This window comes from Paenibacillus sp. 01T431 (assembly GCF_056398625.1).
Genome location: NZ_JBFTPT010000034.1, coordinates 1 through 42,814, shown reverse-complemented (window position 1 = coordinate 42,814; position 42,814 = coordinate 1). Strand labels below are relative to the sequence as shown.

At 46.7% G+C, this 42,814-nt stretch carries 31 protein-coding genes and 5 pseudogenes; 7 read left to right on the top strand and 29 right to left on the bottom strand.

Annotated elements, in window-relative coordinates; translation table 11 throughout:
• Positions 1-585: 585 nt before the first annotated feature.
• Positions 586-789, top strand: coding sequence for a tyrosine-type recombinase/integrase (locus tag AC1DM9_RS33395; protein WP_477509324.1), 204 nt, complete (start codon positions 586-588; stop codon positions 787-789).
• A 217-nt stretch (positions 790-1,006) separates the two neighbouring features.
• On the opposite strand, the gene AC1DM9_RS33390 is transcribed toward AC1DM9_RS33395, so the two are convergent.
• The 13 genes and pseudogenes from AC1DM9_RS33390 to AC1DM9_RS33330 all read right to left on the bottom strand — a co-directional run bounded on the left by AC1DM9_RS33390 (position 1,007) and on the right by AC1DM9_RS33330 (position 20,337).
• The gene (locus AC1DM9_RS33390; protein ID WP_477584301.1) at positions 1,007-2,392 is read right to left on the bottom strand and encodes an alpha/beta hydrolase family protein; all 1,386 of its coding nucleotides are present in this window, start codon (positions 2,390-2,392) and stop codon (positions 1,007-1,009) included.
• Between the two features lie 1,037 nt (positions 2,393-3,429).
• Positions 3,430-3,984 carry a GNAT family N-acetyltransferase gene (locus tag AC1DM9_RS33385; RefSeq protein ID WP_477509138.1) on the bottom strand — a complete coding sequence of 185 codons (555 nt, stop codon included), beginning with the start codon at positions 3,982-3,984 and terminating at the stop codon, positions 3,430-3,432.
• A gap of 326 nt (positions 3,985-4,310) precedes the next feature.
• Complete coding sequence (locus AC1DM9_RS33380) at positions 4,311-4,790, bottom strand: hypothetical protein (RefSeq protein ID WP_477509139.1); 480 nt, start codon at positions 4,788-4,790, stop codon at positions 4,311-4,313.
• Between the two features lie 1,436 nt (positions 4,791-6,226).
• A complete protein-coding gene (locus AC1DM9_RS33375) occupies positions 6,227-7,216 on the bottom strand; it encodes a carbohydrate kinase family protein (protein WP_477509140.1) in 990 nt (329 codons plus the stop codon).
• Positions 7,216-8,055 (bottom strand): carbohydrate ABC transporter permease, encoded by an 840-nt coding sequence (locus AC1DM9_RS33370; protein ID WP_477509141.1) that lies wholly within the window; start codon positions 8,053-8,055, stop codon positions 7,216-7,218. The genes AC1DM9_RS33375 and AC1DM9_RS33370 overlap by 1 nt, the downstream gene beginning before the upstream one ends.
• A 10-nt stretch (positions 8,056-8,065) precedes the next feature.
• Entirely contained in the window at positions 8,066-8,815 is a 750-nt protein-coding gene (locus tag AC1DM9_RS33365; RefSeq protein WP_477584297.1) for a carbohydrate ABC transporter permease, read from the bottom strand.
• A 248-nt stretch (positions 8,816-9,063) separates the two neighbouring features.
• The gene (locus AC1DM9_RS33360) at positions 9,064-10,974 is read right to left on the bottom strand and encodes a GH32 C-terminal domain-containing protein (RefSeq protein WP_477509143.1); all 1,911 of its coding nucleotides are present in this window, start codon (positions 10,972-10,974) and stop codon (positions 9,064-9,066) included.
• Positions 10,971-12,524, bottom strand: coding sequence for a glycoside hydrolase family 32 protein (locus AC1DM9_RS33355; protein WP_477509144.1), 1,554 nt, complete (start codon positions 12,522-12,524; stop codon positions 10,971-10,973). Before AC1DM9_RS33355 ends, AC1DM9_RS33360 begins: the two co-directional genes overlap by 4 nt.
• A 170-nt stretch (positions 12,525-12,694) precedes the next feature.
• A complete protein-coding gene (locus AC1DM9_RS33350) occupies positions 12,695-14,326 on the bottom strand; it encodes a response regulator transcription factor (RefSeq protein ID WP_477584295.1) in 1,632 nt (543 codons plus the stop codon).
• A gap of 5 nt (positions 14,327-14,331) precedes the next feature.
• Positions 14,332-16,107 carry a cache domain-containing sensor histidine kinase gene (locus AC1DM9_RS33345; RefSeq protein ID WP_477584293.1) on the bottom strand — a complete coding sequence of 592 codons (1,776 nt, stop codon included), beginning with the start codon at positions 16,105-16,107 and terminating at the stop codon, positions 14,332-14,334.
• Between the two features lie 133 nt (positions 16,108-16,240).
• A complete protein-coding gene (locus AC1DM9_RS33340) occupies positions 16,241-17,605 on the bottom strand; it encodes an ABC transporter substrate-binding protein (protein ID WP_477584291.1) in 1,365 nt (454 codons plus the stop codon).
• 845 nt (positions 17,606-18,450) lie between these two features.
• Positions 18,451-18,916 (bottom strand): annotated as a pseudogene (locus AC1DM9_RS33335) (recombinase family protein); the annotation flags it as partial.
• Between the two features lie 530 nt (positions 18,917-19,446).
• A complete protein-coding gene (locus AC1DM9_RS33330; protein WP_339208264.1) occupies positions 19,447-20,337 on the bottom strand; it encodes a LysR family transcriptional regulator in 891 nt (296 codons plus the stop codon).
• A gap of 167 nt (positions 20,338-20,504) precedes the next feature.
• Here AC1DM9_RS33330 and AC1DM9_RS33325 point away from each other — a divergent pair, with 167 nt between their 5' ends.
• From AC1DM9_RS33325 to AC1DM9_RS33315, 3 genes are read left to right on the top strand one after another with little or no spacing between them, the layout of a single operon-like run.
• A complete protein-coding gene (locus tag AC1DM9_RS33325) occupies positions 20,505-21,344 on the top strand; it encodes an SDR family NAD(P)-dependent oxidoreductase (RefSeq protein ID WP_477509148.1) in 840 nt (279 codons plus the stop codon).
• Positions 21,334-22,512 (top strand): MFS transporter, encoded by a 1,179-nt coding sequence (locus tag AC1DM9_RS33320; protein ID WP_477584303.1) that lies wholly within the window; start codon positions 21,334-21,336, stop codon positions 22,510-22,512. Before AC1DM9_RS33325 ends, AC1DM9_RS33320 begins: the two co-directional genes overlap by 11 nt.
• On the top strand, positions 22,499-23,206 hold the full coding sequence (locus AC1DM9_RS33315; RefSeq protein ID WP_477529000.1) for an SDR family NAD(P)-dependent oxidoreductase: 708 nt from the start codon (positions 22,499-22,501) through the stop codon (positions 23,204-23,206). The genes AC1DM9_RS33320 and AC1DM9_RS33315 overlap by 14 nt, the downstream gene beginning before the upstream one ends.
• A gap of 363 nt (positions 23,207-23,569) precedes the next feature.
• On the opposite strand, the gene dcm is transcribed toward AC1DM9_RS33315, so the two are convergent.
• The 5 genes and pseudogenes from dcm to AC1DM9_RS33290 all read right to left on the bottom strand — a co-directional run bounded on the left by dcm (position 23,570) and on the right by AC1DM9_RS33290 (position 27,944).
• The gene (dcm, locus tag AC1DM9_RS33310) at positions 23,570-24,466 is read right to left on the bottom strand and encodes a DNA (cytosine-5-)-methyltransferase (protein WP_477584288.1); all 897 of its coding nucleotides are present in this window, start codon (positions 24,464-24,466) and stop codon (positions 23,570-23,572) included.
• A gap of 525 nt (positions 24,467-24,991) precedes the next feature.
• A pseudogene (locus tag AC1DM9_RS33305) lies at positions 24,992-25,377 on the bottom strand (manganese catalase family protein); the annotation flags it as partial.
• Positions 25,378-25,604: 227 nt separating this feature from the next.
• Positions 25,605-25,720: pseudogene (locus AC1DM9_RS33300) on the bottom strand (Y-family DNA polymerase); the annotation flags it as partial.
• A 524-nt stretch (positions 25,721-26,244) separates the two neighbouring features.
• Entirely contained in the window at positions 26,245-26,958 is a 714-nt protein-coding gene (locus AC1DM9_RS33295) for a YHYH domain-containing protein (RefSeq protein ID WP_477584286.1), read from the bottom strand.
• A gap of 446 nt (positions 26,959-27,404) precedes the next feature.
• Positions 27,405-27,944, bottom strand: a complete 540-nt coding sequence (locus AC1DM9_RS33290) for a TraX family protein (RefSeq protein WP_477584284.1) — start codon at positions 27,942-27,944, stop codon at positions 27,405-27,407.
• Between the two features lie 920 nt (positions 27,945-28,864).
• Between AC1DM9_RS33290 and AC1DM9_RS33285 the strand changes: the two genes are divergently transcribed.
• Positions 28,865-29,098 carry a hypothetical protein gene (locus AC1DM9_RS33285; protein ID WP_477584282.1) on the top strand — a complete coding sequence of 78 codons (234 nt, stop codon included), beginning with the start codon at positions 28,865-28,867 and terminating at the stop codon, positions 29,096-29,098.
• A 138-nt stretch (positions 29,099-29,236) separates the two neighbouring features.
• Here the strand turns inward: AC1DM9_RS33285 and rbsK are convergent, their stop codons facing one another.
• From rbsK to AC1DM9_RS33240, 9 genes are all read right to left on the bottom strand, one after another.
• Positions 29,237-30,163, bottom strand: a complete 927-nt coding sequence (gene rbsK / locus AC1DM9_RS33280; RefSeq protein WP_477584280.1) for a ribokinase — start codon at positions 30,161-30,163, stop codon at positions 29,237-29,239.
• Between the two features lie 17 nt (positions 30,164-30,180).
• A complete protein-coding gene (locus tag AC1DM9_RS33275) occupies positions 30,181-31,104 on the bottom strand; it encodes a nucleoside hydrolase (RefSeq protein ID WP_477584278.1) in 924 nt (307 codons plus the stop codon).
• A gap of 36 nt (positions 31,105-31,140) precedes the next feature.
• Positions 31,141-31,692, bottom strand: a complete 552-nt coding sequence (locus AC1DM9_RS33270) for a hypothetical protein (protein WP_477584276.1) — start codon at positions 31,690-31,692, stop codon at positions 31,141-31,143.
• A 12-nt stretch (positions 31,693-31,704) separates the two neighbouring features.
• Positions 31,705-32,721, bottom strand: a complete 1,017-nt coding sequence (locus tag AC1DM9_RS33265; RefSeq protein ID WP_477584274.1) for a hypothetical protein — start codon at positions 32,719-32,721, stop codon at positions 31,705-31,707.
• Between the two features lie 27 nt (positions 32,722-32,748).
• A complete protein-coding gene (locus AC1DM9_RS33260) occupies positions 32,749-33,621 on the bottom strand; it encodes a carbohydrate ABC transporter permease (protein WP_477584272.1) in 873 nt (290 codons plus the stop codon).
• An 11-nt stretch (positions 33,622-33,632) separates the two neighbouring features.
• Positions 33,633-34,592 carry an ABC transporter permease gene (locus AC1DM9_RS33255; protein ID WP_477584270.1) on the bottom strand — a complete coding sequence of 320 codons (960 nt, stop codon included), beginning with the start codon at positions 34,590-34,592 and terminating at the stop codon, positions 33,633-33,635.
• A 78-nt stretch (positions 34,593-34,670) separates the two neighbouring features.
• Positions 34,671-36,329 carry a type 2 periplasmic-binding domain-containing protein gene (locus AC1DM9_RS33250; RefSeq protein ID WP_477584268.1) on the bottom strand — a complete coding sequence of 553 codons (1,659 nt, stop codon included), beginning with the start codon at positions 36,327-36,329 and terminating at the stop codon, positions 34,671-34,673.
• A gap of 130 nt (positions 36,330-36,459) precedes the next feature.
• Positions 36,460-38,115 carry a response regulator transcription factor gene (locus tag AC1DM9_RS33245; RefSeq protein WP_477584266.1) on the bottom strand — a complete coding sequence of 552 codons (1,656 nt, stop codon included), beginning with the start codon at positions 38,113-38,115 and terminating at the stop codon, positions 36,460-36,462.
• Positions 38,116-38,134: 19 nt separating this feature from the next.
• Positions 38,135-39,895 carry a sensor histidine kinase gene (locus AC1DM9_RS33240; protein ID WP_477584264.1) on the bottom strand — a complete coding sequence of 587 codons (1,761 nt, stop codon included), beginning with the start codon at positions 39,893-39,895 and terminating at the stop codon, positions 38,135-38,137.
• Between the two features lie 219 nt (positions 39,896-40,114).
• Between AC1DM9_RS33240 and AC1DM9_RS33235 the strand changes: the two genes are divergently transcribed.
• Entirely contained in the window at positions 40,115-41,533 is a 1,419-nt protein-coding gene (locus tag AC1DM9_RS33235; protein ID WP_477584262.1) for a hypothetical protein, read from the top strand.
• Positions 41,534-41,610: 77 nt separating this feature from the next.
• Positions 41,611-41,742 (top strand): annotated as a pseudogene (locus tag AC1DM9_RS33230) (hypothetical protein); the annotation flags it as partial.
• A 42-nt stretch (positions 41,743-41,784) separates the two neighbouring features.
• On the opposite strand, the gene AC1DM9_RS33225 reads toward AC1DM9_RS33230, so the two are convergent.
• Entirely contained in the window at positions 41,785-41,973 is a 189-nt protein-coding gene (locus tag AC1DM9_RS33225; RefSeq protein WP_477584305.1) for a hypothetical protein, read from the bottom strand.
• 263 nt (positions 41,974-42,236) lie between these two features.
• Positions 42,237-42,527 (bottom strand): annotated as a pseudogene (locus AC1DM9_RS33220) (SOS response-associated peptidase family protein); the annotation flags it as partial.
• Positions 42,528-42,814 lie beyond the last annotated feature (287 nt).

Below are 42,814 nucleotides of genomic sequence, written 5' to 3'. Positions count from 1 at the left end.
GTTCAATCCGTTGATTTTGTGCGTCTGATTGCTTAAACTTCATAGTAAGAGCGCCTCCTTGATGTGTTGTCGACAAACCCATCATACCGAGGTGCTCCTTTTTTGACAAAGACTATTTCTTAGCCTCAACAGGAATGTTTAGCTTAACAGGACCGAGAGCCGAATGGCCCGAAGCGTGAATATGGTGTTATACGAGCCGGAAGCAGGTGATTCCAGACCTCTAAATTCCCGATAAACCCTTATGGATCAAGGGATCATGTCATTTGTAAAACAATCCCAATCGACTGCAAATATTCCGATTTTTCGTGAAAGTTATATGAAATCGTATATCCCATAGTTATACGATTTCTCCCCTCCTCCTTCGTATATCCGTTTTGGTTCGCATAACTTCATAAGGATATGCGAAGTGCAAAACCAAGATCACTTCATCATGAACGTCAATTGGAACGCTGCTGTGCAATTCTTTCTTCAGAATTGTAAATCTCGAAGCTTATTTCGTATACATATCTAATGAGACTTTTTGTTCCTGAAAGGTTCTTTCATCAATAATGAGCCAATCAGTACGCGCGCGCATTGCAATATAAGATGCATGCCTATGGTCACGCGGCAAACATTTCGGGAGTGAGAGTCTCTCCTCATACGTTCCGGCACTCGATGGCGAAGTTTCACATTTTGAACGGAGGCGATCCGTTGACTCTTCGGCGCATTTTGGGACATGCCACCCTCGATATGGTCGATTACTATGTCAAATTATTCAGCAGCGATATAAAACAGCAGCATAAAAAATAGAGTCCGGTGGAAAACATGAAACGCATCTTAGCGACGCCGTGCATGACGCGGAGTTACAAGCTACACAATTCCGATATGCCGAGTTTAGCGGCCAATTAGTGAAAAGGCATCTCTGTAGCATGCCAGAACGAAAAATATTTAGTTCTTGCATCCTTGTTGTATATGTTAATAAGAAAGAGAGTGTGCCACCGTCGGCACCCTTTCTGTAGTTTTCGGTTTATTCCTTCGGAAACTCAACCTCCGGATATGACGGATTCGGCTTGCTGATCAAGCCACCGCCGGTTTCTTTTAAATGCTTGTTGAAAAAATCCAAAACGTACCGGTTCACGATATCCGCGCTTCGTTCGCCGTCAATGTCGCCCGTCATGCCGAGCTGCTTCAAAAGTTTTGAATAAAGCTGTAAGTCGGTGAAGTTGTAATGCTCCGTACCTTCAATATACACCATTGATGCTTGGTCTATGATTTTGTATTCCTTTTTTCGTTCCTCAATCATCTTGTTGAATTCTTCTTTCGTTAAACCCGAATTTTTGATTTCTTCATCAGAAATCTTTCCACTCAGCGCCTTGTTTTTGATGTTCATAAAGCTGGTCGATTCCATGAACAGAAACGGCTTTGAAATCGCCTGCTTGTCGTTGACATTGTACAATGAACCGTCCATGTTGATTCCTGCTTTAATTCTGTGATTTGAATATGCGGCGTTAAACGCCGTGGCGCCGCCGAATGAGTGACCCATCATCCCGATGTTATCCATATCGAGTTTTCCCTCAAAGGCATCACGATTCAGCTGATCCAACTGGTTGATGACAAAGTCGGCGTCGTGCGTCCAAATGTTCCCGAGCTTGCTGATGTTTTCGGAAACTCCGTTCATATATGGCTCGGTTGTTAAACCTGTCACCCGTCCGTCTGGAAAAGCAGTTGCCATTGTGCTGTAAGTATGATCGATAGCCACTGCGACAAATCCATGACTTGCCAGATGCTCGGCTTGGGAAGCGTGCAGCAGCCGGCTTGTTCCGAAGCCGTGGCTGATTACGACGACTGGATATCGGGCTTCAGCTAATGAAATCGTGGTGTTTTCGTATGAGTTAGTTTTGATATAGCGCCAATAGTCCAAAGCAAACGCGGGAAGGCCGAATCCATCTGCGAACCTCTCGATATACTCGTGAAATGTGCTTGCGTCTTCGGAAAAGAGAGGTGCCTGTTTCTGTCCATTCAAACCTTGTGCGGGGTACCATACTTGGACCATCAGTTCTCTATGATCGTGCGGATTTTTTGTCAGCGTTTCTTCTCTGCCGTGGTCGGTCAAATGAAACATCTTCGTCCCGACCGAATAAGCACCGTCAGGCTTAGGCAAATCGAAAACGGGCAGGTATACAGACAGGAAGACGGAGACCGCCAGCATGGCGATTGTTAGAACATACAAGCCATATTTCAACGGCTTCCACATCCTGATATGAAACCTTTTTCCGAAGATCGCGATAAAGGCGAGGACGACGGAGATCAGATAGATCAAAACCATTTGCCATCTGTACCCCTCAAAAAAAAGCTGTCCCGCCAATAAGCCAATGTTCGCAAATCCGGCTGACGCCGCAAGCTTTCTCGGCATTTTTTGCTGAAACAGCATGACAAAAGACAAAAGAGTTAATAATATTTCGAAAGTTCTCATGATTTCTCCATTATATAAGTTGTTGGTGGTCTTATACATAACGAATGTGTGGTTCGATTGGTTGCAAAAATATTCCTTTTGGCTGCATTAAAAAAACGCTGGATTGCCCAGAGGTTGCAGCTTATGATGTTGTGGTTCGCTATAAGCTAGTTCTCCTTTATCTGTTTCACATGTATACGGTAAACCCATTATCGCTTTGAGAAAGCATGGACATGTTGCAAACGACTATTATATCTTTCATAAGTAATATGACAGTATCAGCTTCGTATATCTCGTGAAATTCAGGTTCGCAAATCCTTTTCTGCGCATAAACCGTGAACACCTGATTCGTATATCTAAGCTAAAAAAATCAAAGTTATGCGAAAACAAAGCACCAAAAGCGAAGTAGGGAAATAGGTTAAACCCTTGTTGCACAAGGGTTTAAGGTATTTATGAAGGCTCAAAAAATGGTTCGCATAATTGAATTTGATATGGCTTAACATTTTATCCTGAACAAAGAATTTTTTGAATAATAATCATGATGTTGTTATCGACTATTACGTTACCTATAGTGATAAAACGAGTTATATGATGGAAGCATCAAGAGATTTAAACATTGACATTAAATTTATTGTATTGCTGGTTGACAAGAATGAGTTATTACGAAGAGATAGTCAGAGACCTCTTAGACATCAAATGGGTGATCGTTGTATTATAGGGCTTAACGAGATACTAAAGTCAAATCCACCTGAGAAGCACATCATGAATACAACGCACACTGATATTGAGGAAGTTGTAGATGAGATTTTGAGAAATCCAAGGTTTCTTTTAGATTCTTCGTCATAGCATTCAAAGTGTTGATAGCTAAACAGCCTGCCGGAGTGATCTGGCAGGCTGTTTACGATTAAAAATGAATTAAGTTACCTCAGTCCTATACTTCCGATTCACGGACTTGTGCTCGGATGCCTCTTATTGTCTCCATTCAACATCGTGAACGGTTAGCTCGATACGAGGTGTTTTATAAATGCAATTCGTACTATTTGATCATCCCATATAGGCCCGCGCCATACCACTTCGTAATCTAACTTACTATTCATTTTAATCACGGGGATATTTGATTCTTCAGTATGGGAGTAGACTAATTGTACACCCTTAATTCGTGCTTCCTCTTCTAATTTTAGCTTAAGTTCGTAGGCGATCCCTCGTTTACGATAATCTTTATCGACCCATAGTTGGTAAATTTCCATAAGCTGACCATCTTCGGGAAACAAAGCTCGATCTATCCTCCGTAAAATACTAAAATCGGGAACATCGTCACGATTTCTTACTCGATACATCAATAATCCAATCTTTTTCTTGTATGATTGGTCTTCACAAATAAATGCACCTATTCCATTATCATCATTCTCTATAAAGGAAGAAACTGTATGCCGGTGCTCCATTATTTCTTCAGGTGTCTTATCGGCATTTGTTGTTGTCGTTCCTTCACTTTTAAAATCTATACTAAATATGAAATCCAAATCACAAGCCAAGGCTTTTCTTATAACGATCATCTTTCAACTCTCCCAATATACGCTTCATGTACTTTTACATAATAAGTAATATTAAAGATCGCATCTATCAATTTGAGAACCCACACCACGTAAAGTAGGTGAAGACCTTGCTCGAGAATAAGAGTTATTTCGACTACATTGTTCTCAATCCTTTCTAATATGGAAATTTTTAGCATGAGAAAAATAACTATGTAAATGGTTTTCTACTTACAGAGGTGATTAACGTATTCTGCTCGTTAACGTATTGAAGCTGCCCATCGTTCCGGCAGCTTCATCATAGGTGTTTATTGTGCTATCGTTCCCTGTTAGCTTATCAATTTGTTCCTCTAACTTCTCAATTCGTACAAAAAGACATGAAGTGAATTTACTTTTATATTTTCGACAGTTTGCTTATCTTCATCTCTTGCTTCCTCAAAAGGAATACCATCATGATACTGATATTTTAAAAACACATTTATTATCGAATCTATGTTTTCTACTGTTTCAATTTCACATTTAAAAGGTAGTTTTGTATGGATATCTGAAATGAAATTAAAGCGCAACCTTCCATAACGCCAATCGAACCATACATAAAAAAGCATTCTATTACAGTCTGCTTTTGTCATTTGTTCAGTTCTATTTGTAATTACATTACAAAAAAAGTTTCCTATCTCACCAACTGTAAACTCACTAGCTAACTGTTGACTCATCGAAATTGACCATGTGTTTTGTGAAATTTCTTCTTCTAAGTCATCGATATCATTTCCAATGAACATTTTATCTTCTACTATTTCATCGAGTTCCTTTAGAAACACCTCTTTGTTCATGTCCGCAGCACCTTCTCATTATACTTAATTAGCTCTCATTGCCCGTCAGTGAGTCAAATGTTACTTCTCATTGACTTATAGGCCATGTGAATAAGGAGCGGCAGACGCCAACTAATAGAATTATAGGGAAATTTTTAGTTAATTGGAAACGTCTCGCTGTCGATCCATATCGGTAAGCACCTGGACGACATCGCCTTCTTATATCAGTTCTAGGTTTCGAGCGGCGGCAGCAAGCAGAATCTTCAGATAGATCTGTTCTACCGGCTTTCCGTCCGGCTTATGCTCATCCAGTGGCGGATATAAGCACTCGCCTCCTCCTTGCTCATACTGCCCAATCGCGTCTTAAGCGAGTTTAAAGAAAAGGATCCTGATGCTTCACGAAACGTCTCGTGTGCTTATAGATGCCCTGGATCAGTGGTAAGGATTTTTTTCGTGTTCCTCTTGGAGCACAACTTCGACTGAATGACCATTGCCAAACGTAACACCACCCTGTTTCGATTCGTGAAGGAGCCGGGCCGACAGGATCGATACATCCAGTATCTGCATGCCAATTGAGTAAAGAATCGTATAAATCCCTTTTCCCAAAGGGACTGCCGAAAGGGCTAAATGCGTTAATGTTACCTAATAATAAATCGTAGTGCTGAAAGAAACCCCTGTATAGAAAAATGATGATCTGCCAGAGAGAACCGCACTTCTCATACAGTATAGATTTATATCATCGGTCAATATTGAACAGTGATTGTAAGTCTTTTCTGCGCTCACGGTGTTATCAAGGTAGTTGATGTAATTTCTTAAAAAAGTAGCGATTAATTCATAGAATTTTGCCCAGCTTGGTCACCCCGAACCTTGTATAATACTCCATATATCCTCTTATCTGCATTTCTTCGTACAACTCTTTAGTTAAATATTTCATTCTTTCCTCTTAATCTCATTTCGCTGACTCACTAAGTATACGGCTTGTAAATCTCTTTTTTTGCGGTAACCTTCCCATTAGTTTAATAAAAAACGGGCCATTAACATGACTAAAAAATCAAAAAACCCGAACTCACGAGGTCGGAAAGCTTCATCTTAAGCTATTCAACTAACGTTCCCCGTCCTTCGGACGGAAGATGCTGGAGGATGCAGCCAAGTACGAGCATCTCCTTGTAATCGATATAGACGGCTCGAAGGTTGCCTGTTTTCCTTTCATAACTCAACGATCCCTTTAAGATGCACATCTGAAATGCCGCCGCATCCGATAAACCCGAGTTTTATGCTTTTATCCTCCTTCAATATTTGAGAGCATCCAACGTTAACCATCCAGTGGCATTTCCAAAATATCATTTAGATTACCTATCAGACTCTCAGAACTGATCAAATTAATTTACTGGAGCCTCTTAGACGGTACGGTGCACAAAAAAAGCCAGAGTCAGACAACTGACTCTGGCTTTTCGGGGTTAACGTCTCCCGAGAAGCAACTCTTCGATTTCTTCCAGCGTCCCGAGCGAATGAATGGCGCCCTTACGAGTCGTAGCGAGCGCCCCGCCGGCGTTGGCGAAGGCGACTGTTCTGTGCAGTTCCTCCTCGCTCCAGTTCGCCGCCTTCGTCTCGCTGCCGAGCACGCAGTGCAGAAACGCGCCCATGAAAGCGTCGCCCGCCCCGGTCGTATCGACTGGAACGACACGGTTGGCTGCCACTTCGCCGGCATAGCGCGCCGTCCGATAATACGTTCCTGCTGCTCCTCGCGTGACAAGCAGTACGTCCAGCCCGTAGCGAAGGACAAGCTCTTCGGCTCCGGTAGCAATATCCAGTGTGCCGGCGTCAGGCAGGCCCGTCAGCAGCGCCAGTTCCTCATCCGACACCTTAACGATGTGAGCCTGTTCAAGCCCACTCTTCATCCATACAAGCCCGAGTTCCTCGGTCTCCCACAGAGATGGACGCCAGTTCGGATCGTAGGAGATGATCGCGCCTGCTTGCCGCGCCGCCTCAACTGCATGAAGCGTCGCATGGCGCGAAGGCTCCGATGTTAGCGAGATGGAGCCGAAGTGGAACAGACGCGTTCCGCTTGTAAGTTCCGGCCGCACTTCAGCCTCCGTAAGCAGCGCGTCCGCTCCCGGCTGACGGGCGAAGTGGAACGAACGCTCTCCCCGCTCATCCAAATGTACGAACGCCATCGTCGTATGTGCGTCCCGGCTTAACACAAGCCCCTCAGCTGCGATTCCTTGCCGGATCAGCTCATCCCGCAAATACTCGCCGAACGGATCCTGTCCGACCTTGCCGATAAAGGCAGTCTTGTTGCCTAGTTTTGCGAGCGCCGCCAGTACATTAACCGGAGCGCCGCCGGGGTTGCGTTCCAACAAAGGCTCACCCGATACCGAAACGCCGTCCGGCACGAAATCGATCAAATACTCGCCAAGTGCCACCGCATCGTAAATTTTGTGCCCCATTACCCTTTGACCCCCGACATCGTGATGCCCTGAATGTAGTAGCGCTGCAGAAACAAGAACAGAATCAGAATCGGAGCCGTTGCTATCGTACTAGCCGCCAAAATTTTGGACCAATCGGTACCGGCTAGCGAAGAGAACGACGCAATCGCGACTTGAAGCATCTGCTTCTTTTCGTCGTTGATGACGATAAGAGGCCAGAGATACGAGTCCCAGTTGCCGAGAAACGTCATAAGGCCGAGTGTTATTAGCGCCGGAACGGCCGCCGGAACGACGATTCTAATGAACACGCGCATAACCGACGCACCGTCAATCTTCGCCGCTTCCATAATCTCATTCGGAATGTCCGCGAAAAACTGCCGCAGCAGGAAGATGCCGAACACCGACAGCGATGAAGGCACAATGAGACTAGCGTACGAGTTGACCCACCCGAAATTGTTCATCAGCAAGTAGTTTGGCACGAGCGTTACTTCACCCGGAATAACCATCGCCGACATGAACAAGGCGAAGACGATCGACTTGCCACGGAATCGCAGCTTCGCGAAAGCGAAGGCGGCCAAGGCGCTTACGACGAGCACGATGACGGTTACGGATCCAGCGACGAGCACTGTGTTCCAAATGTAGCGTAGGAATGGATTCGTATCGCTGAAAATAACGTTTTTGTAGTTCTCCCAGGTGAACTTGACTGGCACGAACATATGCCAATTCAAGCTCGATGAATATTGGAACAGTTCCTCATAAGGACGCAGAGATCCAGCGACCATCCATACGATCGGAATGATGCAGACGATGGCGATGAGCGTCATCATGATGTATTTAAGCGCAAACCCCATTTGCCGCATAATAATCCCCCTAGTAGTCAGCTTTCTTATTGAAGTAGGTCATTTGCGCAAGCGAGATGATCAGCACGATAGCGAACAGAACAAAAGCCGCCGCTGTGCCGTAGCCCATTTGCATTTGCTGAAAAGCCGTTTTCCAGATGTAATATACGACTGTCTGGGTGGACCCGTTCGGTCCTCCATTGGTGAGGACGAAGACGATACCACCCAGCTTGATTGCATCGATCGTCGTCATGATGACAACGAAAGCCATCGTCCGGTTCAGCATCGGCAGCGTAATGCGGAAGAACTGCTGCGCTCGGCTTGCTCCGTCAACCCGAGCCGCCTCATATAAGTCTTGAGAGATGTTGTTCAGTCCCGCAAGAAAAATAATCATGAAAAACCCAGATGCTTTCCAAATGCCTAGAATGATTATGCCGTACATCGCGGTATCTGGATTGGATAAAAAGTTCGTCAGCGGCAGTCCCATCGACTTGAGAAGCTGATTCAGGATGCCGAAGTCCTTGTTGTAGATGAGCTTGAACACCGTGGCTGCGACCGAGGTCGAGATCACGACTGGGATAAAATAAGCCGTGCGAAACAGGCTTGTAAAACGCCCGGATCGCTGAATCAGCATCGCGAGGCCTAGCGAGATCGCTGTCTGTACCGGAATGACAATGACCGCGAAGAATAGTGAATGCCGAAGACTTGCCAGAAACTCAGAGTCATTCATCAGCGTCCGGTAATTATCTATGCCGTTAAAGGACCTGGTTCCTCCTACCATGTTGTAGTTCTGAAAGCTGATGAAGAATGCTTGGACCATCGGGTAGAAGACAAAGAGCAGAAGCGCTGCCAACGCAGGCAAGATGAACAGCCAAGCCGTTCTCTCTTCCTGGCGCAGTGCCCGGCCGAAGGGATTTCCTTTGCGGCGCTTGGATATCGATGGAGCCAGCTCGGTGTGTGCCATGGTTTTCCCTTCCTTTCAGTTTGGTGGATTGGGTGAATAAACTTGATTCAGAGAACTATCGCCCTTTACGGCTCGAAGACAAACACACTCATCGTCGCCGTCACTTTGCCGTCAGGCGTCTTCGCGATCAAGTCGGCTTGTCCTGCACTTATGCCAGAGATGTCAACACCGTTGCCGTCCGCTGTATGTGTCACTTTAGCGACTGACATGTCGCTGGACGCCCATTCGAGCTGTTGGGAGGCGGACAGCGGCAGCACGGACGACTTCACGGTTACATGGGTGCCAACCGCCACGTCCACACTTTCCTTGCCGATGAGGATGCGGCTCGGTACGTTGGAATCAGGATTCTCGTCACGCCACACCGAGCGCATCGGGTAGAATGAGGCTTCATCTAGCTTGACGCTCCCCCGCTCAAGTTCTAGCGACAAGCCATTGCTTAACGGCTCTGGGAACACGATGGCGGATAGCACCTTCGCTCCGTCTTCAGCAAACACTTCGAGCGTGTCTTCGTCTACATAGATCCGAAGAGGTAACCTTCCATCTGCAGACGGCTTCACCGGAGCCACAAAGCTCTCCGCGAAGCCCGGCTCAAACGAAACAGCGCCAGATTTCGAACGGTCGATTGTAAGTGTTCCTGCTGCGGCATTGTAGCGGATGATGGTTTCCTCCGCCCCCGTACCATCTGTCCTTACCTTGAGTGCAAACGCAGCATCAGCCGAAACGGTGAAAGTCGTATCCAGCTCATAAGAGGTTCCGCGCCACTTCCCGAATGCGTTCGAGTTGGTCGCGAGCTGCTGCGCTTCGAGCTTAAGTACAGTGCCGCGCAGCGAATCGAGTTCCTTGACTGGTTGTTGAATGAGACGGATCCCTTCGCCAGGAATATCGCGAAGTGTAAGCTCGCGGGGAACGGACATGTTGCCTTTCCAAGGATCGGTCGGCATCGTAAACGGGTAGCGCCAGTTGGACATCCAGCCGAGCCAGATACGCCGTCCGTCCTTCTCCGGGATGTCCGAATACGAGACCGCCGCATAGAAGTCCTTACCGTAATCCGTCCACAACACTTTATCGGCGGGATTATCATTATGGAAGGTTTTTCCGTCGAACTCTCCGATGAAATATTGCGCTGTCGAGCCTTTGGTCGCCTCGTTGTTGCCGACGCTCAGCGTCAACACCCACTTGTGATTACCACTGCCGTCTACCGGAAGCTCGAACAGATCTGGACATTCCCATACGGCGGCATGCGAACCTTGATTTATGCCGAATTCACCTGTCTTGGTCCAGTTTCGGAGATCGGGCGATGAGTAGAATCTAACATGATTGTCGACTGATACCACCATGATCCAACGCTTGCTCGCTTCGTGCCAGATAACCTTCGGATCGCGGAAATCCTTGATTCCGGGATTCGGAATGACCGGATTACCCTCATACTTTGTCCAGGTGCGCCCGCCGTCGCTGCTGTACGCGATGCTCTGCGACTGCACGCCGCTCTGGAAATGCGTAAAGATTGCAACCAGCCCGGATTTACCTTGGAAAAAACCGCTCGTATCGTTCCAGTCCACAACCGCGCTGCCCGACCATATTTCGCCGAGCTCATCGCGAATCAAGGCGACCGGAAGATGCTCCCAATGCACGAGATCCTGACTGACCGCATGCCCCCACTGACCGCTGTTCTGGTAAAACTGATGGTACTCTCCCTCGTAATACACCATGCCGTTTGGATCACTCATGTTGCCGGTCTCGACACTTAAGTGGTACTGCGGGCGATAGCGTTCCGTGTAATAATTCGCGATCGGGTTGAATCGGAAAGGTGCGGGCGTCGCGTAGATTTCCTCCGCCTTGTTGGTTTTTCCAGCGGAATCTTTAATTGAATCGGAGTGAAAAGACATCCAGATCGCTCCTCCTATCGCGAGCACAACCACGGTGCCGATAGCGATCGTGGCTAGGGCCGACATAGACTTTTTCGGAATCCCGCTCATTGCTTAACCTCCAGTCCATCCATAGTCCAGAGCCGCATGGCTTCGAATACAATGGTTCCTCCCAACGCCTGAATCTCCAGTCTGCGTCCTGAAGCCAGAGGATAAATGCGACTGGTCAACACTCGATCGCCATCGTTGACAAACAACTCTATGGATGAGTTGTCTGAGAACAGACGGAGACTCAGGCGAGTGGCGGCAGAAGCCTGAAGGTCGGATACGTACACGCCGGGATCGCCAATTCCCGCCTCATTGCGGTTCAATTCGATGCGGCGCTGCGCAGCCAGCCAGCGGATCTTAGTGATTTGGTCTGTGACGGACCGCGAAGTCTTTACGGACTCTGCGTCGGATAAATCCTCGCATGCTCCACTAATTACGATCCGAAGCTCCTGCGCCTCTGTTGCAGACAAATCAATATCGGCTTGCCATTCAAAGGCCGGCGGCAGCAACCAGATTCGTTCTTCGCCAGGCTGCAGATGGAGTCCGTTGTCTAATTTCGAAATCTCTTGTCCTCGAAGAGAAGCTAGTTCCTCTACTGGCCTCGAGGCCAGACGCCCATCTTCGGTCATCTGAAGCTCTCGGGCAAGCGTCATAGCCCCATACCAGGCGCGTCCCGTCTTAATGAGTCGCGATCCCCACATGTCCATCCAGGCGATCAGGATGCGGCGTCCGTTGCTGTCCAACATCGTTTGCGCGGCATAGAAGTCCGGTCCGTCATCGATGATACCGCTGCTCTCGGGGATAAAACGACCTGCAGCGAAGTCCATCTCACCGATCATGTAGAGATTTTTGACGCCGTCCATGTTCATCGGTGAAACGATTAGGACGTACTTGCCTCCTAGCGGGAACAAATCCGGGCATTCCCACATATCTCCCTGCGTCCCGTCGCTCTCCGCCGCGACACCCCGGTACGACCAATCCAAAAGGTTGGGAGACTCGTATAGGAGGGCGCGGCCGCGACCGTTTTTACCTGAGCCAATGACCATATACCAGCGCTCTTCATGCTTCCACACCTTCGGGTCGCGAAAGCCGAAGCATTCACCGTCCGGACTGCCTTGAATGACGGGCACCGGATGCTTAACGAAGCGGATTCCATCCTCGCTCGTCGCCATAGTCTGCACTTCCTCCGGGGTACGCCCATCGACGTGTGCGGTATAGAAAAGCACCAATTGTCCCTCGTGCTCCACCGCACTGCCCGACCAACAGCCGCAGCCGCCTTCAGACGAACCGAACTCGTAGGGCTCCGTCGGTGCAAGGGCAACCGGGCGATGCTCCCACCGCACCAAGTCCCGGCTGACCGCATGTCCCCAGTACATCGGGCCTTGATAATCACCGAATGGGAAATGTTGATAGAAGGCATGGTACTCGCCTTTAAAATGAATGAGTCCGTTCGGATCGTTCATCCAGCCCGACGGCGCCATCAGATGATAGTGCAGGCGGAACGGATCTTGCGCCGCCCGAGCGGCTCCGGCCTGTACCGCTTCCTCCGCTAGCTTAAGCGCCTCCTCATGCTCGGATTGGCGGCTGTCTTGCCTCGTGTTCGTGTTTGTCATGTCGAATTCTTCCTTCCCGCAGCTTTCCATGTTTGTTTCGATTGCCTCTATTGTAAGGCTGCGGGAAGGGCCAAGACTTTCACTATGCTCGGGGAGCAACTTTTAAAATGCTGGGTGAGGGGGAGGAAATAGCGAATAGTGGGGAGGGATGACTTCTTCTATAAAAGCTGTTAGCTCTCATTCGTTGTCTGCCGCTTCTCCCGGTATTCCTTTGGGCTGCAGCCGTAATACTTTTTAAAAGAGGTGCTGAAATAGCTGGAGCTGGAGTAGCCAACCAGCATCGCGATATCCGTCAACTTCAGATCTGTCCCGCTCAGCAGCTCGGCGGCGCGCGTCATCCGGAGCCGCGTCAAATAGTCACTGAATGTAACGCCAGCGTTCTGCTTGAACAAGCCCGACAGGTAAGTCTCGTTCATGTGAAACATACTGGCCAACTGAGACAGCGTCAACTCGTAAGGATAATTCTCATCCACATACTTGCGGACCGCCTCCGCCTGCAGCTGGCCGCTGGAGGTCCGGCTGCTTCGCACCGCATCCATGACCAAATCGGCGATCCGTTCAATTTGCGCAAGTACCTCTTCCCGACTCCGATAGGTCGCAATCGAAGCTTGGCAATTCCAAAGCACCTGTTGAAGCGAGGTATCGCCCAGTTCAAACTTTTTCGCAAGTGAACCGAAGGTTAGAATGACCCGCAGCGCCAGGAAGGTGAAGGCGAACATCGGCATGTCTCGATTCGACGGGAACAGCTCGAGTAATTGAGCGGAAAAAGCTTGCCGATTCAATGTCTCGATCGCCTGAATCAGCCTTCGCTCCGTCTCAGCCGTGAATGACTGCGCCCAATCCAGTACTCCCTGCTGGGTCGATGCGGTGGCCGATCCATCGATCGTCTCGCGGCTCCAGGCCAGCATACAGCTCGCATAGCCGTTTTTCGCTTCGCGCCACCCCGACACGGGCTCGCCTATGCCGCCGACGCTCTCAAGCCGCAGGTACATCGCCGCATTGCGCTTCAGCTCGCGAACGAACTGCTCCGCGGCTGCGTCACCAGACTCCTTACTTCCCGTGTCCACCAGCAGGAAAAACATCATCGACGGGTGCCCCACGTCATAGAATGGGTACACGTCCTCACGCTTATCGGCCGTTTCCCGGCAGAGCATGCGGAATGCCAGCTGCAGCAGATCGCGGCGTCCCTCCCAGCTTCGCAGCCGTCCCGGCGGCAAGCGCATCTCTAGTGTCGCAAAGCGTAGGCTTAGCGCTTCGCCGTCGAGCTTGGCGAGCTGCAAATGGTGCAGTCGATCTCTCACCGCAGACTCGCCTACGCCTTCCTCTTTCACCAATTGAAGGAGGAAATGCTCCTGCATTTGCCGCAGCTGCTGGTTACGCTGAACCTTCTCCCGCTGGCGCTCACCTTCCAGCAGTCGTTCCTCCTTCAACTCGCCCGCCAGCTTCCCGAGCAGCGATGAGAGCTCCGCCCGCACTACAGGCTTCAGCAGGTAATCCTTGACGCCGAGCTGAATGGCCGACTTCATATAATCGAAGTCCGAATAGCCGGACAAGACGATAACACGCAGTTCCGGATAGGCCTCCTTGCAAGCTCGGATGAAGGTGATCCCGTCCATTTTCGGCATTCTAATGTCCGAGATGACGATATCCGGACGAACTACCGCCTCGGCAAGCATACGGAGTGCTTCCTCTCCATCGGACGCTTCGTAAGCGATGACGAATCCGGCACTCTCCCAATCAATCTTCGCCCGGATGCTATTGCGAACACCGGCTTCATCGTCTACGAGCATTACACGGTACATGATGATCAATTCCTTCTTGCGGGCAACCGCATCGTTATCGTCGTGCCGGAATCCGGTGATGAAGCAATGTGGACTTCAAAGGCATCGCCGTATTGCACCCTGCAGCGCGCCAGCACGTTTCGGAGTCCGATGCTGTTCCCCTCCGTGTGGAGGATCGCCGTCGTATCCGCCCCAGACAGCCCCCTCTGCAAATCGGCTGCCAGTTCCCCATTCATGCCGATTCCGTTGTCGGAGATGGTCAAGTACAGCCAACCGTCGCGGGCCTCGGCACCTAGTTCAACAATCGCTATTTCCCCGTTTTCCAAACTGTATTTAACCGCATTCTCAACCAAGGGCTGCAGAATAAACTTAGGCATCTTAAGTTCACGGGCCCCCGGCGCCTCTTCGATCCGTACCTGTAGTCGATCGTCATACCTTAGCTTTAGGATGAACAAATAATCCCGGATATAATCGAGTTCTTCCGGCACCCACACCTGATCAGAGCTCAAATCCAGCGAATACCGCATCATCTGTCCCAGCGACTCGGTTGCATCCATAACGAGGTCATTGCGCTTCATAGCGGCCAGACCGCTAATAATTTCGAGCGTATTGTTGTAAAAATGCGGGTTGATCTGCAGCAGCAACGCTTTGTATTCGGCGTTTTTACGCCTCAGATTCGTCTCGTATTCCGTTTCGATCAGGTACTTCAGCCGGTGCGTCATCTGTCCGAAAGCGCCGGTCACATAACCGATCTCACTGTGCCCCCGCTGGGTGTTGGGCATCTGTTTAATCGCTTCGTCGAACTCGCCTCGCTTCACAAGCTTCATGGATCGGGCCATTCGCGTAAGGGGATTCGTGACGCTTTTGGACAGGCCGAATGCCACAACAAGCACGATCACCAGCAGAATTCCGCTTACGAGCAGCATCGTCTCCTTAATGCGGTTCAGCTTCGCATACAATTCCCGTTCCGGCACGACGCCCATGATCGTCCAGTTCTGATCCGGCAGCTCCTCGTAGAAGACCAGGTAAGGCTTGCCCTGATTTCGTACGGCGAACACGCCGCTCTCCCTCACTCGCTTCCCCGCCTGATTGGTCTGCCGGACTTTGGCAAGCTTGCTTATCCCTTCCTGCAAGATGGCCGCTACTCCTGTAAACTGCTGGCCTAGCACGCTACGCCCATCGATATCCAGCAGGAAGACGCGGCCCGTCTCGCCGAAATGAATCCGTTCTAGTGGATCCCGCAGAACGCTCGTCGGATAGTTGACCTTAACGATGCCAACGCTGGTCAACGTCTGAAGCTCAACAAGAGGCAGCAGGTAGCCATTCACATTGCGGTTCCTCATGCTCTCATCCGGCTGGTCCTCGTCCAGGTGAGACCCCGTCCATTTCACATTCTGCTCCTTGTAATCCAGAAACCAAGGTTGCTGTTCATATGTGCGATCCTGCTTCCACAATCCGCCCTTCGCAATAGTAAAAAGACTGATCGAGATTCCGTTGGAATTATTCACCGCATAGGAGGACAGAAAATCCCGCACCCTGCGCTTCGCCAGCAGTTCTTCTCTCTCCAGGTCTTCGCTATTGCGCAGATCGGCCAGCCAAGTCTGGGTAATCGAGCTTCCGAGAACCTGGTTGCCGATATCCTCCAACTGCTTCATCAAGGTCGTTACGTGGGAAGCATACTGCTCGATCGTCTGCGAAGCGGATATTTCAAGGGAATTCTTAATAAGGTTCGCCGACGTAGAAGTCAGAATATAGACCAACGAAACGAACGGGCAAATAAGCAGGATGGAGAAAGCAACCATAAGTCGGCTTCGAAGCGAGTAGAGCATGTCGTCAGGCCTCCGGTGAATGTAAGATGAGAGCTATTTGAACGCAAAAGCCTGAAAAAGACGATCCGCAAATAGCGGACGTCTTTTTCAGGTTATCCTTTATTTTTTACTTCGGCATATCGGCGTAAGCCTTGTCGATCTTCTTGATGGCATCAGCAATCGCCGTATCGACGTTGCGTTTACCAATCGTTACGTCTTCAATCATCTTGTTGACGGCATCCGACATCTGCGGGAAGATCGGCGTAATCGGACGCGAGCGGCCGTATTTCTGGTTCTGGATGACAAAGACGTTCTTCGGATATTCGTTCAGCTCCGGGAACTGCTTCGCGACGGAGTAGCGAACCGGAATATCTTTCGTCACGCTGCTGTACAGCTTGGAGCCTTCCGCTCCAGTCACGTAGTTCACGAACTTCCAGGCTGCGTCCGCGTTCTTACTCTGGGAAGAGATGGCGAGGGACCAAGAGCCGTTGGCCACCGCTTGCTTCGTTTCTTTAGGCAGCGGCGCGACGTCCCAATCCTCACCGAGCTTGAAATTCGGGAACTTCTCGGCCAAGAAGGACAACGACCAGGAGCCGTCGACCGTCATCGCAAGCTTGCCTGTAGGGAACGGATCCGGCGGGTATTCCAGCGACGATACTTTGTCCTTATTATACAGATCCGCGAAGAACTGTACCGCCTTCTTGGTCTCCGGCATATCCAGGTAGCCCTTAGATGTCATACCATCCTTGTCCATGATCTCCCCACCGAACTGCCAGATGATCGGGTACTTGAAGTAAGCGGCCGCTCCCGCGTTCCCAAAGCCTTGGGCCGGATCGATGCCGTAAATGCCCTTTTTCGCGTCGGTCAGCTTGATAGCCGCATCGCGCACTTGATCCCATGTCATCGGCTCATCCGGGTTTTTGGACGGTAGCGGAATACCTGCTGCCTCGAACATCTTCTTATTGTAGAAAAGAGCAATGGACGATTCGGTAAGCGGCGCCATGTAGATGTTTTCCTTGTACGTATAGGCCCCAATTGTACCCGCCGGAATATCGTCGAGATTGCCGTCCACCTTAAAATAATTCGTCAACGATTGCAATGCTCCTGATTGCGCGTAGGATGCCATGTTCGGGGCATCAATCGCCATAATATCCGGCGGATTGTTCGCTGCGATCGAAGTCCGCAGCTTCGCATCGTAGTCCGAATAAGGAATCGGGCTCATCTCGACCTTGATGTCTGGATTGTTCGCATTGAATGCCTTCACCAATTGATCGTAAGCAGAGTTTTCGGCGTCATTTCCGGAGTTGCGCCAGAAAGTCAGCTTGACCTGTTCGCCGGATGTGGGCTTGTCAGAAGACGATGTGGATGCGCTTTCTGAAGCAGTTCCCGACGGGCTGGCGGTGTTCACATTGTTGTTGGATGAGCAGCCTGCAAGGAAGGCAGTGACGAGCAGCGCGCTTGTGCCGATGGCAGCAAGTTTTGACTTTTTCAAGGATGATGCCCCTCTCTTTATTGTGGTTGTTTGCAGTAACATTGTATCATCCAAGAGAGCGCTTAATAATTCAATATTCTCGGTTCCTGAGTTGCAAAATATTCAGAAGGTTCAAGAGGCAGACGATGAAGCTTGATACGCAGGACGCCAATAAGACAAAGGACGTTTGATTGCAATGCGGATCGTGAGTCAGTTCAATTCTAATTCAAACATTGGGGACGCTTCCTAATCGATTTTTTGCCAGCATACTGGACTGCTTCTTCTCGGTCTCATTCTCCCCTATACCTTCGATACCCGGCTTGGAAATACCCATTAGTTAATTGTGATGTCGTAGTTTATTTTGCGTTCTTACGACGATTCTTTTCTGAATGGGGTGAAACGGCTGGCGCTTGCCTCATAGAAAACCTCACAGACTAAACATTTCTCAAATGTTCAGTCTACTGGGGCTGTTCGCAACTACAGAGATAATGCCCTGATGATAACCGTTACAGCCGCCGCACGAGTAGCTTGCTCATAAGGTTTAACCGAGCAGGATACGGTTGGCGTATGCGTCTCTTAATCACAGAGGCAACAATAAATTAGAAGGAGAGAGCAATGCTCAACGTCTTGATTTCATACGGCGACATTGCTTCACGGCGTTATGGCACACCTCTTAACCGTACTAGCTATGATGTCTGTGGTAGGTAATAAACGAGCTATGCGCTCTCAGGTTGGCCAAAAAAACCGCTCGGCTTTTTGACTAGCCAGCGGTAATTTGAGTTGCTAGTCGTTAAAGCGTAGCCTAAGCAGAAATCTTATATTTTCCTCCATCTGCCTTGTGACATACGCTATAGATTTACGGAAGCTTTCCAAGCTTGATACACTTCAATAAAATTTGATTCAATTTCCTTTCGCGGCCTGCCAAACTTAACTCCTTCAGATTTAGCCACTGCAATTCCTTCAGCTTGTCGCTCCAGATTCTTTTTACACTCTTGTTCTGCTACATAGGCAAGCAAACTAAGAAATTGACTCTCCAGGACCTTTCCGAAGTTACCCATGGTTCGATACTTTCTAGAATCAAAGAGCAGCTCGTTATCCAAACAAACAATATCCGCTACAATCTCACGAGTAATATATTCCCACTCATCTATGATTCCTTCGTAATCTCGTCCCTATCGATCTAACGAATAATGTAAACTAAATCACCTTGTCTCAACATAAGACACTTAGCCTGATACTGAGGTCGATTGAAGTCTTTGCCGCTCAATTTATCAGCAGTTGCCTTTCCGGATTTTGCTCCTTAGTAGAAACACGCGCGTAGCCCATCTCAATCATTAATACTCCTCCTTCTCTATAAAGATATCTATGTCTTCTCTCCCTTGTAGGTTTATAACTCATACTCATTGTCCATTACGTTAATTCAGAAGAGTGTCCCTTATTGTACAAGAAAGGTAAATTGTCTTTTTTCACATATTGAAGTATCTGGATTGAATTATATACCGGTATAGCCTTAGTCACCATCCTATCCTTTCAAAATGCATGCTTTTTGATACACTAAAAAAAGACACTATAAAGCGTTTCAAAAACTGTATATTTGATTTATGGTACGTTTCATTTTCTGGACACACTTTTTGATACGGTATAATCATCGAAATCTTGATTAGTAATTGGTCTTCATATACCCAGTCGCCAGATGAAGAGAAGGATAAAGCGCGGTAACGTGTATACCATACTATTATCGAGAGGTAAACTCGCTTTTGGCAGAAGGTTCAAGATTGGACCTATTGCGATATATAAACATATTGGGTAGAACTTATTGGCAGAGCTGGTCGTGGCCCGCGGAATTTTGGAAAGTTGTAACACTATCCATAGAAATCTTGAATATGAGTCAAGAATGTTTTTGCAGCAGCGGAAAAGACCTGATGTTTTTTCCAAACCATATTCAATCCGGACTCTACTCTTGGCTCGAGAGGTCTGAAACAAAGGTTGCTATCAAACGACGTATTTACGATCTTATCTAGTGTTAGAGCATAACCGATGCCTTCTTCAACCATAATTGAGGCATTATAGGCCAGGTTGTAAGTGGCTATGATATTTAGTTTATCGAAATCGTCACCAAACCAATCCGCAAAATCATTCTTTGAAAATGTTTGCTTTAGCGCCTGTCTAGAGCAAATGAGCGGAACTTGTAGTAAGTCAGCGGGTTGAATTACATCCTTGCAAGCTAGTGGACTATCTTTTCTCATCACAACGCCCCAAACGTCTTTGGCGGGCAAATTCAAATAATTGTATTTCGAAACATCAGCCGGTTGAATGAGTATTCCAAAGTCAAGCAGTCCCCTATTGATCCGCTCCGTTACGTCATCTTCATTCCCGCTGTAGAGATGATACCGTATATGCGGATATTTTGAATGCAATTTCTTTACTACTCGAGCAATTTGTTTCATGGCTTCTGTTTCCCCGCCACCTATATATACATCCCCACTAACAGTTTCCTCCATAGACCGGAACTCAGTCTCTAATTTATCAACCATCTCAATGATTTCTTCAGCTCTTCTTCTCAAAAGCGTTCCTTCTTCTGTGAGGACAATATGGTGGCTACTGCGAATAAATAGTTTTTTTCCTAACGTTTGTTCAAGATCCTTTAATTGTCTGGACAAGGTTGGCTGTGTTAGATGTAAAAAGTCTGCAGCTGCCGTAATGCTCCCTTCTCTAGCGACAGTAAGGAAATAACGTAATACTCTTACCTCCATCGACATATCTCCTTTTTTGTTTCCATACTACATGTTCAAGAAATGCTTTTCAAGCATATCAAGTTATGAGATATAAGTATTTGTTATGTGATAATAGCACGTCTAAAATAAATACAATCAGCTTTTTTGATCCACATTGTTATAAAGAAATCGGAGGGATTTTAAACATGGTTAGAGAAAAGGTTTGGTTTATCACGGGAACTGGCCGAGGTATGGGCAAAATAATCGCGAAAGCTGCCTTGAATGCAGGACATAAGGTTGTGGCTACAGGACGCAATACAGACGCGGTGGCTAAAGCGATCGGTGATTCTGAGAATGCCTTGGTCGTTAAATTGGATGTTACCCGTCCTGATGATGCTCAGTCGGCAGTTAAGGCTGCAATTGATCGCTTCGGCACTATCGATGTGCTTGTTAATAATGCCGCGCAATTTTATGGAGGTTTCTTTGAAGAACTGACCCCCGTCCAAATCGATGAGCAATTACACGTGTCATTGATAGGGCCTATGAACGTTACCCGTGCGGTGTTGCCTGTCATGCGCAAGCAGCGTAATGGTCATATCGTCTCGATTTCTTCCGGTGCAGGCATTTCCGGCTTTGAGTTTAACTCAGCCTACAGTGCATCGAAATTCGCGCTTGAGGGCTGGATGGAGTCCCTCTCACCTGAAATAGCTCCTTTCGGCATTCATACGACGATTGTCAATCCGGGCTTTTTCCGTACGGAATTTCTGACAGAGTCCTCGTCGACTTACGCCAAAAACTTACTCGAAGATTACGAGGATCGCAGAGCAAGCTTCCTGTCATTTTTCAAAGAACAAAATGGGCAACAATCTGGTGATCCAACCAAGCTCGCGAATGCGATTCTCAAGATTGTAAGTGAGATTGATCCACCGAAACGCTTTATCGGAGGCGCTGACGCGATGGGTATTGCTGAGCAGAAGATTGTCGATCTTCAAGCTCAAGTTAATGCCTACCGAGAGCTTTCGTCAGCTATGGCGTATGAGGATTAATCGCAACCATTTAGTTGTCTATGTATTAACTTTTGGGGTATTTGGTATTTTAAATACTGAAATGGGCGTTATCGGAATTTTGCCTTTAATCTCTGACCACTTCCAGGTCAGCATCTCCGCTGCGGGGCTGATCGTTAGCCTCTTTGCGCTTGCGGTTGCCATCTCTGGTCCCATTTTGCCCTCATTGTTCTCGGGGATAAATCGTAAAAAAATCATGCTACTTGCACTTGGCATTTTTATTGTGGGCAATTTCGTTTCCGCTATTACATCAGACTTTACCGTGTTATTGATTGCACGTGTCGTACCCGCTTTTTTTCACCCGATTTATTGTTCCATGGCCTTTACGGTCGCAGCCGCTACCGTTAACAAAGAAGAAGCATCAAAGGCAGTAGCGAAAGTCTTCATTGGCGTTTCTGCGGGCATGGTAATTGGGGTACCGGTAGCCAGCATAATCGCAAGCGCAACATCGCTTGCTTATGCGATGTTGTTCTTTGCGGTGGTAAATATAGCCGCCTTCATCGCATCGCTTTTATTCGTTCCGTCTATGCCTGTAGCGAATCAGCCTTCTTATGGCGTTCAATTGCGAGTCTTAAGAAGATCAGCAGTTTGGTTGTCCATTGCCGCGGTTATCTTCATGAACGGAGCCTTGTTCGGAGTGTACAGTTATCTTGCGGAATACTTGGAAATCGTGACCCAATTGACTTGGAACACCATTAGTTTGATGTTATTCCTTTACGGTGCGGCTAATATGATTGGAAACATAATCGCAGGGAGACTGCTTACTCATCATGCATTAAGTACAATAAATCGATATCCGTTTGTATTAGGTGGCGTCTACATCCTCATGTTATTCCTCGGCCAGTTCAGCGTACCCATGGTCTGTATGATTCTGATCTGGGGAGTATTGGGAGGGATTGGCGGCAATATTACTCAATATTGGATTGTCACTTCAGCGCCGGATGCGCCTGAATTCGCAAACGGAATCTTCCTGACATCTGCTAACTTGGGCACAACAATAGGCGCAAGCGTATGTGGGCTTTTCATAACGGGAATGGGGGCGCCATACGTCTTACTTGGAGGGATCTTGTTCGTTGTATTAAGCATTGCGTCCATTTATCCAAAAATTTCAATAGAGGGTCGATTGGAGGTTGCTCATGATGATAGATAAGCAGGTAGCTCTGGTCACAGGAGCGAATCGTGGCATCGGATATGAACTCGTCAAACAATTAGCTTGCATGGGTTTCAAGGTCATATTAGCAAGCAGAGATACAAACAAGGGCACTGCAGTTGCGCAACAGCTTGCCGAATCGGGATTTGATGTCTCCTTTATTTTAATTGATGTAACGGATCAAGAAAGCATTCGTCAAGCTGCAATGACTATCACAGAGACCGTTGGGCGATTAGATATACTAATTAATAATGCTGGTATTTATCTTGACGGGGATAACAACTTATTATCGATGGATCCAACGATTCTCGAGAACACAATGACAACGAATTTATACGGTGTTTATCATGTCATGCGTTCGTTTGTACCACTTATGGAAGAGCGAGGATATGGAACAATAATAAATGTCTCCTCGGAATATGGAACCATGAGTGCCATGTCATCTGAAGGTGCTGGTGCATACAAGATCTCCAAACTTGCCATGAATGCATTGACCCAATTGGCAGCAGCCGAAGTCAAAGGACATATAAAAATTTATGCAGCCGATCCAGGGTGGGTCAGCTCGGATATGGGAGGTTCGTCCGCTCCAAGAACTCCAAAACATGCTGCCGAGTTGATCCTCGGGTTGATAAAATTGGGGGCGGAACGACCACGCTGTGGGTTCTTCAGAGATGGTAAACTAATCAATTGGTGATGTAAGTAAGTCTGGGCGTTTGCTAATATGGAGGAGTAACAATGTGGAAGATTTGATTGAATTAGTGTTTTTCTTGTTATGAAAACAGAATTGAAGTCTAAAATCAATAAATCGTTGAACTAACGGGAAACCATAGTTCAATAATACACAGAAGCAGCCAATCATAATGATCGGCTGCTTCTTTTTATTAGTTGAGGGAAATGATAATGCTGATAACCTAACATGTACTACTTTTATTACCCTTAGATAACAATGTAGATACTGTTTATACAAAAAATTAATGCAGCACAGAACAGACTGCATTACTCAAGTACATTAAAATCTGAAGGAATCCATCAATCGTTTACCGATTTCATAAGCAACTCAGCTCGTTACAGCATTGCCTGCCATTTTATATAATTGGGAATCGCTTATCCCATATCCTTTGAGTGTATAAAACCAATCGTCCGGAAAAGACTGCAGTCGAAAACATTCAAGAGGTGTCAGTTTGCGAATACGATAACCATCATAGATTCCATGTTTGTCCTGTGCTGTTAGCGTAAAAGATGGTTCTTCTGGCTCCTTAAATCTACGTCCGTTCTGCCTTTTCTCTTCGCGGTCAGGTGTTAATACAGCCATGGGTTCCATGACCCCTGTTCGAGCTTGATTGGCTCCTAATCCTTTGAAATAACTTGCATCTAAACAAGCTGCTTCTCCTGCTTCGTTGACACCTGTCTTTTGTGATACATTAACTAAAATTTTGTTACCTTCACCCTTATTCGTTGTAAGTGTCGGCGCTAGTCCGTTTGCTGCAATTACTTGGCCATTCATACCTCTTCTGCTTGGATTTACATTTCCAGCGATCATGACCCTAGAAGCTATTGTTTTAGAGTCTTTAGCAGGCTTGTTGTTTTCTCCTCTGAAAGGAAATATTTTTCGTCCACTTGATCCTCTAAGACTTGCGACACTGAAGACTCGTTCTCTGTTTTGTGGCACATAGGCCGAGCTGTTAAGCACATACCACTCCCCCACGTACCCCAACTCATCCAACGTTCCGATGATAGTCTCGAACGTTCTCCCTTTGTCATGACTGAGGAGTCCTGTGACATTTTCAAGGAGTATAAATTCAAGTTTGAGAATAGATGCGAACCTGATGATCTCAAAGAATACTGTCCCTCTAATAGCGTCGTTAAATCCTTCACGCTTTCCAGCAATGGAGAAAGCCTGGCAAGGAAATCCCGCAACCATCATAAGCACTCCACATCCTTTCGTTTGGATCATGTAAGATTTTAAAACTCTCGTGAGTAGGTTGTTTTTTGGGAGATCCGCACGTTAGGCAGATTGTGTAATACTTTTTTTAGGATGAGCTTCATGCTGCGTGAATGTTTGGCATGTTTCGCATTTTGTATCACATTCCGCATATCCCACACATTTCATTCCAGCCTCCATAAGTCCAAATCCCATTCTAATGCCGGTATCTGATGTTCTCTCGTTAAGAACAAAACGTTGATACGCCCAAAAGGGTTGAACGACCTCGTACGTCCTTCGGTTTACTTCATTCCATCTAAGTCGGTTTGCTTCCAACTCTTCTGTGTACACCACTGCTTATAAACGTATAACTGAAATTCCGCTTAGTCCCGATGGACTTGTGTGATCAATCAAATTGTAGGGTTAGCGGATGTGTTACTCTGGCAAAAGAAAGAGCGATAATAAATAGCCGGTCCACCACACTCTTCTTGCTGTTAGCTTAACATCAGCAGGCAAAAGCAAAAAACCTCCCCGCAGTACCCTGCAGAGAGGTTCCATCTAATAAAATATTTTCTCATCCCGCTTTTCCTTAAGTATCTCGACCGCTTCACGGAACCGCAGCGAATGTATAATCTCCCTCTCCCGCAGAAACTTCAAGCTGTCCTGCAGATCGACGTCGTCCGTCAAATCAATGAGCCACTGATACGTCGCCCTAGCCTTCTCCTCCGCCGCTATATCCTCATACAGATCAGCAATCGGATCGCCTTTCGCTTGAATGTAGGTAGCCGTAAACGGTACGCCGCCTGCATTCTCATAAAACAAAGCGCTGTCATGAGCCACATAATGAGCACCTAGACCTGCAGCCTTAAGCTGTTCTTCGTTGCATCTTTTGTCAGCTTGTAAATCATGGTCGCAATCATCTCAAGGTGTGCAAATTCTTCGGTACACTGACGTTATCAGTGATGATTTTCCTAGACACAGCAAGGCTTTTCGATTTTGAATATTTCGGTATTAATGCCTTTTGACTATGAAGCTGCAACTCGATAACTAAAATCGTGTCTCACGCTGCTGTTACAACTTATCAATTCAAAGTCTTTGATATCTCAACGAAATACCAAGATCGTTCAACTATCGTTCCCCGTTAGATTCCTGTTTCTTCTTGGACTTGCTATTGTATGAGATGCGCAAGCTCTTCAGGCGATCCATAGAGATGCAAAGAACCGGTTCATCCAAGAATTGTTCATCGATGGAATAAGGCTCAACCAAGTCCGTATAGGATTCATAAATCGTGTAATCATTATAGAAATACTCCCATAATTACGGTCCACCAAATAAATTGAAGAGTGATAGCCTTTGCTTTGTTATATGCCTAACACTTTTTTGCAATTAATGAAGATATAGCTACTTCGAGAGCTAAACATATCGCCAAATAATCCGTATTAATTGTGTTGATGACCCCTATAGCTGCTATATTAGATTGGAAACTTTCGGATAAAGATATAAGTTCTCGGCCTGATCTTGAGACAAGAATTTATATCATTAAAAAAAGAAGTTGCCAATTTGGCAACTTCTTATGTAAATTTATGTTTACTGACCTGTACTTTTACCACTTTTACTTTCGAAATTGATTTTAAATTGAGCGATATCCATACTAGATAAGACACGTGATTATAATGAAGAATTTTGATGAAAAATTAGCCCTGAAACAAACAAAGATAACCCACTTTTTAAGTGCTTCCCTTCAATCAAACATTCGAAAACTCATAAAATGTCACTTGAGATGGTGTACTTCATAATAGAACGGTGGTTTACTATTTTAACAAAACATAAAGATTAAAATCATCAATGGAGCTTATTTGACCATCAGCCCAATTTATAGCAGAACGTAATGGAATGTAATAATATCCGCCAGCTTTAACAGCTTTAACACTAGTGATTTTTCCATTAAGATAAATCTTATTATTAGCGGTAAATAACTTTATGTTATTTTTCTCTTCCTTATTAAGATTAATATTTCCTGCTTTATCAAACTCAATACTATAACCAGATATTAGTGAAAAATCTCTCAAAGAGATATAAGTTGTATTTTTAATACTGATTAATTGAGCATTAAGAGTTTGGTAATTATTATTTACGTATAAACTTAAATCTAAGTATGTATACACTGAACCACTTTCAGTATAATAATTACAATCCCAAATTCTTTCGTAATAATTGAAATACTTGTCACTCGACTTGTAAACGTCTTTAACCTTTTTACAATGTGGTGCTAGTGGATATTCATTACTTATAGATTTTTCTCTTGTTATTTTAGTATTACTACTTGATGAACTAGTTCCACCTGAATTGCTTGATCCACCGTTATGATAATGATAGCCAGTACACAAACCTTTTGATATTGATTTTGCGGAACAATTATGACCTCCGCTACTATCTGTACGGCCTGAATGCGCAAGTGCTAAGGTTGGCATAACTAAAGATAGAATCAAAATACACGATACGATGATAGCTAAACTTTTCTTCAAAAAATAGCCCCCTAGTAATATTTTCTTTATATTCCTATACTAAGCATTTAGAAAGGCTCATGCAACCATAGTTTGGGAATAATACAACAAAATAATATGCATGAATGATTATCCTATTGTAAACACGAATCACCCCATGTGGGAATTAAGCTTAAAGACGGACGTGTTTCAAGTCTCGTACTGCGATATGAAAATCGTTATATCGGTCATGTGCCGTACATTAATAAAATTTTGGTCCGCCGCTTCAATCATTTAATGCTTTAGCAGAATCTCATATTAGTTTAATGTACCCTCCAGTAACCTAATATTCCATTTATCTATTTTAAAAATATGAAGCTATAGCTGTTTTGACTCGCCGTGTACTTATCAATTTCTTTCTTGGAATGTACCGATTGGTTAATATTCAATTTTAATAACTGATTGGAAACTGAGATTCGAGAAAAACTTTACAATATAAAACACCTTAAAATAAGCAATAACAATAAATGAGCTGGATAGAAAATATAAAAACCCCATTTAATAAGGTTTGATTTTCTCCCTCTCTCACCATTGTAGAAAAAGATAAGTGGAATCAATAACAGGATACCAAAGCGAAATACAGCGTCTATACCTGAAGTAATCAAACTGGGAATTATATAAAAAATTGTCCCAATAACTAAAAAACTTATCATCTGCATTTTAAAACGAGCTTTAAATATTCCAAAAAATAAAATCCACAATACACCTATATAATTCCAATCAGCTGTCCAAGCCAACAAGCAACATAATACGATAACTAATAACTTTTCCAACCAGGAAATCTTGGAATTTTGACTGACAGCCAATGCAATTAATCCCAATAGAAGTACCCAAATGACACTGGTTGCTCTCCACCATTCAATTCCAAAAAACAAAACATTGGGTAAATGAGAAATTAATGCAAAAATAAAAAGTCGAGTAATATACTTTTTTATATTAGAAGTATAAAAGAATCCTTCAGCAATCAAATAACACATAATAGGTGCTGCAAGTCTTCCAAAAGTATGAATTATTATATCTAATGTGGTCCCCTTTGTTACAATCCAAAAAAGAAAGATGATCTACAAACATTGCAATAATTGCTCTGAGTTATCCTCCAAATGTTTCTTTGAACCTTCAATACAGCTTTCGTTATATAACATCCTATTCCTCCTGGTGTATGTGTCTCTTATATTTAAATTCTACACCACGATTTGGAACAAGTGTTCTCTTTTTTCACAAAAAAAAAGCTATAGGATTTTCGGCTCATCACCAAAATCAGCGCTTGAAATGAAATGGAGTATAAAAATGGAAAAACATCTGCAATTCCTATAGTGTTGTAAGTCCTACCCAACAACAAAAAGGAATGGACAGATGCCACTCCAGTATATCAATGAACTACTCCACTTGCCAGAGTTAAAAATAATCGATTTCCATTCGGAAAATACACAGGAAGAAGCTATTCATCTTCAAGCGGAACCGACCGCTCCTATTCAACCTTGCTTGTTGCCATGCTGACCAATTTGTCATACGTAAAGGGAGTAATGGTTTGAGGAAAGTTCGGCATCTCTCTGCGTTTGGAAAGAAGACGTATCTCTACGTCCCCTCCATTCGAATGCGATGTACGAGATGCTGTCTAGATTTTGTCTGGATATGCCCTTGGGTCGACTGCTGTGCATAGTGCTTACATGCAAGAAGCTCCAGTGAGTACGGTGAGCCGCATGCATCAGGAAATGCTGATGAGCGAAAATCAGCGAGGTTATTCAAGGATTTCTTGCTCGAAGGACTTGTTGAGGAGCAGGATCGCGGGGAGTTCATTAATGTAATCGCCAAACCCAGTTATTTTGATGCCAAGGAAAAAGGAGGAGTGCTTGCCTATACGACTTAAGACGCCATCCGCGGACAACATTTGGGGGCACTGCCGGTACGAATTATTGCAAGGGGGCCTCCGCAGAACTATGCACAGGCGGGCCTCTCGGCAGATATCGGAAGAAAGCTAGAAGCTATTGGGCAAGCTGGCCAGCGCAGCATGCTGGACCTCTCTACAGACAGCAAGCTGATTATCGCGGAGAGAAGCGGTCATATGGTCATCCACGACCAGCCCGAGCTGGTCGTGGAGACGATTTTGAGTCTGCTAATATAATCGGCTTCGGTCTCAGGCAGGGAATGATCCATGAGGCCCTAACCAACATTAATGATACTTGCATAGATAATGGGCGGAGAATCAGGTACTAACTGACTCTCCGCCCCTCTAGGCTTACATCAGTGGAGTGATGCTGCTCTACCCTGCATCCACTGCGCTTTCGATCTCGGCCAAGGTTGGCATGCCTGTTTGAGCACCGAATCGCCCTACCGAAATCGATGCTGCCGTTACAGCTAGACGAAGAGACTTTACGGTATCCCACCCAGAAGCCAAGCCAAAGCCAAATGCCGCATTCAAGCAGTCTCCCGCTCCCGTCGTGTCTACCACCTCGACGGGCGGAGCCTGCACCGTATGCAATTGCCCACTTACCATAATCGCTGCGCCCTGCTTGCCTCGCGTCAAAACAACCTTCTGGGCAAACGTCTTCTCCCAAGCCGCTAGTGCAGCGATCCAGGCATGCTCCCCATCCGCTTCCGCATACTCCGCCAGCTGAGCAAACTCCGTTTCATTCGGTGTAATATAATCGGCCAGCTGCAACATGGCGGTTGGCAGCTTCTGTGCAGGCGCCGGATTTAGAACCGTCGTCACCCCCGCTTCCCGCGCTAGCTGCAGCGCCTCCTTCACAGCATCCAGCGGTATCTCCAGCTGAACCAGAAGCAGGTCCGCCTTCTCAATCATAGACCGGTACTGCCTCACTCGCTCCGGTGTCAGCTCGGCATTTGCCCCAGGCACAATAATGATCGAATTATCATCTAACGTCCGGGTGATCGCGGCGATGCCAGTCGCCTTATCGTCCAGTATGGCAACGGCATCGGTATTTACGCCGCTTTGCCTCATTTCGCTAAGAACACGCTGCCCGAAAACATCGTTTCCGACAGCTCCAATCATCTGCACATCCGCTCCGAGTCTGACGCAGCCAACCGCCTGATTAGCTCCTTTTCCCCCGGCAACATAATGAATGGAGCTTCCGGATATCGTCTCTCCTATTCGAGGCATTCGCTCTGCGCTCACGACCAGATCCATATTTAAGCTGCCGACAACGGCGATGCGCGGCGCCCTCCTCATGCTTATCCGCTCCATAATTAACGGGCACTTTCCTGAATTTTACGGAACAGATCCCGGAATACGTCATCCCGCCGTATAAAGTGGACGCAGCGGATAAAATGGCGGTTCGTATCCACGCTCCAGCGGAAATCATCGGATAAGCGCGGGCTGTGAACCAGCGTGCTCCAGCACCATTCGGAGTTGTTCAGCCAAGCGATGACCGCAATATCCCAAATGACTCTCGAATAGCCAAAATGGTCGGAGGAGCAATTCTCATACGTCTCATACAGATAGTCGCCGATCTCGCCTTGCCCCTTCACGTAATCCCGAAGCTCTGAGAGCGAGGTTTGCAGATGCGTGGCTACACCAAGACACGGCATTAAGATGAGCGGCACGCCGCTGTCGAACATCAGGCGCGAGGCATGAATGTCCTGCTGCAGATTAAACTCCCTTGTATCGGGCCAGTGCAGCGCATTGCCCCCAAGCCATACGACGACAATGCGTTCGATAATGGCCGGTTCTAGGAGCAGGGCCGCCGCGACATTCGTAATGGCTGCAATGCCGACCACATACAGCGGATCGGAAGGATCGCTCGCCATCGCCCGCTTCACCAAATCCCGTGCCGCTTCGCTGTCGACAGGCTCATCGGCAGCGGGCTGAAAGGAGGTCGCGCCGCGAAACACCGGTACATCCTCTCTTCCCAATATGCGCCTGATCTTCAGAATCTCTTGATAGCTCTTCTCCATGCCATCAGCTGGACCGGTAGACAGCTCATTAAAAAATGGCGCAGCATAAAAGGCTTCCACGATCATGTTGTCTGCGGACAGCAGCGCATACGTGACGGCGAATTGATCATCTATTTCATTAAAGGTGTCCGTATCCAGCACCATTCTTATTTGTCTACCGGGATGTGCAAGGCGCTTAACCATTTCTTCAGGTGAAATTACCGGAAATGTTGTCATATAAAATCCTCCTAAATATCATCATTATTCTGCTATTTATCCATAAGCAACTTCATCATACCAAGGCAGCTCCTTCGATAAAGCCGCTTTCCGATAAAATGCCTCGGCCTGTTTCTCATCCAAACCGTTCATCAGTGCCAAAGCAAACGCTCCGGCCAGTGCCTCCGCATGCTCATGCTCCCGAAACGTAATGACCCGATTAGCCGCCATATTTTCATTGCTCTCTGGTACGATGAGAATGTCCGCTTGCGAACTCACTATGGAATATTTATTCAGGTCAGGCCTCATGTATACGAGCACAGTTGTCGCGCCGGCTTCCTTGGCATATCTTAGTGCCTTTATCAGTAACGGCTCTGGCAGGTTGGCTTCCATAAACAACGAATCTCCTGGCATCAGCCGGTGGTATAAGCGCTGCAGCCTGCGTTCCGTTATCGGGCCTTGCTCCCATGCCTCGCAAAGAAACACATGGTTATGCGCAAGCTTGCTTACCAGCACTTGGTCAGCGATGCCGATATAATTGACATCCGCCTTCATTCTTGCCGAAGCTATCGCTATTCCCGGCGATTGAAGCACATAAGTTCTGGACATGCCCGTTCCTCCTCATGACTGTTCCTCTAGCTGAATCTCCGTATAATAGATTCTATACGTCCATAAGTAACCTTGATCCTTGAGCTCAGAGACGGTGACGGCTGCTTGAGGCTTTCTGCCCTGCGGCTGCCAGCCGAACGCGTCTTTGATTAAACCTGCATTATGATTGCGAGGAAAACCCGTATCTCCTTGATCGATGTTGTACAGAACCTGCCAGCCGCCTTCATTCCGCTCGAAGTTTTGTCTGGAAATCACACAAACCTGGGAATAGGAGGAGATAAAGCCGGGAACGTGCTCGCGGTCGAAGGGTGTACCTTCCCTCGTCAAATAGTACAGATCCTGCTGCCGGTCCCACATTAGCGACGGGTTAAATACGGCTACCGCACCTTCCATATCCTTGTTCGTTATCCCTCCCTCATGCATCGCTACTTCCTCCGTTATGATCGGATGGTCCGCATCCGAGAGATCAAAGTCTCGCCAAAAGGTTCTCGTTCCGGTCAGGCGCCTCTCATACTCATGTACGGATTGCGTATACAGCATGCGGAATTTCCCTTTGCCATCCAGCGATATTACGCAGGGCTGCCCCGCTCCCCAATGAAATACCTCTTCATAATTCACGATAGGGTTGCCATCATATTTGACATAAGGCCCTTCGATCTCCTTGGCAAAAGCGACCCCGATTTGGTTATGGTAGCTGTAATGGATATCGCAGCCTAAGAAAACCATCATCCATGGGTAGGTTTCACCCTTATACCGAAATTCCCCTTGGATGACATCGGGATCGCATACATGGATGTTATCCCATCCCAGCCGAGAGGGCTCCAGCACGCGGAACTTGTCCCCGAACTGCCACGTACCGTCCACAAGCTTGCCTTTTCGCGCATAAATGTCATCGATAACAAGGCCCGGCCACGTATTGGTACAAAAGAAAATATACATCGTTTCCTCATCGGTACATATAGGCGAAGGACAATAATTATATATGCCCTCCTCCTCGTCAAACATTTGATACACCCCAGCTTTAGGCATCGATTTCCCTCCATTGATCCAAGTGGGCTACCCTTTAAGCGATCCGACCATAAAACCCGTAACGAAATACCGCTGCAAAAAAGGATAGACGCATAAAATCGGTACGGTGCTCACCATGATGGCTGCCATCCGAATCGTCTGTACGCTGATCTTGCGCTGTACCTGCGGCGGGATATACTGGCTGTTTGAAATGACGTCCGCTTCCCGGATCATTTTCATCAACAAAAGCTGCAGCGGCATTAAATCTCTTTTGGTCGTAAAAATCATCGCATCAAAGAACGAGTTCCAATGGTATACCGCATTCCACAGCCCGACAGTTGCCAGCACGGGCACGGAAAGCGGAATAAACATGGATAGAAAAATGCGAAACTCATTGGCCCCGTCAACGGTAGCCGACTCATGCAGCTCCTCCGGGATCTCGCGGAAAAACGAGTTAAAAATAATCATGTTAAATACAGAGAACATAGACGGAATAATATACACCCAAAAGGAGTTAATCAGCGCTAGGTTTTTTAATACGAGAAAGTAAGGAATGAGCCCCCCTCCAAAAAACAACGTGATCAGATGGAGCCAATAATAAGGACTGCGCCAAATTAAATTTTTCCGGGACATGGCATAGGACACCATCGCGGTAAACAGGATACTCGTTAAGGTGCCGATGACGGTGCGAAGGATGCTGACCTTAAGCCCCACGTACAACCGTTCGTCCTGCAGTACTACGCCGTAGTTAGCAAGGCTGAATTCTCGCGGAAACAAAAATACCCCGCCCCGCATATAATCGCTGCCTTCGTTAAAAGAACCAATAAGCACAAAATAAATTGGATAAATGGTGATGATGCAAAAGAGTGCCAGAAAGGTGTAATTCAACACATTAAACCAGTCGAACCGTTTGGTAACCATTTGTTCCCCTCCTAAAAAATACCGCGGCCGGCAATGCGTTTGCTAAGAAGATGCCCGGCTACCAGCAGCACCAGCGCTACCAGAGACTTGAACAGCCCTACCGCTGTCGTGTAGGAATAACGCATCTGAGTGATCCCCATTTTGTACACAAAGGTATCTATAACCTCGCTTCGTTCCAGATTCAACGGATTTTGGAATACCCAAATATGATCGAAGGACGAATTAAGCAGATTGCTGACGGACAGCAGGAAAAAAACGATGATGGTTCCCGATATGGATGGAAGCGTAATATGCCAAATACGTCTAAACCTTCCCGCTCCGTCAATCGTTGCTGCCTCGTACAAGGTCGGATCAATGGAGGTGATTGCCGCTAAATAAATAATAGAGCCCCATCCCAGCCCCTTAATAATAGAGGTGATGATGATTATCCCCCAGAAGGCCGTGGCCTCTCCCAGTATCGCGACTGGTTCGTTAATGAAACCAAGCTTCATTAGAATCGGAACGACTACGCCAGACTCTACGGACAGCATATTAATGACGATGCCGCCAAAGACGATCCAGGAAATAAAATGCGGAAAATAGGTGATCGATTGCACAAATTTTTTGTAGCGTTTGTGGACGATCTCGCTAATCAAAATGGCAAAAATAATCGGTGCCGGAAAATTGATCAGAAGCTGTAGTAAATTCAGTCCAATCGTATTAAACAAAATATCTCTAAATTGATAATCGTTAATAAACTCCTTGAAATAAGCAAATCCCACCCATGGCGCCTCCACTACGCTTTTCATGAGATTGACCGAGTAGTCCGCTTTCTTAAACGCAATGACAATGCCAAACATCGGCAAATAATTAAAGATGAGTATAAAAACAATGCCGCAAAGTGCCATGAACTGGATTTGCCACTGCTTCCATAAACGTCTGGGCAGACTGGGCTGCGGTCGAAGCTTGGTCAAAGCTATTTCTTGCTGCATCAGATGTGCCTCCTCCTGTCCCCATTAGCAGCCCGTACGCCCAAATACGGCAGACGCACAGGCCAATGTTATCGTTTGTTATTTGTATAGCGGCCAGGAGTGCTCGATACCGAGTGCTTCTTTTGCATTTTGGAACAGCTCATTCGTGTACGCATCATATTCGGACCTGCCCATTTCGTCGAGCTTCGCAAGCGTGTCCTCGTAAATGCTGCGTGCCTTCTCCTCCGATTCAGCCATGATGATACGAGGCAGCTCTCTGCCCCAAAATAAGGAGAGCCGGTTGCCCGTTTCAAGCATCTTGTCGCGGTTTGGATGATCCGGGATCGGTTTGCCGCCGGAAGCACTAGTATCATAGCTGTATGGAATTAACGGCTTCTTCATATTAGACTCCGCCAGATAGCTGTCCACGGGTTTATCAGGCTGAGGGAACAAATCTCTTACCGAATACCAGTCCATCAGCAGGTTGAAGCCCATTCCCCATTTTTTCTCCGACCCGTCGCCCTTGGCGAGTGTCTCCGTATACTCCTCCGTCCATGCGATCGTGCCATCCGCATTATACGTATACGTTTCGCCCTCCCAGCCAAAATGGACGATATGCTGGCCTTCCTTGCTGCTCAAAAACTGCATGAGCTTAATAATCCTTTCATGCGCCTTGGATTCCTTGCCCACCATCGTAACAAGCCAGCCGAATCCGCGGATGTCCGTCAGAACCGGATCCTCGCCTGCATAATTCCGCAAAGCAAATGCTTCATATTGCGCGGCATCGTCATTGTTATACAGCGTACGCATGGAATCGGTAAAATCCTGGGGCGCAGTCAAGCTCGAAAACACTCTGCCGCTCGCGATTTTCTCATTAATTTGATCCCGTTTATCCGTAAAATTATCTTTGGAAATGAGGCCTCTGTTATAAGCATCATTTAAGAAACGCAGCGTGTCCCAATACTTTGCGTCATACCTGCGGTTATTGTAGGTTCCGTCTTCCTTCTCATAAGGAATCGCAAAATTTTCGACCAGCCAGTCGAGCGAGCTATTCCCGTTTGAAGTAAACTCATAGAGCTGAAGCGGAATTATCGGCTTGCCGTCATACGTTTTCACTTCATTTTTCACTCGTTCCAATACATCCAGAAACTTGTCTGCTGTTGAAATATCCGGACGCCCTAGCTGCTCGTAAATATCGCTTCTCAGCGTAAAAGCGCTGTTCGATTCAAGCTGCTCACCGGGCTTTAGCGCATAGCTGGAATAGGCAAAGTTAGGCAGGACGTACGTATTGCCGTCCGATTCCTTGTACCAATTGAAAATATCCTCATAAGGCTTAAAGTCTGGGGCATATTTCTCAATCAGCTCGTTTAAAGAGATTAGATAGCCGCCCTTCGCAAGGCTTGTTTTGTAATCCATCCAAGACTCCACCGTGATGATATCCGGAATTTGCCCGGTAGCGATCATGGCTGACATCTGCTCCGAGCCATCTCCGGCTGGCGTAATGAAATTAATATTAAGACCGAATTTGTCGCGAATCAGCTGCGAGAATTTATCCTTGCCATAATCGCCGCTATATTTCCACCAAGACAAATTCACGTACCAATCAATATCCAATATTTCCTGTGCTGGCGGATTAGTTTCGTTCGTGTTTCCTTCTTGCTGTTCTTGGTTGCGATCGTTTCCGGTGCAAGCCGGCAAAACCGTCATTGCCGCGAACATGAATAGAAGCATGGTCAACATCCATTTCTTGCTTCTCATTGCGTAACCCCCTAATATGCTCATTGCTGTTTTTGATTGGCTAGGCCTATAACCGTAGCTCCATTGTATGGGAAAACCCAAAGAGCCATCTACTTTGATATTGTTACCTGATTGACTATCTTTCGTTTACCTACAGCTGATCGCGGTACTCCTGCGGGGTCATCTGAGTAGCCTTCTTGAAGAAGCGGTAAAAATAATGCTCGGACAAAAAACCGACCGCTTTGGAGACATCGCCAATTCGGTACTGCGGCTCCGCGAGCAGTTCCTTGGCTCTCACCAGCTTCATCTCGTTAATCGTCTCCGATAATGCCTTCCCTGCCTTTTGCTTGTACAAGCGTGACAAATAGGAAGGGTTATGGCCAATGGCAAAGGCCATGGTCTTCAGTGATAAATCGCCGCCTAAATGACTAATCAGGTAAGCATGAATGCTTTGTACGACGCGGTTTTCTTCATTTTCTTCCGCAGGCAGGCACTGCTCCAAGATGTACTTTGCCAATCGCTGCAGCTGCTCCATCTGCCAATCCCAGTTGTTCGCTAGGCCGGATTCAATGCTGGCTTGCAGCTCCGAAATCCATTTCGGCATTTCTGTAAGGTTAAGCTTCTCCAAATAGGCAAGCAGCAGAGCATAGATCGAGCTGGATATTTGCAAACAAACGATCGTATGCCGACCATTGAAGGCCTGCTCCCCGATATGAAGCAAGAGCTCCAATACCCGGTTGAACTCTTCTTTGTTTTTGTGCTCCAGACAATAGGCTAAATGCTCATAATGCTTAAATATCTCTAAGCGGACCGGAAAGCTTCTGCTCTCCTCCGCTTGATCCGAACGCTGCTGCTCATCCAATACAAGCTGCTGCTTCTTAATCGATGAGGTCATTTTATTTTTTAATTGGTCGAGATGCTCACCTAGCTGCGGCCATCCAAACGGATGGCCGCCAATTGTAATTGACATCGACAGATTAAGCAAGTCCCGGCAAGAGGATTGAATGCATTCAAAGGTGCCATAGACAAAATGGGAGGTCATATTCATCGTGCTGGCAATTTGCATATGATCGATCCACGGCTCGGCTTTGGATTGCATCAGCCATATAATTTTCGAACGGTCGTAAATAAAAGAGTGATGAATCATAGATAACGATAAATATTCGTTGGCAATGTTTTGTACCGCATAGAGCAGCAAGGAGCGATCGTATTGCGAATAAGGCTGCTCCCATTCATCTACTTTAGCGATTACCGCAAACAATTGCTTCTCTGGCAGCAAAGGGATCTGCAGCTCTTCAAGTTGCTGAGGCAAGGACTTGTAGGCTGCTTTATCACCAAGGAGCAGACTTTCAAAAAACTCCCTTTGCAGCGCCCCAAGCGCCTGCTTCACTTGTTTTTTCGCATCTTCTAGCAAGGTTTTGGCTTCCTGCTCCCCTTGAACAAGCTTAATCGCGGCATAAACCGCCGCTATAATGACCTCATCCTCTTCCGTCTTCAAAATATAATTAACGGAGCCCTGCCGAATGGCCTCCTGAGCATAGTTAAAATCGTCGTAGCCCGATAGAAAAATAACCTTGCAATACGGCCATCGGGCGACAATAATTTTCTGCAATTCCAATCCATTCATGCCTGGCATCCGTATATCGGTAATCACAATATCCATCTGGGTCGTCATGAGCACATTCAAAGCTTCAGCTGCTGAATATGCGCCTGCGACCTCAATTTCCGGGTGTCGGGCTGGATTGAACAGCTCCACCAGACCATTCACGACATATTCTTCGTTGTCTACAATCAATAACCGGTACATGTTCGGCTTCCTCCTTAAATTAGCTGGAATGAATCGGCAATCGCAGCATGACATGCAGTCCGCCGTCCTTGCTGCGACCAATCGTCAGTCCATAGGCTTGTCCAAACTTCAACTGGACTCTCCGATGGATATTCAAAATGCCTGTGGTCTCAATGTCTCTGCCCTGGGACAATAATAGCTGCTGCAAGCTCTCAACCGTCGCTTCTGTCAGGCCGATGCCATTATCCTCGATGTGAATGAGCAGCTCTTCCTCCACCAGCTCAAACCAAATGCGCAAAATTCCCTGTTCGTGATGATCCTCTAACCCGTATTCAAAAGCGTTTTCTACGATTGGCTGCAGAATAAGCCTCGGCACGATAAGCTGTTCTACTGCTGCCGGAAGTGGCTCGATTTGAACGGCCAGCTTATTTCCGAAGCGCAGGCTCTGTATACCAATGTAAGCTTCAATATGCGACATTTCTTCTTTGAGCAGAGCCTCATCTTCCTTGTTGCGCGTAATAAATCGGAAAAATTGGCCTAAATATTTGGTCAGCCGCTTGGCGTTTTCGATATCATCAAGCTGGATGATCCGATTCAGCAGAAAAAAGATGTTATATAGGAAATGCGGGTTAATTTGAGCCTGCAGCTGCTTTAATTCGGCCCGGTTCAGCCTCAGCTCATGCTCATATACGTCATTGATCAATCCTTCCAATCTACCGGACATTTTATTGAACTGCTGATATAAATAGTTAAATTCATCCTTACGGTCCGATTCGAGCAGCGTGTTGAATACCCCCTTCTCCAGTCGGCGGAAAGCTCCTGTCAGCCGAATCATCGGCTTATGAATTAGGCTGTAAATCCAGGTGGAGAAGAAAATAATAACCAATAGCGATGTCGCCGCCAAAATGAAATAGATCCTTTTGTACCATTTGATAGGACCCAGAAAGCTATTCTCCGGTACGTAAGCGACAAGCGTTGCATCGAGCAAGGAGGACGATTCATAAGCAAAGACGTAAGCGATACCATCAATCATAAACCTTCCGATTCCGCTAGCGTCTTCCTCTGCTTTGCCCAGCTGCAGCAGTCTAAGCAGCTCCGCATTATTCATTCCTTCTTGCGGCAGCGAGCCAAGCAACCATTTGCCCTCTTGATCAACGATTAACGCTTCGCCTCCATTATAGGTCGCGACTTCCCGCAAAGATCGTTCCATATTTGTTTTGGACAAAATGATCTCCATCCATATTTTCGGAGTACCCTCCTGCATCTCTTTTTTGGGATAATGCTCGCCCATGATGAGCTCGTCCTGATCGGAGCCTATGTGCTTCCGCGAAAGGTAAAGCCCCTGCAGAGCCTCGACATCCGCTTCCTCTACCTGCTGCTCAATTAGATCATTATGGATCGTCGTCTCCAAGTCCGTCAGCATCAGCTTGATCTTATGGACAAACAAGCTGGAATCCTTGAACTGCTGCAGTCTTCGCTCAATATCCTGTTTGGCATAGATAACATCGCTGTCCGAATAAATGGTGTGGTACCTCATTAAATTTTGCACAGAGCTATCCAGAATGTATTTCTGCTTCATCCGGATCACTCTTTCCATTTCCAGCTCGAATGTATTTAAATAAAAATGGGCATTCGATTTCAGCGAATTCGTTATCTCGCCTGAAATCGCTGCTTCACCTGAACGGTTAATAAGCGCGCTAACAATAAATACGGGGGTAATCGCTATCAAAAAAACAAGAATCAGCTTCTGGAACAGATTGATGCCTGTGGTCGGGATTTTTTTGAAAAATCGTAATCTCATCGCTGCCAACTCGCTTCCCTTTGCCCTATCGATTAGGGTCTCCTTTACTTATTCTGTAGCATGAAGGCTACTCCTCTGTCTTCTGTTTACCTCTTCCTTCTCTGGCAAGTAAACAAAAGACAGTCAAGATATCGAAGTAGCTAACTATTCGGTGAAATGGCTATGATTAAACAGACCCAAGCTAGGGTCACAATACACACTCGTCAGGGGGAAAATAATATGGGGAAGCTCAAAGCATTAGGTTTGTTGGCTCTTGTTCTTATTTTCGCAGTATTGCCGCTTCAGACCGCTAAGGCAGCCGTCTTGTGGAACTCACCAACGTTAACAGAGGTTTACAATCCCACCGGCAATACCTACGCTTATGCGCCGACGGTTATTCGCGACGGCAGCACGGAGCATATGTGGACTTGCCATAATGCGCAGGACGGAGTTATCAAGGACCATATTTTTTATACCAAAATCGTAAACGGCAGCGTGGTCGAATCCAAATCCGTGCTTGATGCAGGGCCAGAAGGTGCTTGGGACAGCTACCATGTGTGCGATCCCGCTATCGTTGCTGGCCAATTTCAATATTCAGGGGTAATGTACGATTACGCGTTGTTTTATTTGGGGAATGATGTGAATGCCAGCTATCATAACCAGATTGGCGTCGCTTTCACGAACGACTTGTCAGGCGAATGGGTGAAATATCCCTCGCCAATTATAGAATACCCTAACGATGGTTATTGGGGAGTCGGACAGCCTTCTGCCACAAGCATTGACGGCCAAGGCGGGCTATTGCTGTTTTATACGAAAGGAGATCCGAACACAACGGGAGGCTACCGCGTCCAATTAAACTTAAACGACATGAGCGCACCTGTGATTGGTACTCCGCTGCCATTAACGAACAATGGATTAACCGACAGCAACGGCAATCCCGACTGGCTAAACAACTTTGACATGGTCTATGATCCGACGCGTGATCGCTTCTTCGCCGTGCGCGATCAACGCCCCTTCCCGAGCGATAATCCGGCTTACATCAGTGCGAGTCTGCAGGTCGTTAGCATGGAGGGAAGCTTTGTTTGGGGCGGCGGCGGCTCATGGAAGGTCGAAGGAGCGCTGAGCAGCGCCATCTCCGGAAAACCGCGCAACCATAACGCTTCACTCCTTCGGACGCCATATGGCACGCTTCCCGATCCCGCAAAAACGGAGGTTTATTTTACAGTTAGTCTGGCGGGTCCAGCTTTAAGCACGATTCCTGAATATACATATGACATCTGGAGGGTAGAAGGCGAGTTAACGGATGGGGACAGTATAATGGAGAAACCGCTAACCGCTTTCAGCAGCAAACTATTCTCGGTTGAGCGCTTGACGCACAACTTGAATACGAATGTGTTCGAGATCCACGGCAGCTCCAAGAAGAAAATAAACCAAGCCTGGGTAGGTTATCAAATGTTTGACACGAGGGGTTACTTGATTGAGGCCGGGACAGCTTATCCGAATGCAATTAACGAAGAAGAAAAATTCAAGATTCCAATCCTAAAGCCTGCCGGTATCGACAGCCAAACCATTAGGCTTGAGGTCTACTTCCTGTCTGCCAAAGGACAAAAGCTGAGCTCCAAATCAGCCAATTTATCCTTTTCCTTCCCTAGCCGATAAAACAGGATTGGCCGACACGATGTAACGTTGAAGCGTTTTGGGCTTGGGGATGCATCTCTTGCAACATACCATATGGAATGAACGAGGAAGCCCTCTTCGGAGGGCTCTTCTCTTTTCTATGTGGACATAGTTTCTGGCATCATTGCGAGCTGGAGAGAGACGGAGTGGTCCAGCTCGAGGTGGATCATGAAGTTATAACAAGGGTTGATTATTCACGGACAAACCTGGGTGAAACGCTCCTCCCTATCACTCTATTCATGCGGTATTTTGTTTTCCTTAATCTGCTTATACAGCTGAATAGTTGCATCTGCCGGCCGGATACGAAGCTCTGCCAGCCTCTCCACAAGCAGAAAATATACCCTTTTCACCTGTGCGTGGTAGGATCTTCCATTTTTATTTGTCGATAAAAAACCCGCTGGGTTGTCAAAATCAGCTCCCAAGCAACCGACTGAAACGACATACCAAAAAGTAGTACTTGCCTCTGCAACGCTGTCATACGAGCTGCATGAGCTCCAGAAGCACTACTTTTATCTCATCAAGCTTGCTATAATCACGAGGAAGTGTCATCATTTGACCATATGTTTTAGGTGCAAGGACATAACGCCTTATGTGCTTCCACTTTCCCCCGAAGCAAAGAAAAAGAGCTCCCAACTTAACTAAGCTGGAAGCTGCGCTATACAAGTTCGTTTAATTATGAAAACATTTATCGGGAATTCAATGGTATCTCCTCGATCAGTGTTTCATAAGAATTTTTAACATTTCCGACATCTCTCGAGACTGGATATTTAAACATAAGCTCTGCTGGGTATGGTTTCAAAAAATTTAGTACATCATCAGTTTCTGCAATTTCAGGATTAATCCAATCGTCAGCAGCTTTATTTGTCAGAATGACAGGCATAGGATTATGTATGTCAGCAACGTTTCCGTTTGGTGTCGTTGTAATAATCGTACAACTTTGTATTATTTCGCTGTTTGAATCCTCCCATGTATCATAAAGACCAGCAAAACTTTTTTCTCAGTACATTCTCACTACAAAGAGTCCTTTTCTAAAAGACTAAAAACACTCGTACGTGATGAAGAAATAGAGCTGCTACCGAAAGCATACTGCTCCATAGTTCGTTGAACTAACGTTACCCGTCCCTCGGTTTTAAGGGTTTATCTCACATATACTCACTCATTCGCAGGATTTCATCACCTTGGATTAGGTCGATTTTAAGAAACAGCACAGGTGATACCGGTTGAGGTGGTGGGCTGGGCATGCGGAAATAAATAGAGGAACTA

Coding starts and splice junctions, on each gene's coding strand:
- AC1DM9_RS33325 (WP_477509148.1), top strand. CDS start 20,505: ATGGTTAGAGAAAAGGTTTGGTTTATCACGGGAACTGGCCGAGGTATG.
- AC1DM9_RS33395 (WP_477509324.1), top strand. CDS start 586: ATGCATGCCTATGGTCACGCGGCAAACATTTCGGGAGTGAGAGTCTCT.
- rbsK (WP_477584280.1), bottom strand. CDS start 30,163: ATGAGGAGGGCGCCGCGCATCGCCGTTGTCGGCAGCTTAAATATGGAT.
- AC1DM9_RS33375 (WP_477509140.1), bottom strand. CDS start 7,216: ATGGGGCACAAAATTTACGATGCGGTGGCACTTGGCGAGTATTTGATC.
- AC1DM9_RS33235 (WP_477584262.1), top strand. CDS start 40,115: ATGGGGAAGCTCAAAGCATTAGGTTTGTTGGCTCTTGTTCTTATTTTC.
- AC1DM9_RS33385 (WP_477509138.1), bottom strand. CDS start 3,984: ATGATCGTTATAAGAAAAGCCTTGGCTTGTGATTTGGATTTCATATTT.
- AC1DM9_RS33260 (WP_477584272.1), bottom strand. CDS start 33,621: ATGGTTACCAAACGGTTCGACTGGTTTAATGTGTTGAATTACACCTTT.
- AC1DM9_RS33380 (WP_477509139.1), bottom strand. CDS start 4,790: ATGAACAAAGAGGTGTTTCTAAAGGAACTCGATGAAATAGTAGAAGAT.
- AC1DM9_RS33255 (WP_477584270.1), bottom strand. CDS start 34,592: ATGCAGCAAGAAATAGCTTTGACCAAGCTTCGACCGCAGCCCAGTCTG.
- AC1DM9_RS33265 (WP_477584274.1), bottom strand. CDS start 32,721: ATGCCTAAAGCTGGGGTGTATCAAATGTTTGACGAGGAGGAGGGCATA.
- AC1DM9_RS33365 (WP_477584297.1), bottom strand. CDS start 8,815: ATGGTAGGAGGAACCAGGTCCTTTAACGGCATAGATAATTACCGGACG.
- AC1DM9_RS33360 (WP_477509143.1), bottom strand. CDS start 10,974: ATGAGCGGGATTCCGAAAAAGTCTATGTCGGCCCTAGCCACGATCGCT.
- AC1DM9_RS33275 (WP_477584278.1), bottom strand. CDS start 31,104: ATGACAACATTTCCGGTAATTTCACCTGAAGAAATGGTTAAGCGCCTT.
- AC1DM9_RS33390 (WP_477584301.1), bottom strand. CDS start 2,392: ATGCCGAGAAAGCTTGCGGCGTCAGCCGGATTTGCGAACATTGGCTTA.
- AC1DM9_RS33245 (WP_477584266.1), bottom strand. CDS start 38,115: ATGTACCGGTTATTGATTGTAGACAACGAAGAATATGTCGTGAATGGT.
- AC1DM9_RS33370 (WP_477509141.1), bottom strand. CDS start 8,055: ATGCGGCAAATGGGGTTTGCGCTTAAATACATCATGATGACGCTCATC.
- AC1DM9_RS33315 (WP_477529000.1), top strand. CDS start 22,499: ATGATGATAGATAAGCAGGTAGCTCTGGTCACAGGAGCGAATCGTGGC.
- AC1DM9_RS33320 (WP_477584303.1), top strand. CDS start 21,334: ATGAGGATTAATCGCAACCATTTAGTTGTCTATGTATTAACTTTTGGG.
- AC1DM9_RS33270 (WP_477584276.1), bottom strand. CDS start 31,692: ATGTCCAGAACTTATGTGCTTCAATCGCCGGGAATAGCGATAGCTTCG.
- AC1DM9_RS33350 (WP_477584295.1), bottom strand. CDS start 14,326: ATGTACCGTGTAATGCTCGTAGACGATGAAGCCGGTGTTCGCAATAGC.
- AC1DM9_RS33250 (WP_477584268.1), bottom strand. CDS start 36,329: ATGAGAAGCAAGAAATGGATGTTGACCATGCTTCTATTCATGTTCGCG.
- AC1DM9_RS33345 (WP_477584293.1), bottom strand. CDS start 16,107: ATGGTTGCTTTCTCCATCCTGCTTATTTGCCCGTTCGTTTCGTTGGTC.
- AC1DM9_RS33355 (WP_477509144.1), bottom strand. CDS start 12,524: ATGACAAACACGAACACGAGGCAAGACAGCCGCCAATCCGAGCATGAG.
- dcm (WP_477584288.1), bottom strand. CDS start 24,466: ATGATCCAAACGAAAGGATGTGGAGTGCTTATGATGGTTGCGGGATTT.
- AC1DM9_RS33330 (WP_339208264.1), bottom strand. CDS start 20,337: ATGGAGGTAAGAGTATTACGTTATTTCCTTACTGTCGCTAGAGAAGGG.
- AC1DM9_RS33240 (WP_477584264.1), bottom strand. CDS start 39,895: ATGAGATTACGATTTTTCAAAAAAATCCCGACCACAGGCATCAATCTG.